Here is a 53,467-nt window from a genome sequence, read left to right as displayed (position 1 = left end):
GAACGAAGGCAAGAGCTACATCCCGCCGGTGGGCATCGGCGAAGTGATGCGCGCGGGCGGCGTCGGCCGCGTGCTCGCGTCGTCGCATCCGAAGTTCGCGCAGGGCAGCCTGGTGTCGGGCGTGCTCGGCGTGCAGGAGTACGCCGCGTTCGACGCGGCCGGCATCAAGCGCGCGGGCCTGGTGCCCATCGACACGCGCCTGGGCACCGTCACGCAGTGGCTCAACGTACTGGGCATGCCGGGCATGACGGCTTACTTCGGCCTGCTCGACGTCGGCATGCCGCAACCGGGCCACACCGTGGTGGTGTCCGGGGCGGCCGGCGCCGTGGGCCAGACGGTGGGGCAGCTGGCGAAAATCAAGGGGTGCCGCGTGGTCGGCATCGCGGGCGGCACGGCCAAGTGCGACTGGGTGATGAACGAGCTCGGCTTCGACGCCTGCATCGACTACAAGGCCGGCAACGTGCGCGCGGGGCTGAAGCAGCACTGCCCGAACGGCGTCGACGTCTACTTCGACAACGTCGGCGGCGACATCCTCGACGAGGTGCTCGCGCGTCTGGCGATGAACGCGCGCATCGTGATCTGCGGCGCCATCAGCCAGTACAACAACACCACGCCGATCCAGGGACCGAAGAACTACCTGTCGCTGCTGGTGCACCGCGCGCGCATGCAGGGCATGGTGGTGTTCGACTACGCCAGCCGCTTCCCGCAGGCCGTGGCCGAGTTGTCCGGCTACCTGAAGGACGGCCGCCTGAAGAGCCGCGAGGACGTCGTGCAGGGCATCGACAACTTCCCCGACGCGCTGAACCGCCTGTTCAGCGGCGCCAACTTCGGCAAGCTCGTGCTGGGCGTCGCTCCGCTGGACGCCTGATCAGGGGACGACCATCTCGGTCAATGTGATCGCCAGCGTCGACAGCAGGACGATCGCGGCGACCAGCGCGACGACCACCACGCGCGTGACGTCGGCGTGCAGCAGCTGCTGGATGGACATGGCGGACTCCTGAGGTTGCACCAGTTCTAGGCTGGCTGGACGACCACCGCTGTAGGACGGCGCCGATGCCACCGGCGGGCGGCGGGGGCACGCGCCTTGCCCCGGTGGGGCATGGCTGCCTCGCGTGAGCCCGGCTTGCTCGACGACGTCCGGCGCCACGCGCGCCCGCTGCAAGGCATCCGTGCCGATGCAGCGCTCGTGCGCGCCGCCGCCGCGCATCGCCTCGTCCTCATCGGCGAAGCGAGCCATGGCACGCACGAGTTCTATGCGTTTCGCGCGGAGCTGACGCAGCAACTCGTCGAGCACCATGGCTGCCGCGCCGTCGTCATCGAAGGCGACTGGCCGGACACGTGGCGCGTGAACCGCTGGGTGCGTGGCCTGGACGGCGGCACGCCCGATGACGCCCTCGCCGGCTTCCAGCGTTTCCCGACCTGGATGTGGCGCAACACGGTCATGCGCGACTTCATCGTGTGGCTGCGCGCGTTCAACATGGGCCGCGCGCCTTGGGAACAGTGCGGCGTCTACGGCATGGACCTGTACAGCCTGTTCGGCTCGGTGAAGGCGGTCTTGCAGTACCTGGACCGCACCGACGCGGAAGCCGCGCGCCGCGCGCGCCGCCGGTATGCGTGCTTCGACCACTTCCAGCAGGACCTGCAGGCGTACGGCTACGCGGCCGGCTTCGGTGCCGGCCTCAGTTGCGAGAACGCGGTGCTCGCGCAGCTGCGGGACCTGATGGAGCAGCGAACGCCGGAAGACGACGATCCCGACGCGCTGTTCCACGCGCAGCAGAACGCGAAGCTGGTGCACGACGCCGAGCAGTACTACCGCAGCATGTTCCGCGGCCGCGCGTCGTCGTGGAACCTGCGCGACCTGCACATGGTCGACACGCTGCAGGCGCTGCAAGGCCACCTGCACGAACGCATGGGCTCGCCGCCGCGGATGGCGGTGTGGGCGCACAACTCGCACCTGGGCGACGCGAGCGCGACGCAGATGCATGACCAGGGCGAATGGAACGTCGGTGAACTGGTGCGCCAGCGCTGGGGCGAGGAGGCGTTCCTCATCGGCGCGACGACCTACGAAGGCACCGTGCGCGCCGCGTCGGAGTGGGACGAGCCCGGCGTGGCCAAGACCGTGCGGCCGGGGCTGGCGGGCAGCTGGGAAGCGCTGTTCCACGACACCGGCCTCGGCGACTTCGTGCTGGAGCCGCATGCCGATCCCCACCTGCGCCGCCTGCTGGACCTGCCCCTGCTGGAACGCGCGATCGGCGTGATCTACCTGCCCGAAAGCGAGCGCCATAGCCACTACTTCGACGCGCGCATCGGGATGCAGTTCGACGCCATTGTGCACCTGGACCAAACGCGCTCCCTGGAGCCGATCGCGGACTGCGTGGAGCCGGAAGGGGTGGAGGTGCCGGAGACTTACCCGGAGGGGACCTAGCGGCCCACGAATCGTCATTCCCGCGAAGGCGGGAATCCATCGCTTCCGCCTCCGCAGCTTCCGCAAGGAAGCGATGGGTCCCCGCCTCCGCGGGGACGACGGGGCTCGGCTAGACCCCGCCCGTCGGGTGCGTCGGGTCCACCCACAGCACCGTCTCGGGTTTTTCCACCGGTTCGATGTCGAGATTCACGGCGACGGCTTGACCGTCGCTGCGGCACAGGACGCACTCCAGCACCTCGGTGGGGCTGGCGTTGATCTCCTGGTGCGGGACGTAGGGCGGCACGTAGATGAAGTCGCCCGGGCCTGCTTCGGCGGTGAACTCGAGGTGGTCGCCCCAGCGCATGCGGGCGCGGCCCTTGACCACGTAGATCACGCTTTCCAGCGGCCCGTGGTGGTGCGCGCCGGTCTTCGCATTCGCGTGGATGGTGACCGTGCCTGCCCACAGCTTCTGCGCGCCGACGCGCGCGAACGTGATGGCGGCCTTGCGGTCCATGCCGGCCGTCGACGGGACGTTGGGATCCAGCTGGTTGGCCGGGATGACGCGCACGCCGTCGTGCTTCCAGCGTGCGTCGTCGTGGTGGTGATCGCCGGGGCCGTGCGGGTGGTCGTGGTCGTGCGCCATGCGGACGACCTTACACCAGCACGCCCCGGCCCGTCATCAGGTCGCTTCCTCGAGCACGGCCTGGCGCAGCCAGGCCTTGACCGTCGCGAGGTGCGTCTCCTCGGTCTGCAGCGCCACGGTGAAGCCTTGCGCCAGGTCCTTGTGGCCGGCGCCCTGCAGCAGCTCGATCAGCAGTTCCCAGCTCGCGTTGTCGGCCAGCTCGACGGCCAGCAGCGAGTTGAGCGCCTGCGCGATCGTCGTCCGCGGGTCGGTCAGCACCTGCAGGTGGCCGGACGCCATCACGCCGGCGACGTCGGCGCACGGCGTCATCGCGGTCGGATCCGCGCCGATCTGCTGCAGCGTCTTGCCCAGCAGCTCGAAGTGCGAACGCTCGTCGTCGCGGATGGCCGCCACGGCCTCGAGGTCGGGCGCGAAGCCCTCGCTGGCGCTGGCCACCTTCAGCAGGAAGGCCTCGTACAGGCGCACGCCGGTGCGCTCGTACGCGAGGCGCTCGCCCAGCTTGTCGATCAGCACCTGCGGCTTGTTGCCCTTGAGCGTGTCGAGCATCGTGGTCGCCATGCCCTTGATCCGCGCCGGCACCGGGACCGTGCCCACGCGATCAGCTTCCAGCGCGTGCACCTTGTGCAGCTCGGACCAGGCGGCGGTTTCGTTGGAGGCGCGCCCGGCCTGCTGCCGGGCGAAGGCGACGAGCTTCTCGCGCGACTTCGGGGCCATGTCGAGGCCGGTGCGGTTCATGCCGACGGAAACGGTGTTGTCCATGAGGGTCCTCCTTCTTCTCTCAGGCGGCCGACGGCTGGGCCGTGGCGGCGTTGCGATTGAGTTCGGTGCCGGGCATCCACTGGTACGCGGCCGACACGGCCTGCGAGGGCGAGCCCTGCGAGTTGAGCTGGTTGCGGTACTTCAGCGAGGACACGGCCTCGTCGTCCTCGTCCACGAACTGGGTGCCGTCCTTGCGCAGCTGCACCTCCGCCGCGAGCACCTTGCGGACGAACTCGCGCTGGCTGCTGAAGTCGATGCCGGGCGGCAGGCTGCCGTCGCCGAGCAGTTCGGCCGGATCGCGTTTCTCGAAGTCCTTGAACAGTTTCATGGCCACCTGCAGGTGCCCCAGCTCGTAATCGAGGAACCGCTCCCACAGCGCCTTGAGGCGCGGGTTCGGTTCCTGCTCGGCGCAAGCGGCGTAGTTCCACACCTCCATCGCCTCGTGCAGCACCAGCTTTTCCAGCGGCGATTCCTCGGGGTTGAGCATCGAGCCGTAGTGCGTGATGTGCTGCGACTCCACGCTCGCGATCTCGGCGTAGAGCATGCGGGCCACCGGGTCCGCGAAGATCGGCCCGATGTTCATGTAGTAGTCGTGCGTCTGGTACTCGCCGCCGACCAGCGTGATCGCATGCAGCTTCGTCGCCAGCGCGGCTTCGGCCGCGTACGGCTCCAGCAGGTCGTTCTCCGGCGCGCGGTGGTGGTCGATCGTCGGGCGCCCCGGCACCACGTCCGTGTAGCCCTGCAGGATGTTGTTGGCGTCCTTGCCTTCCAGCCGGTCGAGCAGCGCGGTGTAGCGGTACAGGTGGTCGAAGTCCTCGAGCAGGCCATAGCGGTAGCCCTGCGCCATGTAGGCGTCCGGCTCGAGTTGCGCGATGGACGCCGTCACTTCGATCGCGACCTGTTCGTACGCGATGGTCGTCTCCAGCGGCGAGTGGTCGGCCGACAGCAGCCAGTTGACCGCCGTCGCCTGGTGCTGCTCCGCCCGCAGCATCTGCGCGACCGGCACCCGTGCTTCGCGGTTGCAGCGCAAGAGCACTTGCTTGTAGCGCAGCGAATCGAGCTCGACGCCGTTCATGAGGATCACGCGGATGCGCGTGAACGCGTCGTCGTCGAGCTTGCTGATCGGCTTGCCCGCCAGCTCCTTCCACGTGAAGCGCTGCTTGTCCAGCGCCGTTCCGCGGTCCTTCAAGAGGTTGATGGCCATGGGGTCCCTTCTCGGTGGTTGGAAAAGTGAACTCCCGTGCGGGCAACGGGCGTGCCTGCCTCCTCCGAGGTGCGGAGGGAACTCCCTAACGCAGAGGACGCAGAAGAAGCGCAGAAGTCGCAGAAAGGAGTAATGGAAAGGGATGACCTGACCGCCCGCGTGATCGGAGCGGCTGTCGAAGTTCAGCGAGTTTTCGGCACCGGCTTGCTGGAAAGTGCCTATGCGGGAGCACTGGCGCTTGAGTTCGACTTGTGCGGCATCGCGTTCGAGCGCGAGGTCGCCATCGCGGCGACCTACAAGGGAGTTGCCGTCGGCCATGGATTCCGGGCCGACTTCGTCGTTGACCGCCGGCTGATCGTCGAACTGAAGACAGTGGACTTCGTCGCTACGGCTCACCGCGCGCAGCTACTGTCCTACCTGCGTCTTTCAGGGCTGCGGCTGGGTCTTCTGATCAACTTCCACCAATTCCCCGTTACCCAAGCCGTGCACCGCGTCATCAACAATAGCTGAAGACCTAGAAATCTTCTGCGCCTTCTGCGCTACTTCTGCGACTTCTGCGTTCGGGAGTCCGCCTTCAAGCGAAGCGCTCCCGCGCGAGCGCAGCACCAGCGGCCAAGGCTTGCAGTTTGCGAAGGGCCACCTCGCGGTCCATCGGCGCCATGCCGCAGTTCGTGCAAGGGATCAGCCGCTCCCGCGCCACGTACTGCAGCGCCTTGCCGATGGTGTCGGCGACCTGTTCCGGCGTTTCGACGACCTCGCTGGCGACGTCGATCACGCCGACCATCAAGTCCTTGCCCTCCAGCAGCTTCATCAGCTGCGGCGGCACGTGGGAGTGGTAGCACTCCAGGCTCACCTGGTGGATGCTGCTGCGGGCAAGCGCGGGGAACACCAGCTCGTACTGGCGCCACTCCTCGCCCAGCGTTTCCTTCCACTTGTTGTTCGCCTCGATCCCGTAGCCGTAGCAGATGTGCACGGCCGTCGTGCAGGTCAGGCCCTGCACGGCGCGCTCCAGCGCCTGCACGCCCCAGGCGGCGGCGTCTTTCATGTAGACGTTGAAGGCCGGTTCGTCAAACTGGATGATGTCCACGCCGTCGGCCTGCAGCGCCAGCGCCTCCTGGTTCAGCAATTCGGCGAACGCCATCGCCAACTTCACGCGGTCGCCGTAGTGCTTGTCGGCCACGGTGTCGACGATGGTCATCGGGCCCGGCATGGTGAACTTCAGCTTCTTCTTCGTGTGCGCGCGGGCGAGCTGTGCCTCGAATGCGTGCACCCGGCCCTTCAGCCGCAGCGGACCGACCACCTGCGGCACCATCGCGTCGTAGCGGTTGTCGCGGATCCCCATCTTCACCTTGTGCTCGAAGTCGATGCCCTCGACCTGCTCCAGGAACCCATGCACGAAATGCTGGCGCGACTGCTCGCCGTCGCCCACCACGTCCAGCCCCGCGTCCTCCTGCGCCTTGATCCACATCAGCGTGGCGTCGGCCTTGGCTTCGCGCAGCGCGTCGCCCGTGGCCTTCCACTGCGGCCACAGCTTGTGGGTCTCGGCCAGCCATCCGGGCTTGGGCAGGCTGCCGGCGATCGCGGTGGGGAACATGGGTGTCTCCTTGTCGTGTGGGAACCGGTCAGGCCAGGCCGCAGGCCGCGGCGAGCAATTCGTAGGAGCGGCGCTGCGCCGCGGGGTCCCAGGTCCAGGTGACCAGCGTGAGCTCGTCCACCTTCCAGCGGGACGCGAGGTTGTGCAGGCGCTGCGCGACGTCGTCCGGCGCGCCGACGATGGCGCGTTCGCGCAGCAGCCGCGCCTCCACTTCCTCGGCTTCGCTGTACGCACGCGGCGCCCGCTCGGGCGGCAGCAGCGGGCCGAAGCGGCCGGTGCGGCGGTCGATGCGCGCGCGCTCGCGGCTCTTGAACTGGTGCCAGGCTTCCTCGTCGGTCTCGGCGACCAGCGCGGACAGGCAGACCACGGCCATCGGCTCCTGCAGCACGCCGGGCCGGAACGTGGAGCGGTACAGGTCCAGCGCCTGCTCGCAGCCTTCACCGTCGGTGATGAAGTGCGCGAACGCGTACGGCAAGCCCAGGTGGCCGGCGAGTTGCGCGCCATACGCGGAGCTGCCCAGCATCCACAGCTGCGGCGCCGTCGACGTCACCGGCAGTGCCGCGATGCCGCGGCCTGGATGACCCTCGGGCAACTCCTCGCCGGTCACCCACGCCTTGAGTTCCAACACCTGCCGCGGGAAGTCCTCGGACGCCTGCAGGTCGGGATTGAGCAGGCGCGCGGTGCGCTGGTCGCTACCGGGCGCGCGGCCCACGCCCAGGTCGATGCGGCCAGGCGCCAGGGCATCGAGCACGCGGAACTGCTCGGCGACCTTGAACGGCGCGTAGTGCGGCAGCATGACGCCGGCACTGCCGATGCGGATGCGTTGCGTGCGGGCCGCGACCGCGGCCATCAGCACCTCCGGCGCGGTGCCTACCAGTGTGGGCAAGGCATGGTGTTCGCTGAGCCAGAAGCGGTGGTAGCCCCAGCGCTCGCAGTGTTCGGCGAGGGCCACGGTGTGGCGGATGGATTCGTCCTGCGGTCGGCCGGCGCGATTCACCGACTGGTCGAGCACGGACAGGCGAAGTGTCGACGGCATGCGGGCGAGCTTCGCACAGGCACGCCGCCGTGGCATGGGGGTTGCCGATAATCCCCGCATGGCACATCCGGCAGGTTCCGCGCCGCGCGCGCAGGTCGTCATCATCGGCTGCGGCTTCGGCGGGCTCGAGGCCACCAAGGCGCTGTGCGACGCGCCGGTGGACATCACGCTGGTCGACCGCACCAACCACCACCTGTTCCAGCCGCTGCTGTACCAGGTCGCGACGGCGGGCCTGTCCGCGCCCGCCATCGCGGCGCCCGTGCGGCACCTGTTCCGCAAGCAGGCCAACGTCACCAGCCTGCTGGCCGAGGTCGCATCGATCGACCCGGTGCAGCGCGTCGTGCACACCACCGACGACGGCACCCTGCCCTACGACCACCTCATCGTCGCCGCCGGCGCGACGCACAGCTACTTCGGCCGCGACGAGTGGGCCAGGTTCGCCCCCGGCCTGAAGACGCTGGACGACGCATTCGAGATCCGCCGCCGCGTGCTGCTGGCGTTCGAGAGCGCGGAGAAGGAACGTGATCCGCAACGGCGCGCCGACTGGCTCACCTTCGTCGTCATCGGTGGCGGGCCGACCGGGGTGGAGATGGCCGGCACGCTGGCGGAGATCGCGCGCCAGACGCTGCCCGGCGAATTCCGCCGCATCGATCCCGCCCAGGCCCGCATCCTGCTGCTCGAAGGCAGCCCGCGCGTGCTGCAGGCGATGCCCGAGGACCTGAGCGAGAAGGCCGCGCGCCAGCTGCGCAAGCTCGGCGTCGAAGTGCGCACCGGCTCGCGCGTCACCTCGATCGATGCGCACGGCCTGGACGTCACGCCGGCCGAAGGAGCACCGTACCGGCTGGCGAGCCGCTGCGTGATCTGGGCCGCGGGCGTGGCGGCATCGCCGCTGGGACGCCGACTTGCCGAGGCGACGGGTGCGCAGGTCGATCGCGCCGGCCGCGTGACGGTCGAACCCGACCTGTCGCTGCCCGGCCATCCCGAGATCAGCGTCGTCGGCGACCTGGCTGCCGCGCGCAGCCACGTGCCGGGCAAGGAACCGGCGCCGGTGCCGGGCGTGTCACCCGCGGCGAAGCAGATGGGCCGCGCCGCCGCGACGAACATCGTGCGGCGCCTGCGCGGCGAACCCACCGAGCCGTTCCGCTACCGCGACTACGGCAACCTCGCGACCATCGGCCGCAACGCCGGCGTCGTCGATCTCACCACGCCCTTCGGCCGCGTGAAGTTCAGCGGCTACCCGGCCTGGCTGTTCTGGCTGTTCGCGCACGTGTACTTCCTGATCGGCTTTCGCAACCGCATCGTCGTGCTGTTCGACTGGGCGTCGGCGTACTGGAGCCGGCAACGCTATGCGCGCGTGGTGACCGACATCGAGCCGGCCCCGACCGACGGCTGACTACGCGCGCCCGGGCAGCACGAGCCCGAACAACAAGGAGTCCACGGGCACGCCTTCGCGGATCTCGTGCTGCACGAGCCGGCCTTCGTCCTCCAGGCCAACCTTGCGCAGCACCGCGGCGGAGGCGGTGTTCCAGGCGAGGCAGCGCGCGACGATGCGCGTGAGGCCCAGGTCGCGCGTGCCCCAGTCGACCAAGGCCCGTGCCGCTTCGGTGGCGTAGCCCTGCGACCAATACGGCGTGCCGATCCAGTACCCGAGCTCGGCGCGCGCATGCACGGCGGAGATCGCCAGCAGGCTGGCGGCGCCGACCAGCTCCCCGGACGTGCGCAAGGTGACGGCGACCACCAGTTCGCGCCCCGCTTCAGCCAGCGACTCGTGGGACGCGATCCACTGCTCCGCGGCGCCGTCGGGATACGGATGCGGCACAGCGGCGGTGCCGCGCGCGATGCGCACGTCGCCCGCGAGCCGCTGCACGTCGGCGGCGTCCGCGGGGACGAAGGGCCGCAGCAGCAGCCGCTCGGTCTGCAGCGTCGGCCGCGGTGTCATCGGCCCTGGATCGCCAGCAGTTCGACGTCGAACAGCAGCGTCGCGCCCGGCGGGATCACGCCGCCCGCGCCGCGATCCCCGTAGGCGATCGATGCGGGGCACGTGAGCCGCGCCTTGCCGCCCACCTTCATCATCTGGACGCCCTCGGTCCAGCACCTGATCACGCGGTTCAGCGGGAATTCGGCCGGCTCCTTGCGCGCATACGAGCTGTCGAATTCCTTGCCGTCCGGCAGCGTGCCGCGGTAGTGCACGCGCACGGTGTCGGTGGCAGCGGGCGACGGCCCGGAGCCTTCACGCAGCGACTGGTAGACGAGGCCGGACGGGGTGGTCACCGGCGGCGCGAGGGGAGTCGCGCAGGCGACGACGAGGATGGCGGCGAGCAAGGGCAGCAGGCGGGTCATCGGACCATTGTGCCGCCAGGGACGGGCGGCAGCGACCAAGGATGGATTCCGGCTTTCGCCGGAATGACAACTGCTTTGTCATTCCGGGCTCGACCCGCAATCCACCCAGGGCTTGTCATTGCGGGCTTGACCCGCAATCCACACGCAGGCGCGGCAGCGCCGCACCGGTCAACGAGCCATCGACCGCATCTTCCGCGCCACGTCGGCCACCGAGAACGGCTTCGACAGGAACTCGAAGTCGCCCAGGCTGCCCGCGGGCGCCGCGTAGCCGGACACCAGGATGATGCGCACGTCGGGATGCGACGCCTGCACCTTGCGGGCCAGCTCCACGCCATTGAGTCCCGGCATCACGACGTCGCTGAACAGCCAGTCCACCTTCCGGTCGACGCGTTCCAGCAGGTCGAGCGCGCTGCGCCCGTCGCTGGCGGTGAGGACGTCGAAACCCAGGTTGCGGAAGATCTCGGCCACCATCTCCAGCACCTCGGGCTGGTCGTCGACCACCAGCACGCGTTCGAGCTCGTCGTGCCCGGCGTCCACGGCGCTGGTCGACTCCTCCAGCGCCCTGAAGACCATGGAGACGGTCGTCCCCTTCCCGACCTCGGACTGGATGTGCAGGTCGCCGCCGGACTGCTGCAGGAGCCCGTACACCTGGCTCAGGCCCAGGCCCGTGCCCTTGCCGGGAGGCTTGGTGGTGAAGAACGGTTCGATGGCCTGCGCCACGACGTGGGGCGGCATGCCGGTGCCGGTGTCCTGCACGCTGACCACCACGTAGCGGCCCGCCGGGAGGTTGTTGAGCTCGCCGTCCCGCAGCTCGTGGACGTCGGCCGAGATCGTGATCGTGCCGCCCTCCGGCGTCGCGTCGCGCGCGTTGACCACGAGATTGAGCAGGCCGGTCTCGAACTGCGTCGCGTCGACCATGATCGCCGGCAGCCGTGGCGCGACGCGAACGTTGAAGTGCACGTTGCTGCGCGCCGCGCGCCGCAGCACGGTCTCGAAAGCCATGACCAGCCGCCCGACGTCGCGCGCCTCCGGCTTGAGCGGTTGCTGCCGCGCGAAGCTCAGGAGCTGCTGCGTCAGCGATGCGCCGCGGCGGGCCGCCTTCTCCATGCTGTCGACCAGCCGCAGCGTCTCGGCCTCGGTGCTGCGATGTCGCAGCATCGACAGCCCGTTGGTGATCACGTTCAGCAGGTTGTTGAAGTCGTGCGCAATGCCGCCCGTGAGCTTGCCGATCGCGTCGAGCTTCTGCGCCTGGAACAGCGCCTCGCGCGTGCGCTCCAGCTGCTCGGCGGCCTCGCGGCGCTCGGTGATGTCGCGCGTGACCTTGGCGAAGCCGACCAGCTGGCCCTGCTCGTCGCGGATCGGGTCGACCACCACGTGGGCCCAGAACCGCGTGCCGTCCTTCCGGACCCGCCAGCCCTCGGCCTCGAAGCGGCCGTGCTCGGCCGCCTCCGCGAGCGCGCGCCGCGGCACGCCGGCCGCGCGGTCCTCCTCGGTGTAGAAGCGCGAGAAGTGGCTGCCGATCACCTCCTCGTCGGCGTAGCCCTTGATGCGGCGGGCGCCGGAGTTCCAGTTGGTGATGTTCCCCTCGGGGGACAGCATGTAGATCGCGTAATCGGTGACGCCCTGCACCAGGACGCGGAAGCGCTGCTCGCTTTCCCGCAGCGCGTCCTGCGCGGCTTTCTTGTCCGTGATGTCGCGCGTGATCTTGGTGTAGCCGATCAGCTCGCCCTCGTCGTCCCGGATCGGGTCGAGCACCACGCTGGCCCAGAAGCGCGTGCCGTCCTTGCGCACGCGCCACCCCTCGGCCTCGAACTTTCCCTGCTCGCGCGCGGTCTGCAGCGCCAAGGCCGGAACGCCGGCGGCACGGTCCTCGTCGGTGTAGAAGCGCGAGAAGTGCTGGCCGATGATCTCGTGCGGCGCGTAGCCCTTGAAGCGCTGCGCGCCCAGGTTCCAGCTCACCACCGTGCCCTCGGGGGAGAGCATGTAGATGGCGTAGTCGCTGACCGAGGCGATGAAGTGCTTCAGGCGTTCGGCTTCGTCGAGCAATGCGGGCTCCTTGGCCGCCCGGGCGTGGATGGGTTGGGCAACAGGCGAGTGTGCGCCGCGACGGACGAGTCACGCGTAGGCAAACACCTAATCCTGCGTGCCGGGCGCCGGGGCAACGGCCGGCAAGGCGCGGCCGCACTGCTGGCAGAAGCGGGCTTCCGGCCCATAGCCGCCGGCGCCACAGCCCCCGCAGGTGCGCGTCCTCTCCGGCAGGGGCCGCCCGGCATGCCGGCGGATGGTCATCTCCGCGGTGACGATGCCCGTGGGCACCGCCAGCGTGCCCCAGCCCACCAGCATCATGACGGACGCGATGAAGCGCCCGATGTCCGTGCGGGGCGTGATGTCGCCGAAGCCGACCGTCGTCATCGTCGTGATGGCCCAGTACACCGAGGTCGGGATGTCGACGAAGCCGTGCTCGGGGCCTTCGACGACGTACATCAGCGTGCCCATCACCAGGTCGATCATCACGACCGCGGCCAGGAACACGAGGATCTTGCGCCGGCTGGCCCACAGCGCCTCGCCCATCGCCTGGTATTCCTCGACGTACGCCGTGAGCCGGAAGATGCGGAACATCCGCAGCAGCCGCAGGATGCGCACGTCGATGAGAGCGTGCAGCTCGGGCACGAACAGCGCCAGGTACGTCGGCAGCACGGCCAGCAGGTCGACGATCCCGAAGAAGCTGAAGACGTAGCGCAGCGGCTGCGGCACGCTCACGAGCCGTGCCAGGTATTCGAGCGTGAACAGCACCGTGAAGAACCACTCGAGGGCCGTGAACGGGCCGGCCCAGCGCGCGTGCCAGCCCTGCACGCTGTCGGCCAGCACGACGCCCACGCTCAGCAGGATCGCTGCCACCACGATCTGGTCGAACACGCGGCCGGCGGGCGTGTCCGATTCCCAGATCACCCGGTACAGGCGGTGGCGCCAGTGTTGCGGCGGCGGCGCGTCGGGGGCGGGACGGTCCATCTCGGCATTGTCCCGGGATTCGCCGTCCCCGCGGAGGCGGGAATGCACCGCTTCCATGGAGCGCACCGCAGGAAAGCGGTGGGTCCCCGCCTCCGCGGGGACGACGGAAGAGCCGTCATTCCCGCGAAGGCGGGAATCCATCGCTTCCACGGAGCGCGGCAGGAAAGCGGTGGGTCCCCGCCTCCGCGGGGACGACGGAGGCTACGATGAACCGCACGCCGTGAAAGGATGACCTTGCGCCTCGTGATCTTCGGCCTGACGGTCAGTTCGTCCTGGGGCAACGGCCATGCGACGCTGTGGCGCGGCTTGTGGCGTGCGCTCGCATCGCGCGGGCACACGGTGACCTTCTTCGAGCGCGACGTCCCGTACTACGCCGAGCACCGCGACTGCACGCAGCTGCCCGGCGGCGAGCTGCTTCTCTACGACGACTGGGACAAGGTGCGCACGCGCGCCGCGCAGGAGATTCGGGCCGCCGACGCCGTGATCGTCACCTCGTACTGCGCCGACGCGACCGCCGCCATGCAGCTGATGGCCGACAGCGACACGCGCGCGGCCCAGGTGTTCTACGACATGGACACGCCGGTGACGCTGGAGGCGCTGCGAGCCGGCCGCTGCGTGCCCTACATCGGCGCGCGCGGGCTGCGCGACTTCGACCTGGTGCTCAGTTACACCGGCGGCGCGTCGCTGCAGGAGTTGCGCGATCGCCTCGGCGCGCGCCGCGTCGCGACGCTGTACGGCCACGTCGACCCGCAGGTCCACCGCCGCGTGCCGCTGGTGGAGTCCTTCCGCGCCGACCTGTCGTATCTCGGGACGTACGCGGCCGGCCGGCAGGCTGCGTTGCAGGCGCTGTTCATCGAGCCCGCGCGGCGGCTGCCATCCCGCGCGTTCCTCATCGGCGGTGCGCAGTACCCGGCCGACTTTCCGTGGACGGACAGCATCCGCTTCGCGCGCCACGTGCCGCCGCCGGAGCACCCGGCCTTCTTCTCGTCGTCGCGCTTCACGCTGAACGTCACGCGCAAGGTGATGGCCGACAACGGCCATTGCCCGCCGGGCCGCCTGTTCGAGGCGGCCGCGTGCGGCACACCGGTGATCAGCGACTGGTGGGACGGCCTTGACGCGTTCTACGAACCCGGCCGCGAGATCCTCGTCGCGCGAACGACCGAGGACGTGATCGCCGCGATGGAACTCACCGACGCCGAACGGGCGCGCATCGCGACGGCCGCGCTCGAGCGCACACTGGCCGACCACACGTCCGCGCACCGCGCGCTGGAACTCGAGGCGCTGCTCGACGAGACGCTCGCGCCTGCCTGACGACAAGGAGCACGCCATGTGGGGCATCATCCCGGCCGCCGGCCTGGGCACGCGCATCCAGCCGCTCGGCTTCTCCAAGGAACTGCTGCCGGTCGGCAGCAACCTGGTGGGCGACGTCGAGAAGCCGCGCGCCGTCAGCGAATACCTGGTCGATCGCATGCTGCGGGCGGGCGCGACGCGAATCTGCTTCGTGGTCGCGCCGGGCAAGAGCGACCTGGTGCAGTACTACGGCTCGCACGCGCGTTCCAGCGACTTCTGCTACGTGGTGCAACCCAAGCCCGCCGGGCTGTGCGATGCGATCTTCCGCGCGACCTCGCTCATTCCCGCCGGCGAACCGGTGCTGGTCGGACTGCCCGACACGATCTGGTTTCCGGAGGACGGCTTCTCGAAGCTGCCCGACGACCGCCTGTCGTTCCTGCTGTTCCCCGTCGACCGACCGCAGCACTTCGACGCGGTAGTGACCGACGCCGACGACCTCGTGCAGGAGATCCAGGTCAAGCATCCGGACGCGAAGAGCAACTGGATCTGGGGCGCCTTCAAGATGCCCGGCCGGCTGCTGCACGACCTGGAGGCGCTGTGGATCGAACGCCAGCGCCGCGACGAGTACATGGGTACGCTGGTCAACGCGTGGATCCAGCGCGGCGGCCGCGCGGTGGGCGTGCGCGCCGGCCAGGCCTACGTCGACACCGGGACCGTCCACGGCTACCGCGAGGCGCTGAACCTGCTCGGGTCGCGCAAGCGCGGAGAGCCCGCCGAAGCGATCCGGCCTGCGACCGTGTGCAGCGCGAGCGGCGACTCCCTGGTGAAGCGTCCCGGCGACGTGCCCCGTCGCACGACGGGCAGGTTGTTCGGCAAGGCCGAGATCGAGCGCCGCGTGCAGGAGCTGGGCGACTGGTTCCACAACATCGACCTGCTGGGCGTGCCGACCGCGCCGGCGCACTTCCTGGGCGACTTCCCGCGCGCGAAGTTCCAGAGCTTCGCACACGTGCTGCCCGCCGACCTCCATGGCATGACCGTGCTGGACATCGGCTGCAACGCCGGCTTCTATTCGCTGGAGATGAAGCGCCGCGGCGCGGACCGTGTCGTCGGCATCGACATGGACGATTACTACCTGGACCAGGGACGCTTCGCGGCCGAGGTGCTGGGCCAGGACGTCGAGTTCCGCCGCATGCCGGTGTACGACGTCGCGCAACTGGGCGAGAAGTTCGACCTCGTGCTGTTCATGGGCCTCGTGTACCACCTGCGCCATCCGCTGCTGGCGCTGGACCTGGTGCACGAGCACGTCGCCAGGGACCTGCTGCTGTACCAGTCGCTGCAGCGCGGCAGCGCCGACCTCGAGCCGATCGCGCCGGACCACGACTTCTGGGAGACCGAGGTCTTCCAGCGCCCGTCGTACCCGCGGCTGCATTTCGTCGAACACCAGTACTCGCACGACGAGACGAACTGGTGGATCCCCAATGCGGCCTGCAGTGCGGCGATGCTGCGCAGCGCCGGCTTCGCCGTGGTCGCGCATCCGGAAGAAGAAGTGTTCCTGTGCAAGTGGGAGCCGCTGGCGCCGCATCCGAGCGGGCAGCGCGCGGTGTACCCCCCGCGGGGGAGTTGGGCGGCGGGGACAGCGTGACTCTGTCGTTCCTGGGGAGCCGTGGACCAGAGTCGGTCGTCCCCGCGAAGGCGGCACACCCGTTCAGTCGTGCAGCACCCGCTGCGCCAGGTCGCGCAGGATCGACAGCGACGCCGGCGACGCGCGGCCGGCCAGCGTGACCAGGCCGAACCGGGCCTTGCCCGTCATGGTGGGCTTCATGGGCAGTTCCACCAGGTCGGGCGCGGAGGCGCGGATGGCGAGCAGCACCGCATCGCTGTCGCGCACGACGTCCACGAGGCTGGCGATTTCCTCGCACCGCAGCGTGACGCACTGCTCCGGGTGCGCCGCCGGCCCGTAGAGCTCCACGAGGACGCGCGCCACTTCGTCGCTCAGGGGCGTCGACGCGATGGGGAACTTGCGCAGCGCCTCGAACCGCAACGGGCCCCGCGTGCGCAGCAACGGGTGCCGCTTGCGCACCATGAACACGCCGCGCATCTCCGACAGCGTCACGAGGTGCAGGTCCGACGACGGCGACAGCGACCGGGCGTCGATGACGAGTGCGTCCAGCTGGCGCTCGCGCAGCGCCTGCACGAGCCGGTCGGTGCTGCCGCGGCTGACCGCCACGTGCACCTCGGGATGGTGCCTGGCCATCTCCAGCAGCAGCGGCGTCATGAGCATCGCCCCCGGCCCCGAGCCCATGCCGACGCGCAGGCGGCCGGCGCGGCCCTCGCGCAGACGGACGCTGCTGGCCGCGATGTCGTCGACCTCGAACACGATCTGCCGCGCGCGCTGCAGGAACTCGCCGCCGAACAGGGTCAGCTCGATGCGGCGGCCGACGCGGTCGAACAGTGCCTGCCCGAGTTCATCTTCCAGCGCGCGGACGCTGCGGCTGAGTGCGGGTTGCGTCAGGAACAGTCCCTCGGCCGCGCGGCTGAACGAGCCGGCCTCGACGAGCGCGATCACATGGCGCAGCTGGACCAGCGTCACGGGCGGTTCGATCCATTCATCCAACTCATGCTAACAGGACAACAATGCATTGGACATCATGGATGCCGGTTCCTAGGATGCGCCGACTCCCACCGTCCGCCCGGACGGCGGTCATCGATGGCGCGAACGCGCCGCAGGAGACACGCATGAAGAGGATCGCGACGACGACGCTGGCCCTGCTTGCCGGCATGCTGCTGGCGGTGGGCGCGCAGGCGCAGGCCTTCCCGGCCAAGCCGGTCACCCTGATGGTTCCCTACCCCGCGGGCGGCCCGTCGGACGCCATCGCGCGGATCTTCCACACGCCGCTGGGCAAGGAGCTCGGGCAGCCGGTGCTGGTGGACAACCTGGGCGGCGCCGGCGGGACGATCGCGGCGCAGAAGGTCCTGTCGGCGCCCGCGGACGGCTACACCGTCTTCCAGGGCTCGCCCAACGAGGTGATCCTCTCGCCGCTGGCCATCTCCTCGGTGCGCCTGAAGGCGGAGGACTTCCGGCTGGTGGCCCCGATCGCCGATGCGGTGATGGTGGTGCTCACGCGCAAGGACCTGCCGGTCAACAACGTCGACGAACTGATCGCGCTGGCGCGCAAGTCCGGCGACAAGCCCCTCAGCTATGGCAGCGTGGGCGTGGGATCGCTCTACCACTTCATCGTGGAGAACATGCAGCAGGTCAGCGGCTTCAAGGCGACGCACATTCCCTACAAGGGCAACGCGCCGCTGTTGCAGGACGTCGGCGGCGGCCAGGTCGACTTCGCGGTGCTGGTGTACAGCGCCGCGATGGGCGCGATGGCTGACCAGGGCCGGCTCAAGGTGATCGGCCAGCTCGGAGCGCACCGCTCGGACCTGCTCAGGAACGTGCCGGCCGTCAGCGAAGGCCAGGTGCTGAAGAACTTCCAGTACAAGACCTGGACCGGCTTCATGGTGCCGAAGAACACACCGGAGCCGGTCGTGCAACGCCTGCACGCGGCGATCGGCAAGACGCTCAGCGATCCCAACGTCATCTCGGCCCTGAAGCTGCAGACCCAGGAGCCGTCGCCGGTCATGTCGCTGCCGGACGCGACGAAGTACTTCGAGACGGAGATGGCGCGCTACCGCGCCGTCGCCAGGTCGATCAACCTGCAGCCGCAGTGACGCGCCGATGACGGACCTGCTGGAGGCGCTGGCCGAACGGGCCGGCGAATTCATCGGCCTGCGCCGCGACATCCACCGCCATCCCGAACTGGCGTTCGAGGAACACCGGACGGCGGACCTGGTCGCGGGCAAGCTGGAGGCGTGGGGCTACGACGTCGAAGTTGGCATCGGCGGCACCGGTGTCGTCGGCCGCCTCGTGCGCGGGGACGGGCAGCGCCGGCTCGGCCTGCGCGCGGACATGGATGCCCTGCCGATCACGGAGGCGAGCGGCCGCGAATGGGCCAGCGAGCACCCCGGTGTCATGCACGCGTGCGGCCACGACGGCCACACCGCGATGCTGCTGGCCGCGGCGCGCCACCTGGCCGAGCAGGGCCGCTTCAGCGGCACGCTCCACCTCGTGTTCCAGCCGGCCGAGGAAGGCGGTGGCGGCGCGCTGCGCATGATCGAGGACGGCCTGTTCGACCGCTATCCCTGCGATGCGATCTTCGGCATGCACAACATGCCGGGCATCCCGCAGGGGCACATGGCCTTGCGCGACGGGGCGATGATGGCGTCCAGCGACTACGCCACCATCGTGCTGTCCGGTGTCGGCGGCCATGGCGCGATGCCGCACAAGGCGGCAGACCCGCTGGTGGCCGCGGCCGGCATCGTCATGGCGCTGCAGACGGTCGTGTCCCGCAACGTCCCTCCTCTCCAACCGGCGGTGGTGACGGTGGGTGCGCTCCACGCCGGCCGCGCGAACAACGTCATCCCCTCCACCGCGACGCTGGAACTGACGGTGCGCTCGCTCGACCGCGACGTGCGGGCCCTGCTGGAGCGGCGCATCCGCGAGCTGGTCGACCTGCAGGCGCGCAGCTTCGGCGTGCAGGCCGACGTCCAGTGGCGCAGCGGCTACTGCGTGCTGGTGAACACGCCGGCCGAGACGGCGTTCGCCCGCGACGTCGCGCTGGGCTTGCTGGGTCCGGACCGGGTCTCGCAGGCCGAGCCCCTGACCGGCAGCGAGGACTTCGCCTTCATGCTGGAGCGCGTGCCGGGCAGCTACGTGCTGATCGGCAACGGCGACGGCAGTGGGGACGCGGCGTCCGCCTGCATGGTGCACAACCCCGGGTACGACTTCAACGACGACAACATCGCGGTCGGCTCGGCCTTCTGGGTGGCGCTGGCCGAGCGGTTCCTGGCGCCCGGGCAGCGCGAGCGGCAAGCCAGCTGAACGGGCGGTGCCGCGACGGCGCCGCCCATGCCCCTGCCTGCATGGTTCGAGGCCGGCGTCCAGCGGTCTGGCTGGCCTCGCTGCTGCCCATCGGAGAGTTCCTGTGCGGCGGGCCGCTACTCCTGGGGCGGGCCGGCCACGCTCCCGGCGACCGGAAGCTGCCACTTGTTCCGGATGGCCAGCACGCGCATCCCGAAGCACAGGGCCGCACCCGCCAGTGCCGCAGGCCCCGGAGCCAGCTGCAGCTGGCTCGCGATCACGACGACGGCCGCACCGGCGAGCGCCGCGACCGCGTACAGGTCCGATCGCAAAACGGTGGGCACCTGCGCGAGCAGGACGTCGCGCGCGAGGCCGCCCCCGATGCCGGTCAACATGCCCAGCAGGGTCGCCATCACCGGATTCAATCCGTGGGCCAACGCCTTGCCGGCGCCGGTGACCGCGAACAGCGCCAGCCCGGCGGCATCGAACAGCAGCACCGGGTTCCACTCCTGCCGGAGGCGCGAGGGAAAGCAGAACGTGAGGAGCCCGGCGAGCACGGACACGCCGAGGTAGCGCCAATCGCTGATGGCGCCCGGCGGCACCGCCCCGATCAACAGGTCCCGCGTGATGCCACCGGTGTTGGCCGCCGCGAACGACAGCACCAGGACGCCGAACAGGTCCAGCCGGTGCCTGACACCGGCCATGGCGCCGCTCAGCGCGAAGACGAAGGCCCCGGCGAGATCCAGCGCATAGGGAAGCCACTCCACGTGCAGCACGGCATCTAGGCGGGCATCCACGTCCTGGCGGCGACGACCAGCGTCTCCACGCCCATGCGCAACGTGGGATGCAGCACGGGCGCGAACTTGGGACTGTGGTTCACGGGCAGCTGGTTCAGCCGGTTGGCCTTCTTCGCCGCGTCGTAGACGCCAGGGTCGGTGCCGCCGACGAACCAGAACACCGAGGGCACGCGCCAGTCCGTGCCGAAGGAGCCGAAGTCCTCGCTCGCCGGCGCGGCACCCGTCTCGCGCACGCGGTCGGCGCCGAAGTGCGCGCGGAAGGCGTCCACCAGCCGCTTGCTCGCGTCGCGGTTGTTGACATTGAGCGGATAGCTGTCGAGCGCCGTGATCTCCGGCTGGCGCGGCGCACCCGAGGCCTGCGCCTCGGCGTTCACGATGCGCTCGATGGCGGCCAGCACGCGCGCGCGCACGCCTTCGTCGAAGGTCCGCACATTGAGCTTGATGACGGCCTCGTCCGGGATCACGTTTTCCTTCGTTCCCGCCTGCAGCGCGCCGACGGTCACCACGGCAGCCTCGGCCGCGGCAACCTCGCGCGAGACGATCCCCTGCAGCCGCATCACCGTGGCCGCGGCCATCACCACGGGGTCGACGCTGGCCTGCGGCATCGAGCCGTGCGCGCCGCGCCCGAACAGCCGGATCTGCAGGCTGTCCGCCGCGGACGTGATTGCGCCCGCGCGGCCGGCGACGGTGCCGGCGGGGCCGACCATCACGTGCTGGCCCAGCACGACGTCCGGCTTCGGGTAGCGCGCGAACAGGCCGTCGTTGATCATGGCGCGCGCGCCCTCGGCCGTCTCTTCGCCCGGCTGGAAGACGGCGAGCAGCGTCCCGCGCCAGGCGGGGCGTGCGGCGGCCAGGAGCCTGGCCGCGCCGGCCAGCCAGGTCACATGCATGTCGTGGCCGCACATGTGCGACACGGGCACGTCGTGGCCGGTGCGGTCGGTCGCCGTCACCTTGCTCGCATACGGCAGGCCGGTGGACTCTTCGACCGGCAGGGCATCCATGTCGGCACGCAGCATCACCGTGGGGCCGTCGCCGTTGCGCAGCAGCCCGACGACGCCGGTGACTCCGATGCCGGTGGCGACGTCGAAGCCGGCGGCGCGCAACTGCTCCGCGGCCACCGCGGCGGTCCTGCTCTCCTGCATCGACAGCTCCGGATGCGAGTGGAGGTCCTTGTAGAGGACCTCCAGCGCGGGAAGCATGGCGTCCAGCCCATCCAGGATGGGGTCGGCAGCGGTTGCCGCGTCACGGGCCATGGGGCCAGAGTACGCCCGCAGGGTGGCTGCTGCCGTCAGCAGGCTCCTACGTGCGCCACGATGGCCGAGCTTCCCGTCGCGCTCGCCGGCGTCCAGCCGGTGCCGAGCAGCAACATGCGGGTGCCGAGGTCGCCCATGGCCCGGCCCTCGCGATCGGGACCCAGCAGCCGCAGTTGGCTGTCGCCGGTGTGCACGAGCGCAAGTTCGTACGAACGGGCCAACGCCAGCCAGAGCTGGTGCGCGCCAGCCGATTGCCGCGGGCCGCTGAGCAGGCACAGCCCGGCATTCAGCGCCCAGCGATACAGCGCGCTGGCCAGGCCGCGGCGGCGATAGGCGTGCGCATAGCGCGAATGCGGGCTGCGCACGTGGCGGCCGGCGTGACGATCCAGTTCGGCGACGCGCTGGAACACCGTGCAGCCGGCGAGCACGCCGCGCGCACGGTCCTCGACGTACAGGTGGAACTCGCCGTCCACTTCCCGGTACCGCACGGCCAGACCGGGCATCGGCACGTGCATCGCGAGCGTCGGCAGGGCGTGCAACGCCTCACCGCGGCGCTGCATTCGCGCGTGCAACGAGGCGAGTTCGGCGTCGAGGTCGCGGTGCGCGAGGGACACGTCAATGCGCATGACGCGGCTCGCGGGCGGGGACACCGGCGCTCGATCGGAACGGGCGTGGGTGCATGGCGGGGCGGGAGTATAGGAAGCACGCGGAAGCGCGGGTCGCGCGGGCGTGATGCCCCCGCGTCCCTTGCCAGAATGCCGCCGTTCTCCGACCCGTTGCCTATACTGACGCGCATGGCACGCCGCGCCTTCCAGCACCTACACCGCAACGAGCACGCCGCCGGCGTGGTCGCGCGTGCGGTCGCGCATGCATGGGCGGGCGTGCAACGAACGCCCGCAGATTCCTAGGCCCGGCGGTCGTCTCCTTCCTTTCCAGCGCCATCCATCGACCACCGGGCTGAAGCCCGGCGCGCCAGCGAGCCCCGCAGTCCCCTCGTGCGGCTCGCGCGACTGGAGATTCCCATGCATGTTCAGACGCCCGGCAAGCGCACGCTTGCCCTGCTGGACGCCGCGCCGATGCGCGACCCGTTCGACCTGCTGCCCCTGCGCCAGCTGGTGACGGCCAACGGCGACGCGGTGCCCGCCTTCGCGAGCCAGCCGCTGCTCGACCTGCTGTCGAGGCCCGGCTCCTTCCGCATCGTCCGCCACGGTGCGGGCGGACAGATCCTCGCCGGCAGCGGCACGGCCCTGGCCGAAGCGCGACGGGTCCTCGAGCGGGCCTACGGCACCTGCGTTTCGTTCGGCATCCCGAGCGTCCACACCTACGTGGATCCGGAGGCCGGCACGTCGATGGTCCCGATCCTCTTCATGCGCATCGACGCGATGCGCTCGCACCGTGCGCCGCTCCAGCAGGTGCTGGCCGAGTGCGGTGCCTGCACGCTGGAAATCGAACAACGGCGCGACCGCGTGCTGGTGCGGGCCGAGATCGAGCTGTCCCGGACCCTGGACGTGGAAGAACGCATCGCGGAAGCGACCGGCGGCGACGCGCACGTGCTGTCGTGGCTGGTGCGCTACCAGCAGCCCGCGCAGGCCGCGCGTGCGCAGGAGTGCGACGCATGACCCAGATGGATGTGGCCCTGCTGCTGGCGATGCTCGGCGGCGTTTGCGTGCTGTCCGCATGGCAAGGACGGCGAACCGGCGATGCCGGCCGCGACACCGCGCTGATGGCGGTCGTGGGCGCCGGCAAGCTGGCCCTCGCCGCGATGCTGCCGTTTGCCTGACGCGGCTTGCCCGCGGCGTGACGGCGCTCTGGTCCCTGCGGTTTCGCGCCGCGGTCGGCCGTGTGCTGCGGCGGCTGGCGCCGTGATCAGCTGCCGGTCGGCGGGTCGGACTGGAGCTCCGGCGGCATGCTCCACATCGACTCGGCGGGCTTGGCGCCTTCGAACTGCTGCTCGATCTGCGCGAGCAGCACGCTGACTTCGCGCGCGACGTCGCGCGAGAGCACCGGCGTGGCGGGGTGCAGCCACAGCCCGGCGAAGGACGAGACGTCCGGCAGCCAGCTGCCCGCCAGCAGCTTGCGCACGCCACGCTCGAGCAGGGGCAGACCGAGCAGCAGGCGCGTGCCCGAGCGGCGTTCCCACGCGGTCATGCGCAGCATCGCCGAGAACAGCGGCTTGCCGTTCTTGTCGGCACCCAGGTGGCGGATCTCGACTTCCACGCAGCCGACGGGAATGCCGCCACGGTCGAGCGAGTCGTCGACCAGCTCCAGGTACTCATGGCGCAGGTCCTCGACGGTGTGCATGCCCGTCTCGAGGTAGGTCGAGGGGCTGTCGGAGCCTTCACGCTGGAACAGGTTGCGAAGCGACATGGAAACCTTCTACGCCGTAACACGACAGTATGCAATCAGGTGCGCACGGTTGTGTTGTGCGCGCGCCGATTCCGGCGCGTGCATCGGCGCGCGCAAGCAGTCCACGCACGCGCGACCCTCCTCCATCCCTGAGCCACATGGCCCATTGGTGCCAGCGGACGGCAAAGCCGTCCTACGTCAGCCGTGCGGTCGCGCCGTGACCATCTGCGGCACCGCGCACGAGGTTTGCGCGAAGGGAGGTCAGTGGTGAACCAGCAAGTGAAGAAGATTTCGCCCCGCGTCACGGTTGCGCTCGCTGCGCTGTGGCTTGCGGCCTGCGGCGGAGGTGGTGGCGACGATGGTGTCGTGGCCGCGACGCCCAATGTCCAGCCGCCCGCGGCATCCGGCCCGACCGCCGCGCCGACGACGGCGCCGACGGCTGCGCCGACGGGCGCGCCGACGTCGGCTCCGACGAGCGCCCCGACCGCCGCCCCCACGGGCGCGCCGACGGCCGCACCGACCGCTGCCCCCACGGCCGCGCCGACCGCAGCTCCGACGGCTGCACCGACCGCTGCGCCGACCGCTGCACCGACCGCTGCGCCGACGCCTGCGCCCACGTCCGCCCCGGCCCCGATGCCCGCCGGCTGGAGCACCACGACGCTCGCGCCGGAAATGTGGCACCGCGTCGCCATCAACGACACCGGCAGCGTCATGCTCGCCGGCTCGATCGACGGCGCCGGCGGCTCCCTGCGGCTTTCCACGAACGGCGGCAGCACCTGGACTGCGCAGCCGATCGGCCAGGGCAATGGCGCCGTCGGCTGGATCGACATGAAGGCGTCGGCGGACGGCACGCGCCTGGCGGCCGTGCAGTTCCTCGGCAGCATGTTCATCTCCAGCAACGGCGGCACCAGCTGGACCGAAGTGCCCGGCGCTGGCTTCGCGGGCCAAGCCTACGAGTCCGTGTTCATGTCCAGCACGGGCACGCGGATCTGCGCGGCCATCATGGACGGCGCGGTCTACTGCTCGAACAACGGCGGCACCTCGTTCACGGCGGCCACCAGCGGGGGCGCGCAGCTCACCGGCAAGTTCCGCGCCTTGGCGGGATCGACCGACGGCACGACCCTGTACGCCGGCGCAGGCGACGGCAGGATGTACAAGTCCACCAACGGCGGCGCGACCTTCGCTCCGCTCGCGGTCACTGTCAACGGTGCGGCGGTCAACAGCGGCTGGTACCGGATGGCAGCCTCGGCCGATGGCAACACGGTCGTGGCGGCTGGCAACAACCAGTACGCGGGCCCGTCGACCGGGATCTACATCTCGCACGATGGCGGCGCGAACTGGACGCTGGCTTACGGCGAGGGCCTGGACTTCACCAGCCTGAGCATGTCGACCACCGGCAACGTGATCCTCGCCTCGGCGTCAGATTCCAACGGCGGCCGGATCCTGATGTCCACGGACGGCGGCGCGACCTTCTCGCAAGTGTCGAACCCGCCGGGCGGGGAGACGAACTGGCGCTCGGTCGCGATCAATCCGTCCGCCACCCGAGCGATCGCCGCGACCGGCACCTTCCTGGGCGTCACCGGCAACGTGTACCGGTTCTCCGGCTCCCTGGGCATGCCGTAAGGCGCGACCCGCCCCGGCCACGGGGCTGTCCGGAAAGCACATCGGGGCGCCCAAGGCGCCCCGATGTCTTTGTTGCGTGATTCAGCCGCGGCTTACGGGTTCCACCAGTTGCCCGACGCCACGATCATCGGCAGCAGCTGCAGCTCGGCGTCGTAGTAGGTGGTGCTGAAGTTCTCGGCGTTGTACGTCCACAGCGCGTTCAGGTACGACTGGTGCTCGCCGCCGATCATGGCACCGCACAGCTGCGGGCCGACCACGCCCTTGGGCGTCCAAACCGGGTACGGGCGCGAGACCGCGTTGCCCGCCAGCGTGTAGCCGGTCGCCGTCTTGGCCGGGTCACCGCCGGTGTCGCGCTCGAAGAACACCATCATCTTGTCCAGCACGTTCTTCCAGCGCGCGTCGCCCGACAGCACGTAGTCGGTGCCCCAGCGCCACGGGTTGCGCTGCGCGTTGGCGAAGTAGTGCATCTCGGTGTCGACGAAGTCACCGCGGAAGCCCGGCGACGGGATCGGCGCGGCCGTGTCGGTCGCGACGATGAAGTCCGGCATCATGCCCACGCCCGGCGAGAACACCGTCTGCATGCGGTCGATCAGCGAGTAGCAGCGGTCGATCACCGTGGTGCTCCACCAGGAGTCGCCGGTCGCCTTCGCGAAGGCGCGGAAGTGGCCGATCATGTAGTCGGAGGTGCGGCTCACGTCGGGCGTCGCGAGGCCCTTGGAGGTGCCGTCGGCCATGAAGTTGTACGCCTTCATGCCCTCGATCGTGTTGATGCCTTCCTGCTTGTAGTTCCAGCTGCCCGTGTCCGAGCCCCACTGGCGGTCGGCCATCAGCAGCGCCATCGCGATGTCGAGGTCGCCGTCCATGGCGTTGTAGCCACCGCCGGCCGACGACGATGACGAGCCGTCGATCGTGAGCTTCCAGTCCATCAGGTACTTGGACGCGACCGGGTGCGGGATGCTGTACGCGGGGCGCGCACGCACCGTGGTCAGCAGGCCGTCGAAGATGGCGCGTGCCTGCGGGTCGTGGCCCGCCATCAGCACGGTGATCAGCATGCCGTAGCCCATGCCTTCGGACACGGCCAGGGCGTCCGGGCTGTTGCCGAAGCGGATGGCCTTGCCGCCGCTGACGGTCGGCACGTCGACCACCGCGATCGCCTTCCAGGCGTCGTAGCTGCGCTTGATCGTCTCGTCCATGCTGGCGTTGGAGACGTTGTTCGGCATCACGCCGGCGCGGTACGCCTCCAGGCGGGCGCCGAACGGGTAGCGGTTCGGGCCGGAGACGGCGGCCGGGGGGATCGCCGCACCCGCGGAAGCCGGCGTCGGGACGACGGCGCTGGAGACACTGCTCTCGCCGGCTGCCGCCTGGGAGCCACCGCCGCCCCCACCGCCGCAAGCTGCCAGCACAGCACTGACCCCAACTGCAGAGCCGGAAGAAATGAAGAGTCGTCGTCGCATTGTTGGTTCTCCTTGGTGGGGCTCGCGGGGAGCCTCTGGGTACAGCCGAGGCAGGCCGTGAAGGGCTGCGTCAGCGAAGAGCCGCGACTGTAGTAGGACCACTCCCACATGCCGAAGGACATTGCCTACAAGGAGTAACTGAGCCGGTCAACCGTCGCGTTGGCCTGGCGATACGCGACGGTGATGCGATAACGCCAAACAGGTCACACGGCTCCGCCGTGGCGATGGCTGAGGCCCACAGTCGGGCCGAAGCTCGTCACTAGGTATGTAGGACGGCCCCTGACACGACTTGCGACAGACTGAGCCATTCCTGGCTCTGCCGTAGGCCCGAGGTGGCTCTGCCGTAGGCGCGAAGTGGCTCTGCCGTAGGCTGCAAACCAGCGTTCGGGCGTGCATTGAATGCGGGTTGGCCCCGTCGACAACAGCGCTCGCGGGCCTCCAAGATGGCCGTGCAACAGCTCTTCAGGAGACCTTCCATGCACCGCCGCGCCCTGATCGCCGCCGCCCTCGCCGTGGCCGCTGCCTCCCCTGCCCTGCACGCGCAGGACAAGTGGCCGTCCAAGCCCATCACGTACATCGTGCCGTTCGGCCCCGGCGGCACGACGGACATCCTCGCAAGGCTGGTGACGCAGAAGGCGGCCAACGGCCTTGGCGCCACGTTCGTGATCGAGAACAAGCCGGGCGCCGGCGGCAGCAACGGCAGCGACCTCACCGCCAAGGCCGCGCCCGACGGCTACACGATCCAGGGCGGCACGATCAGCTCGCACGCGATCAACGCCAGCCTCTACAGCAAGCTGCCGTACGACCCGATCCGTGACTTCAAGCCCATCACGATGATCGGCTCCATGCCCAACGTGCTGGTCGTGCGCGCGGACAGCCCGTACAAGTCGCTGCAGGACGTGATGGCCGCGGCGAAGTCCAAGCCCGGCTCGATCAACTACGCGTCGTCCGGCAACGGCACGTCGCAGCACCTGTCGGGCGTGTTCTTCGAGCAGCTCACCGGCGGCAAGATGGTCCACGTGCCCTACAAGAGCAGCGCCGAGTCGCTCAACGCGCTGCTGTCCGGCCAGGGTGCGGACGTGATCTTCGAGAACCTCGCGCCCGCGCTGCCGCACATCAAGGCCGGCAAGCTGCGCGCGCTGGGCGTCACGAGCGACAAGCGATCACCCTCGCTGCCCGACGTGCCCGCCATCGGCGAGACCCTGCCCGGCTTCTCGATCGTGTCCTGGCAGGCGATCTTCGCGCCGGCCGGCGTGCCGCAGCCCATCGTCGACCGGCTCGCCGCCGAAATGATCAAGGCGGTGAAGGACCCCGACATCACGGCCAAGCTGGTGGCGCAAGGCATCGACCCGGGCGGCCAGACCCCGGCGGAGATGGCGGCGTTCCAGAAGGCGGAGCTCGAGAAGTGGGCCCGCGTGATCAAGGCCGGGAACATCAAGGCCGACTGACGCGGCCTGGGTTCGACGAGCTGGCGCGGGGTCAGGCGACGCCGCGCCAGTCCCTGCGCAGCAGTGCCAGTTGCAGCAGGTCGTGGTGGCGCCCGCCCCAGTAGCCCACTTCGCGCAACCGCCCCTCCTCCACGAAACCCAGCTTTCCCAGCAGCCGCAACGACGCGGTGTTGTCGGGATGCACTTGCGCCTCGACGCGGTTCAGGTCGTCCATGTGCGCGAAGCCCCAGCCGAGGATGCAGGTGAGCGCCTCGCGCATCAGCCCGCGGTTGGCGTGCTCCGGCGCGATCTCGTAGCCAGTCGCGCATTTGCGCCACTGGCGGTGCCAGGAAAACAGGCTGCACGTGCCGATCAGCCCTGGCTCGCCGTGCAACTGCATGCCCCAGCGCGTGCCGGGATTCGGCTGGTCGCGCCAGGCAGCGAAGCGGCGGATCAGGTCGCGCGCGGCTTCCAGGTCCGGCATCGGGTCGACACCGAACCAGCGCATGTGGTCGGCATTGCCGTGGATGCGCAGCAGCTCCGGCGCGTCGTCGTCGGTGATCTCGCGCAGCGTGAGCCGCCCAGTCGTGAGGGTGGGGAATGCGTCAGCCATGCCGCGACGATGCTAGCCCAGCAGGTTGGCGAGCATCCGCACCTCGCGCAGGCGCGTGCCCCCGAGGTCGAATTCCTTCCCGCTGCCCACGTCCGGCGCGAAGCCGGACTTGGCGTAGAAGGCGATGCCGCGCTGGTTGCCCTCCAGCACCCACAGGCTGGCGCTCGTGAAGTCGCGCGCCTGCAACCGCCCGCGCGTGGCTTGCCACAGCGCACGGCCGGTGCCCGTGCACCACGCACCGGGATGCACGTACAGCGCCCACAACTCGCCGCGGCCGGCCGGTGCATCGGCATCGCGGCTGGCACCGAACGACGAGAAGCCGACGATCTCGCCCTTCGCTTCGGCGACCAGCAACTGCGAGTGGCCTTCGGCCAGCACCGACTGCCACGACGCTTCGCGCTGGTCCACGGACAGGCCGGCGAGGAACGCGGAAGGCAGCAGGTGCGCGTAAGCGCCGCGCCAGGACGCGACGTGCACCTCGGCGACCGCGCGGCAGTCGCCGGTGGTGGCGTCGCGAATCGCCGGCACCGACGCCACCGGGTCAGCCCGCGCGCGGCGGCTCCCCGCCGGGTGCGGCGGCGATGTCGTTGCACAACGCGCAGTGCCGGCCGCGCCGCGACTGGTACAGGCGCCCGCCGACGAAGACGGCCGCGGAGACGAGACCCCAGAGCAGGCCATGCTCGAGCGACGCTTCGACCGCCCGCCCGCGCAGCAGTTGCGAGCCCCCGGTGATGACGAAGGCGATCACGAACATGAAGGCGAAGCGGCGGATCCAGAAAGCGGTGCCCATGCGAAGGTCTCCTGCAGATGGAAGGAATGTACCTGCGACCGGCGACGTCACTGCGGATGCCAGTCGAAGCGCGACTCGCCCAGCGTGAACACCGCCACGCCCGATGCCTGCCGCGGCAGCCGGAACAGGACCTCTCCTTCCGGGCTCGCCACGGTGCTCTCGCCGCCGTCGACGCTGTCCTCCGGGCGGTTCAGCGCGTTCGGCCAGTTGGTCTGCACGACGTACGCGCCGGTCGCGCGCGCCAGGCGCTGGATCCGGCGAACGTACTCGGGCGGGTCGGTGCGCGGCTTGTCGGGGTCCTGCCGCAGCGCGCCCGGCACGAACACCAAGTCGACGCTGCCGTGCGGCAGGTCCTGCGACACCTGTTCGAGGTCTTCGACTTCGCGGCAGATCACGGCCGAACAGCGCAGCCCTTGCACTCGCCCGACGGGACGCGAGGACCCGCGCTGGAAGAACGTGGCCTCGGGTCCGGTCAGCCCCTGCTTGGACACGGTCGCCGCGATGTCGCCGCGCTCGTCGACCAGCAGGTGCGAGATGAACCTGGCGCCGCCCTCCGCGAACGTCGGCGCACCGACCGCCGCGCCGACGCCGAGGCGCGCGCAATCTCGGCGCAGTTCATCGACCGCCGGGGCGACGATCTCCGGCACCGCCTCGCGTGCGATCTGCCGATGGAAGCCGGTGATGGCCAGTTCGGAAAACGCGCAGAGCGCGGCGCCTTGCGCCTGCGCCAACCGCAGCGCCTGCGCGATCGACGCCATGTTCTCGCGCGTGGTCCAGTGCATGCCGACCTGGCCGATCGCGATGCGGTGCGTCATGGAACTCCCGTGCTCCTTGCTGAGCCACCAGTAGACCACGGCGCCGCTGCCGCCCCGCACAATCGCCGCATGGCCGACACACCGCAGACCCGGCGCAACGACGCGCAGCATCGCTACGAAATCCACCACGAAGGCCGGCTTGCCGGCCATCTCGCCTGGCGCGACCGCGCCGGAGTGCTGGAGCTCGTGCACACCGAGATCGATCCCGCCTTCGAAGGCCGCGGCCTCGCGGGGCAGCTGGTGCGCTTCGCACTGGATGACGCGCGCGCCGCGGGCCGCCGCATCCAGCCGTCTTGCACCTACGTCGCCGCGTGGATCCAGCGGCATCCGGAGTACCAGGACCTCGTGGCGGCCTGAGGAGGGTGCGGCGCTCACGCGCCTTCGCGTGGATTGCGGGTCAAGCCCGCAATGACAACACCCCGCGTTTGTCATTCCGGCGAAAGCCGGAATCCATCGTTGATCGAGCATGGATTGCGGGTCAGGCCCTCAACGACAACGCCGCCCGCTAGGACAGCTCCGGTCGTCACGCGTGCGCGGCCGCTCTCGCCTTTCCTTTCGCGGGTGCCTTCCCATCGAGCGCCACGAGGCTGTCCGACAGCTGCCCTTCGAGCGTGCGCTCCAGCCGCGCCTGCAGCAGCGTGAGCACCGCGCTTTCTTCCGGCCGCAGCGAGCCGTCCTGCAACTCGCCTTCGACCTTTTTCCCGATCTCGAGCAGCAGGCCACCTTCGGCGTAGGCCTGCAGCACCTCGGGGTGCACGTAGCACTTGCGGCAGATCGTCGGCGTGTTGCCCAGCCGGGCCGCGACGCGCTCGATCGCCGCTTTCACGTTCTTCTTCATCGCCGCCTGCGTCTCCGCGTGCTCGACTTCCTGCAGCGCCAACGCGGCCATCACCGTGCCGGCCCAGGTGCGGAAGTCCTTGGCCGTGATGTCGCGGCCGGAGATCTCGCGCAGGTACGCGTTGACGTCGGCCGAGGTGACTTCCTTCAGCTCGCCATCGTCGTCGTGGTACTGGAACAGGCGCTGGCCCGGCAGTTCCTGGCAGGCGCGCACGACCTTCGCGACGCGGCGGTCCTTCACCTGCAGCTTCCAGGTCTTGCCGCTCTTGCCCTTGAACTCGAACCTGAGCGCCGCACCCTCCACCGCGACGTGCTTGTTGCGCAGCGTCGTGAGGCCGTAGCTCTTGTTCTCCTTCACGTAGTCGTCGTTGCCCACGCGGATGAGCGTGGTCTCCAGCAGGTGCACGACGGTGGCCAGCACCTTCTCGCGCGGCAGTCCGCGCAGGGCCATGTGCCCGGCGATCGCGCGGCGGATGTCCGGCAGCGCCCGAGCGAACTCCATCATGTGCTCGTACTTGGTCTCCTCGCGCACCTCGCGGAAGCGCGGGTGGTAGCGGTACTGCTTGCGCCCCTTCGCATCGCGGCCGGTGGCCTGCAGGTGGCCGTCGGCGCGCGTGCAGATCCAGACGTCGGTGTAGGCCGGGGGGATCGCGAGCTTGCGGATGCGTTCCAGCGTGCGCTCGTCCGTCACGGGCTGGCCATTGGCCTTGACGTACACGAAAGTGTCGCCCTTGTTCACGCGCGTGAGGCCGGCGTCCTCGTCGGAGACGTAACGCAACCCCGCGGAGCGTGCGGTCTCTTCGAAATCGTCGGCCGCGACGTCGCGGGCGGCTTCGCTGTCCTCGCGCATGGCCGCCATGGTGGATGCGCTCGCATGGATGAGCCGTAGGCGCTCGCACCGACCTTCGGCAGGTACGCGCCGACACTATGCATGAGCGCCTCCCACCGGGATAATCGCGCGCTGGCTTCCTGACTCCCAGCTGAGTTTGACCCCCGAACCCACCTCCTCCCCCGGCAACATCGAAGACCGCCTGCAACTGCTGGTGGAAGCTGTCGTCGACTACGGAATCTTCGTGCTCGACCCCCAGGGACTGATCGTCACCTGGAACAGCGGCGCGCAGAAGCTCAAGGGCTGGACGCGCAGCGAGATCCTCGGCCGCCACTTCTCCATCTTCTATCCACCCGAGGCCGTGGCTTCGGGCTGGCCGCAGGAAGAGCTGCGCCGCGCGACGCGCGACGGCCGCTTCGAGGACGAGGGCTGGCGGCTGCGCAAGGACGGCAGCCGCTTCTGGGCCAACGTCGTGATCACGGCGCTGCGCGATCCCGCTACCCACGAACTCACCGGCTTCGCCAAGGTCACGCGCGACCTCACCGAGCGCCGCGCGCACGAGGAAGCGCTGCGCGCGAGCGAGGAGCGCTTCCGGCTGCTGGTGGACAGCGTCGAGGACCACGCGATCTTCATGCTCGACCGCGGTGGCCTCGTGCAGAGCTGGAACAAGGCCGCCGAGACCATCCTGGGCTACCCGGCCAGCACCATCATGGGCCGGCATCTCGGGCTGGTGGTTCCCGACGCCGATCGCGAAGCCGGGCATCCGCAGGCGACGCTCGACGGCGCGACGCGGCACGGCCGCATCGAGGAGGAAGGCTGGCGCGTGCGCCACGACGGCAGCCGCTTCTGGGCCAAGTCGGTCACCACCGCGGTGTACGGCCGCAGCGGCGAGCTGCTGGGCTTCGCGGTCGTGCTGCAGGACAAGTCGCAGCAGAAGCGGCTGGAAGACCTCGAGCGATCGAGCCGGCGCATGAGCGAGTTCATCGCGATGCTCGCGCACGAACTGCGCAACCCGCTGGCGCCGATCCGCAATGCGGTCACGCTGATGCAGCTGGACAAGCAGTTGCCCGACCGGCACGCACGCGTCCGCGACATCATCGACCGCCAGCTGACGCAATTGACCCGGCTGGTGGACGACCTGCTCGACGTGTCGCGCCTGACGACCGGCAAGATCACGCTGCGTCCCGAGCGCGTGTCGCTGGCCGAGGTCGTGCGGCATTCGATCGAAACCGTGCGGCCGCAGATCGATGCGCGCGGACACGAGCTGACGGTATCGCTGCCTGCCGACGAGGAACTGGTGGTTGAAGGCGACCCCACGCGGCTGGCGCAGGTCGTGCAGAACATGCTCGTCAATGCGGCCAAGTACACGCCCGAGGGCGGCCGTGTCCAGGTCCGCGCGCGGCGCTGCGGCAGCGAGGCCGAGGTCGAAGTCCAGGACAACGGCCGCGGCATCGACGCCCAGGACCTCGAGCGCATCTTCGAACTCTTCGCGCAGGCCGAGACGTCCGGCTTGCCGCAAGCGGGCGTCGATGGAGGTCTTGGCGTCGGGCTCGCACTGTCGCGCGCGCTGGTGCGCATGCACCGCGGCAAGCTGGGCGCGCGCAGCGACGGCCCGGGCCGCGGGTCGACGTTCTCCATGCGCCTGCCGCTGGCGTCGCGCTGAGCACGGCCCGCCATCGAAGCTGACCCAACTGATCAAGGACGGTTTATCATCGGGGTCCATGCAACCCCGAGACGTCGCGCGGGTCCGCCTGGACAACGCGCTCGCGCTCTTCGAGGAGTTTGTCCGGGCCACGGTCAAGCACCCCGATGCCGCCACCTTGCGCGGGCTGGAGCGCCGTTTCGCCGAACGGCTGCAGATCCACCCCAGCTACTGGAGCCAGATCAAGAGCCGCTCGCGCCAGATCGGTGAACGGCTGGCGCGCCAGTTCGAGCAGCTCTCGCACAAGCCGAACGGCTGGATGGACGTGCCGCACGGCGCCAGCGGCGCGGCCGTGCCTGCCCCGTCTGCGCCCTCCCTCGCCCCCGCGGCGGACGACCCGGCGCTGCCACGCAACGACGACGAGCGCTTCATCGTCGGCCTGGTGCTGACCTATTTCCGCCGCCATCCCGAGCGCGCGCGCACGCGACTGCTCGAACTCCTGGGCGAAGTGCTGGTGCCGCCGCCGGCCGCCGAGCCGCCCGCGCCGGGCGCGAAGCCTCCCACGCCGGCCGGCAAGGACGACGGCCTGTCGCTGTGGAAGCAGTCGCAGGCCGGCATCGCCCCCCTCAAGCGCAAGCGCTGACCCGGTTGTCGCGGGCCGGCGACATCACCCGTCCGGGGGACTTGCGCAAAGAGCAAAGATCGTTAATCATTTGATCAAGCCGGTGCTGCGCGCAGCTGCCGGTGACGCCCAGCCCTCCAACCACCAGCCAGTGATGTCCACCACCTACCAAGCCTTCGCGCCGATCGCAGCACGCCCCTGGGGCGCGGCGCTGCCGTCATCGATCGCAGGCTTGCAGGAGGTCGTCGTCCTGCGTGACCGCTGCCACCAGGCCATCGCGCCGCCAGGCTGAGAGCATCAGCCCCGCACGCGACGACGGCCCGGTGGCGACAAGCCCCGGGCCGTTTGCATTGGTGCATCGCCCACTCGTGACAAAGACCGCCGCGAGGCGGACCGACCAGGAAGAACAACATGACCACGAACCTGCCCTGGGCCGATGCGGCCCGGCCCTTGAGCTCCACGCTGCTGCGCGTGCTGGCCGCGCTGCTGCACGCCGCCAGCCGGCACGCCGCGCGGGCGGCAGAGCGCGCGGCAGCCGCCGCGGAGGCCGCGACGCCGGCCATCGAGACGGTGGAGTTCCACGAACTGCACCGCGACTCGGGCGCCCCGGAAGGCGCGCTCTACGTCAACGGCCAGCTGGTGGCGATCCTGCCGGGCGTCACCCGGCTGTGATCGAGGACGCGGGCCCCGCCGCGCGGCGGGGCCTACTCACTGCTGTGCGCGACGGCGCACGTTGTTGATGGCCGACCCGATGCTGCCGGGACGGTTGCCGCTCGCCCGTGGCGTCCCGCCCTGCGGGCGCTGATGGCCCCCGGGACGGAAGCCGCGCGAGCCGCCGTGGACGTGCGGGTGCACGAACACGGGCCCGGGCGCGCCCCAGAACAGCGGCGGCGGGCCGGCATAGAGCGGCGCGCCGTAATAAACCGGGCCCGCTGAGCCGACGACGACGCCCCCACTGACCACGGCGCCCGGATACGCGACCACTGGCGCCGGCATCGTGCCGCCGTACACGACGGGGCCCGGATAGGCCGGCTCGGCCGGCACGACGGCGCAACCGGCCATCGCGAGGCTGGCCAGCGGCAGCACCCAGCGCAGGGGACGAAGCAGGGTCATCGACATTCGACGCATCTTGCCCCATGTGGTTCCCCGCGGGCACGCGGCGGGGCAAGCCCTTGCTGCGCACCCCGCGGTTCAGGCTGCCTTCAGCTGCCGGTCGCGTCTTCCAGCCGCACGTCGTCGTCCTTGCGCTCGATCGCGGCCTCGCCCTCGCGGCGCGCCAGCCGCGCTTCGCGCACGAAGCGCTCGAGCGTGGTGTCCGACCGCGGCAGGTACGACACGGTCCAGCCACCGGGGTAGGCGGGAGGCGCTTCCGCCGGTGCAGCGGCCATGTGCAGGCGCGTCGTGTCGCATTCGGCCACGTGCGCCATGCGGTCGACCCACTCGGCTTCGGTCCAGCCCTCGGCGGGAAAGAAGTTGTACGCGCCACTCGCACCGTCGAGCAGCAGGTCGAGCATGCCGTCCAGCAGGTCCGGCCCGTAGACCTCGTGCCAGGCATGCGCCGACGCGTACACCGGCCCGCCCCCTTCCAGCGCCTCCAGCAGGCGCACCGCGCGCGCGCCGCCGTCCCACGGCACGTAGACCGGCCCTGTGCGCGCGACGAGCACGCCCGGCAGCGATAGCCCTTCGGCCGCCAGGCCCGGGCCGAATGCCGACGTGAACAGCGCGCATGGCACGCCCGCTTCGGCGCACACGCGCGCGACGGACGTGCGCGGCCCGTGCGGGCACGCGGCAGCGCGCCGCTTCGGTCCCGCCAAGCCTTCGCGATCGCGTGCATCGAGCACGGCCCACCGGCGCACGCGATCGAGCGCGGCGCGCAGGTCCTCGCCGCACCGCACGTAGGGCAGCCCACGCACTTCGCAGGCGCGCACGGCCAGGTGCGACAGCGGTCCGTCGTCGCCCACCAGCAGCAGCGGCGCGCCCTCGCCCGGGTCGTCCAGCGTGCGTTCGAAGCAAGGCTGCGTCGTGTGCGCCGCGTGCACCAGCCGGCTCGGGCGGCGCCACCAGCCCGGCACTTCGAGCGCCGGCGCGGCAGGGTCGCGACCCGCGGCGAGGTCCTGCAGCACGGTGGCCATGCGCGTCGGCCGCGCGTTGCCATCGCGCACGTCGAACACGCCCGGCTCGTAGTGGCCGACGAAGTGCGTGACCATGCGGTTCCAGTCGTACGAGCCGAGCAGCGCCCATGCGGTGACCGCGCGCAGGTCGACGCCTTCGTCGCGCAACTGCTGCGCGGAGCGCCACACCTCGACGAACCACCGCACCTGCTCGTCGCGCGTGGCGCCGTTGTGGCATTCGGTGACGGCCACCGGCAGGCGATAGCGGTCCCACGCCTGGCGCAGCAGGTTGGGCAAGCCGACCACGCCCTCATCGCGATGGCGGATCGCGTCGACGTCGACCAACGGCACGCCCTTGTAGCTTCCGACGGCGCGGTCTGCGATCGAGCGGTGGCCGTACCGCTCGATGCGGTGGTCCACGAGACGCTCGCTCGAGAGATAGTGGTTGATGCCGACGACGTCGGGCGGGCATGGGTCGCCGGCGATGCGGCGCAGGCGGCCTTCCAGGCCGTGCGCGCACAGGCGGTCCCACAACGCGTGCCCCGGCACCACGCGGCCGCACAGCAGGTCCCATCCGAGCCAGCGGCGCTCGTTCTGGAAGTCGGCGTCCTCCTGCAAAGGCGGCGTGGCGTGGCAGTAGCCAAGGTCGTCGGTCTGCACCAGGCGCGCCTCGGGATTCACGCGGCGGATCTCGCGCATCGCAAGGCGCGTCGCATCGATTTCATTGAGCAGCGCGATCCAGCACAGGCGCTCGTCCCGCGCATGCGGATACCAGAAGCCATAGAGCGCGGAGAAACGCGCGGTCGTCAAGGGCTCGTTGACGGGCGTGTAGTCGCGCACCCAGGGATAGCGCTCCGCGACGGCCGCCGCGTGCTGCGCCAGGCCGGTCGCGAAGCTGTCTTCGAGCAGGCTCGTGTGCGCCGGCCCGCTGCCGTGGTGGCACAACGTGAGGATCGGGTTGATGCCCAGGCGGCGCAACTCGGGCAGGCGTTCGTCGGTCCATTGGAAATCGCACTCACCACCAGGTGATGGCGCCATGCGTTCCCACAGCGCCGGGTAGCGGAGTGACTTCAGGCCGAGCCCTGCGAACAGCTCGAGGTCGCCGATCCGGTCCTGGTGGCCGCCCAGCAAGGTCTGGTCATGGAAGGCGTCGCCGACGCGGTTCACGGTGCACTCGTAGCCGCCCCACAGCTCGAGCGCGTTGGTCGTTGTCGTCATCGGTGGCATGCTCACAGACGCGTTGCGCGGCCATTTGTAGGACCGCGCTGTCGATGTGCCCGCCCTGGCGGGGACGACAGGCCTGTGTCAGTTCCGCGACCACTCGCGCCAGAACTGGCGCGTGGCCGCCAGGCCCGCCGGCGTCCAGTGCGTGCAGGGCGACATGGCTTCGACCAGCAGCGCATCGCGATCGTCGCCGGTGGCGCCGCGCAGCCGCGCTTCGAGCACCTGCAGGTCCGGATCGAGCTCGTCGTCCTCCGCACCCGCCACGCTGCCCGCCAGGCCGTTGCGCACCTGCGCGCGGAACGTGGGACGGCGCCGCGCGGGCGGCGCTTCGTCGTACGCCGCGCCGTCGGCACTCGCCTCGCCGCGGATCCAGTCGTGGATCACCTGCAGCTCGTACGCCGAGAACACGCCGAACATCTCAGCGCGATCGCCTTGCAGCAGGCGCCAGAAGCGGCTCTGCTCCGGCGGCGCGTTGCGCACGATCCAGCCACCATCCTCCAGCGCCTGCAGGAACGCGGGGACCTGCGCGGGATCGGCGAGCCACTGGTTGACGGGACGGCCCGCGACCTTGCAGTAGTCCGAATGCGCGCCGCTGCCCGAGCCGGCCTTGTGCGACAGGATGCGCACGACCTCCTGGCCGATGTCGAAGCCTTCGATCACCTGCGTCGTGCCCAGGCCCGCGCACGCGAGCTGGGTGCCCCGGCGCATGCGCCGCCAGAACGCGCCCGCATCGTCGATGCGCGGAAGCAGGTCCAGCGCCGCCTGGCACGCACGGCGCGCATGGCCCGAGTCCGGGTTGTCGACCGTCACGTGCAGCGTGAAGTAGTAGGGATCGAGGCCGAGCTCGTTCAGCTCGTACGCCGTGACCAGCAGGTGCAGCGGCAACTGCTCGTAGCCGAGGTTGAAGCCGACGATTTCGGGCAGGAAGCGCGCGGCGTTCCAGCCCAGCGCAACCTGCACGAGCCCCTGGTGGTAGAGCGCGTCGTCCAGGCCGTCGAGCGGGTCGAGCGCATGGCGTGCCAACAGGCGGCGATACAGCACGACGTGGTTCTTGTCCGCGGCGCCTTCGCCCAGCTCCTCGACGTAGGTGCGTACCAGGTCGGCCAGCCGCGGATTGCGCCAATGCTCGACGAGGCCATACAGCCAGGCACCGTCGACCAGCTTGGTCGGCGCGATCGCGCGCAGCACGTACAGCGCGTGCGCGCGATTCGCGAAATAGCGGCGCGGTGCGCCGGCACGGCGCCCCTCGAGATAGGCGGCATAGCGCGCATGCACCGACCGCGCGCTGGACTGCATCCACTCGAGCAGGTCATCGGGCGTGGCCGGCAGGTCGGCTCGCTCGGGGTCGAGCGCGGCGAGTTCAGCGTCGAGGAACCGCGCGGCGTCCTCGCGCGTCGCCTCGTCCGGCATCTGGTCGGCGAGGCGGTGGTAGAGGGAGGCCAGCGGACGCTCGGCCGCCGGCCGGGCGAGGCCCGCTTCGGGCGCCGTCCTGGCTTGCAACTGCTGCCATTCCTGGCGTCCGACGTGCATGGTCCTGTCCTGCTCTTTCCTGGCCACCAATGTCGCCGCCGGGGCGGCTCCACGGTATCGGGAGCGGGCGCGCAGCAGCGTGCGCGAGCTCCTACGCCATTGCAGGATGGGGGTGGGTGCGCAGGCTGGTGGCGCTGTCGTACCAGCCCAGGCTCTGCAGCCGCGCGAGGTCGCTGCGCGCGACGCGCTCGCCGATGTCGCGGCGGTAGCGCAGGTTCGGCACGACCACGCCGCGCGCGACGCGCAAGGCGTTCTCGTTCGCCTCCTGCACCGTCGTCCCGATGCCGGTCGCGACGCCGACGTAGCCGGTCGACCCTGCGGTCACCAGCTGCCCGTCGACGTAGGCGACTTCGGCGAAGTGCAGGCGCATGCGATCGCGGGGCGTGACGCTGGGACGCAGCATGATCGGCATGCCCTTGCCCAGTTCCTCGTAGCCGTAGGCATACGGGAACGGCGGCACGGTCAGCACCACGCCGCAGGCGAAGCCGTCGTGCGTGGCGAAACGACGGCCGTCCCGGCGCAGCATGCGGCGGAAGATTGCCTCCCAGCTCTCGGCATGCAGTGCCTCGCAGATCGCGTAGCCCGGGTAGCCGAAGCGGCTGGTGAATTCGAGCGGCCACAGCCCCTGCTCGTTGGCGATCAGGTTCACGTTGACGTAGCCGACGTAGCCGCCCTCGCGCAGCAGCGGCGCGATCGGCGCCAGCACCGCGTCGAACAGGCGGCGCGCGCCCTGGTAGCTGACGATGGTGCCCATCTCGCCGGTCAGTTCGCCGAGCTCGCCGGGGAAGAAGCGCTTGTGCTCGAAGTCCAGCACCGCCGGTTGCAGGAAGGCCTCGCCGTTGAAGAACGCGCCGACGCCGACTTCCACGCCGTCCAGGTGCTCCATCAGGATGAAGTCGACCACGCCCTCGTCGCGCCGGCGCGCCGCGAGCAGGCCCAGCATCGCCAGCACGTCGCTGCCGTCTTCCATCTCGCCCACGAAGTTGCGCGTGCGCGCGCTGTTCGCGCCGTTGAACTTCAGCACGTAGCGCGCCGGGTGCTCGCGCACGAAGCGCATGGCGTCCTCGTACGCGGTGAACGCGTGGCACGCAGCGGTGCGCAGGCCCGCGTCACGCAGCACCTGCTGGCCGAACGCGCGGTCGCCCTCGAGCCGGTCCCCGAGCGCGCAGCCGCCGATCACCTGGAAGCCGTCGCGCCGCAATTGGTCCTGCAGCTCACCCTTCACCGCGGATTCGAACAAGACCAGGCCGTCCTCGCCGGCTTCTCGCACCCAGTCGAGTTCGCGCTGCCAGTCGTCGACGCGTTCGACAAGTCCCGCGTGCACGTCGTGCGACGCCGGGTCCTCGACGAACACCTTCACCTCGTGGCCGCGGCGCACGAAGCCCGCGTGCATGGCGGCCAGGTCATTGCACTCGCCGATCCCCAGGATCCTCATGCGGGCCGCTCCACCACCAGCGCCACGGCCGCGATGCGCTCGACGTCGGCGTACGCCGGTTCCTCGAGTTCCTCGCCGAAGACGTCCGGGTCGAGTTCGCGGTACTGCCAGGGCCACGCCTGGCGGTCGAGCACCGCGCGCAATTGCCGCAGCAGCGGGTCCTCGCCCTCGACCATCGCGGCGCCCGTGTACAGCACCAGGCGCCCGCCGGGTGCGAGCCGCTCGAGTCCATCGCGCACGATCCGTACCGACAGCGCCTCACCCCAGCGGCCACCGCCGTGGCGGTACGTGCGCTCGCCGGGATCATTGAGATACGGTGGATTGGCGACCACCAGGTCCAGGTCGCCATCGACGGGTTCGTACAAGTCGCCGCTCGCGAAGCTCACCGCCTCGGCATTCGCCAGCGCGGCATTGGCCGCGGCGAACCGCAATGCACGCGGATTGATGTCGGTGAGGAGCAGCGACGCGCCCCTTGGCGCCAGGCGCAGGGCCGACAGCCCGCCGGGTCCGGCGCCACAGCCCAGGTCGACGATGCGGGCGTGCCGCGGCAGCGCGCGGCGCTGCAGTTCGCTGCGGATCAGCTCCGCGAAGCGCACGGTGTCCGGCCCGAAGAAGACCGAGTCGGCGGCCTCGGTGGGCCAGGCCGAATGCGCGTAGAGGGCGCCGTCGAGTGTCGAGAACCGGACGCGGCTGCGCAGCAAACCGCCGAGCCGCTGCTCCAGCAGCGACGCACCACGCATCGGTTCGAGCACGTCCTCGGGCAACAGCGCCGCCGCGAACGGCCGGCTCCAGCCGAAGATGTCACGCAGGGTGCGGGCCTGCGCGACGTCGGCGCGCGCATTCACCCGCGCCTGCGTGGCGGGCGTGACGGTGGTGAAGGCGTAGCCCGTGGACTGCAGCCAGCGCCCGACGGCGACCAGCGCATCGGTAAGCAGCAGGCCGGCGTCCACGGGAGCGTTCATTTCGGTCCGCCCTCGCGATCGCGGCGATCCGCCGCCCGTCGCTTCGGCGTGCCGGGGCCTGGCTCAGCCTGCAGTTGCGAGCGACGCTCGAACCAGCCCGCGATGGACGGAAACGCCTCGCGCGCCGCGTCCGGCCGCGCTTGCCGCGCGCGCGGACGCAAGGTGAACATCGGCCCGAAGCTCATGCGGCCACCGCCGAACTGCTCTGCATGCGTCGCACGATGCATGAGCGTTGCAGAACAGCCTGTAGGCGGCCGCGCACGTTGCCATTGGTTGCGAAAGCTTCGTCTTCGTCTTCGTCCTTCCGGCGAACGCCGGATCCATGGCACTTTGTCATTCCGGCGAAGGCCGGAATCCATGCTCGTTCCACGACCCGGAACCAGTGGCGCTGCGGCCATGGATTCCGGCTTCGCCGGAATGACAAGGCACGAAAGCGATGGATCCCCGCCTTCGCGGGGATGACATCAAGACGCGAATGCCAGCTTCGGCGTCGCGGCGGCGAAGATTCGTTCGGCCGTACGCAGTTCCAGGACGGCCGCATCGAACGCCTGCGCGATCACCCGGCCGGGGGCTTCGATCAGGACGCGTTCGCCCCGCTCGAGCACCAGGTCGCGGGGGTCGCCGTCCAGCGTGAGCCACAGGGTGCCGCCCGCGCTGGCCACTTCCAGCGGCCGGCGGGAGGGCAATTCGGCCAGCGTCCGCGCGGGAAGGCGGTGGCAGCCGGGAGCATCGAGGGTGTGCATGGCGCGTTTCCTTTTACATGCAATGTGCGAATGACTATAGTGAGCGCCACCCCTCACTGACCAATGGTGAATCCGCATGCCACGCATGCATCCAGGGAATGCGAAAGCCCCGCCGCCCGAGCGCCTGCCGCGCTCGCAGCAGCTGCGGCTGGACCTGCTGCACACGTTCGAGGCGGCGGCGCGGCACCTGAGCTTCACCAGGGCCGGCGCCGAACTCGCGCTGTCGCAATCGGCAATCAGCCGGCAGATCCAGCAGCTGGAAGCGTCGCTCGGGGCGGCGCTGTTCGAGCGCCAGCACCGCTCGCTGGTGCTCACCGAAGCGGGTCGCGTGCTGCAGCGCGCGGTCGACGACGGGTTGGAGCGGTTGCGTGACGCCGCGGCACGCATCCGCGCCCAATCGGCGACGCGCCAGGTGGCCATCACCTGCACGCCCGGCTTCGCGTCGTTCTGGCTGATCCCGCGCCTGCCCCGCTTCACCGCGGCGCACCCGCAGGTGGACGTGCGCATCTCCGCGACGCTGCAACTGCTGGACCTGGAGCGCGCCGGCGTCGACATGGCCGTGCGCTTCGTGCCGCTGCAGCAGGGCGTCGGGCCGCGCCTGTTCGAGGAAGCGGTGCAACCGATGTGCGCACCTGCGCTCCTGCGCGGCCCGAACCGGCTCGCAGCTCCCGCGGACCTGGCGAAGCACACGCTGCTCACGCTGGACAAGGCGGACACGCCGACCATGGACTGGGACCCGTGGCTGCGGCTGATGGGACTGGACGACATGCACATGGCGCACACCGTGCGGTTCACGCAGTGGCACGAAGCGGTGTCGGCGGCAGTCGCGGGCCAGGGCGTCGTCATCGGCCGGCTGCCGCTGCTGGCGGACCTCGTCCGCCAGCGCAAGCTGGTGGCGCCGTTCCGCACCCCAGCCGCGTCGCAGCGCGGCTACTTCCTCACCCTCGCGCCGCAGGCGGCGCGCAACCCGGACGCGCTCGCGTTCATGCAGTGGCTTCAGGCCGAGGCCGAACAGGCGCAAACGCCGGCCACCACCACCAGGAGAGCTTGATGGCCACGCTTCGCAAACGCTTCGACGTCACCGCCGCGCCGGCCGCAGCCTGGGACGCTCTCGCCGACTTCGGCGCCCTGCACCAGCGGCTGGTGCCCGGCTTCGTCACCGCCTGCGAGCTGCAGGACGGCGGCTCTGTCCGCGCAATCACGTTTGCGAACGGAATGCAGGCACGCGAGCGGCGCGTGACGCGCGACGCATCCACGCACCGGCTCGTCTACACGGTCGAAGGCGGTCGCGCGACGCACTACAACGCGGTCGTCGAGGTCCACGACGGCGCCGCCGGCGGCAGCACGCTGGTGTGGACCGTCGACCTGCTGCCCGACCCGCTGGCGCCCGCCATCGACGGGATGATGGACGCTGGCGTCGCGGCGATGAAAAAGGCGCTCGGCTGAGCGCTCAGGCCCGCGAGATCCGGGTCCTCCCCATCGGAACTGTCACGGGACTCCGTGATACTCAGCCGATGGCATCGATCCGGCTCGAGGGTGTCGGCAAGCAGTGGGGCGACACCACGGCCTTGCACGACATCACGCTCGACATTCCTTCCGGCACCTTCTGCGTGCTGCTCGGCCCCTCGGGCTGCGGCAAGTCCACCACCCTGCGCATCGTCGCGGGGCTGGAGACGGCCACTAGCGGCCGCGTCCTCATCGACGGCCAGGACGTCACCGCGCTTCCACCGGCGCGGCGCGGCATCGCGATGGTGTTCCAGAACTACGCCCTGTTCCCGCACCTGTCGGTCGCGCAGAACATCGCATTCGGCCTGCAGGTGCGCAAGGTGCCGAAGGACGAAGCCGCGCGGCGGCTCGACGAGGCGGCGCAACTGCTGGGCCTGTCCGCGCTGCTCGATCGCAAGCCGTCGCAGCTCTCCGGCGGACAGCAGCAGCGCGTCGCCCTGGGCCGCGCGCTGGTGGCGCAGGCCAAGGTGTGCCTGATGGACGAGCCGCTGTCCAACCTGGACGCGCGGCTGCGGCAGGAGATGCGCACCGAACTGCGCCAGCTGCAGCAGCGGCTGGGGCTCACGGTCGTGTACGTCACGCACGACCAGGCCGAAGCGATGAGCATGGCCGACCAGGTCGTGCTGCTGAACAAGGGCCGCATCGAACAGGCCGCCACGCCGCGCGAGCTGTATGCCCAGCCGGAAACGACGTTCGCCGCCAGCTTCGTCGGCACGCCCGCGATGAACCTGCTGCGCCTGGACGGCGACCGCATCGCGGGCAGCGACGTCGGTGCCGGCCGTGCCGCGCACTGGCTGGGCGTGCGGCCCGAAGACATCATGATCGGCGGGCCGGTGCCCGCCACCGTGCGCGCCGTGGAATACCTGGGCGCCGACCTGGTCGCGCACTGCGCCATCGGCAGCGAGACGCTCACCCTCCGCACCGAAGGCCAGGCCACGCTGGCTGCCGGCGGCACCGTGCACCTGGGCTGGCCGCCGGCCCGCGCCCACCATTTCGACGACCGCGGGCAGCGCCTGCACTGACAACGAGGAGACCAGCATGCAACGCAAGACCTTCAACCGCGGCGTCGCCGCGCTCGCGGCCGCGGCCGCCCTGGGCATCGGCGGCGCGGCGCGCGCGCAGCAGCAAGTCGAGATCCCGTTCTTCTACCCGGTGGCCGTCGGCGGGCCGATCGCCAAGATCATCGACGGCTTCGCCAACGACTTCATGAAGGCCAACCCTGGCATCAAGGTGACGCCGATCTACGCCGGCACCTACCAGGAAACCATCGTCAAGGCCCTCACCGCGCACAAGGCCGGCACGCCGCCGGTGTTCTCGGTGCTGCTGTCCACCGACATGTTCACGCTGATCGACGAGGACGCCATCGTGCCGGTCGACGGCTTCGTGAAGACCGCCGAGGACAAGGCCTGGATGGGCAGCTTCTACAAGGCCTTCATGCTGAACAGCCAGGCCGGCGGCAAGACCTGGGGCGTGCCCTTCCAGCGGTCCACCGTGGTCATGTACTGGAACAAGGAAGCGTTCAAGGAAGCCGGACTCGACCCGAACAAGGCGCCCCAGACCTGGGCCGAGCTGAAGTCCATGGCGACCAAGCTCACGAAGAAGGACAGCAGCGGCAAGGTCACGCAGTACGGCGTGCAGATCCCGTCCAGCGGCTTCCCGTACTGGCTGTTCCAGACGCTCACGACGACCAACGACGCGATCCTGGCCAACGAGGCCGGCACGCAGGTGAAGTTCGACGACCCGAAGGTCGTCGAGGCGCTGCAATACTGGGTCGACCTCGGCAAGGCCGGCGTGCACCCGCCCGGCGTCGTCGAGTGGGGCACCACCCCCAAGGACTTCTTCGAGAAGAAGGCCGCGATCATCTACACGACGACTGGCAACCTCACCAACATCCGTTCCAACGCCAAGTTCGACTTCGGCGTCGGCATGATCCCGGCCAACAAGCGCAAGGGCTCGCCCACCGGCGGCGGCAACTTCTACATCTTCAAGAAGGCGTCGCCCGCGCAGCAGGAAGCCGCGTTCAAGTTCATCAAGTGGGTCACCGCGCCCGAGCGCGCCGCGCAGTGGAGCATCGACACCGGCTACGTCGCCGTGTCGCCCGCCGCGTACGAGACGCCGCCGCTGAAGAAGTACGGCAGCGAGTTCCCGCCGGCCCTGGTCGCACGTGACCAGCTGCCGCACTCCGTGGCCGAGCTCTCGACGCACGACAACCAGCGCGTCACCAAGGCGCTGAACGACGGCCTGCAGGCCGCGCTGACCGGCGCCAAGCCGCCGGCGCAGGCGATGCAGGACGCCCAGCGCGAGGCGGACCGCCTGCTGCGCTCGTACAAGTGACCGGACCGAGCGGCCGCGAGGCCGGTCATCCCCGCGCAGGCGGGGATCCATTTGGCATTCGACCGAGCGGCCGCGAGGCCGGTCATCCCCGCGCAGGCGGGGATCCATTTGGCATTCGACCGAGCGACCGCGAGGCCCGTCATCCCCGCGCAGGCGGGGATCCACGTAGCATTCGCCGCGCGGCGCGGCCGGCCGGCGACGGCCTGGCCGCCTTGCACGCCTGGCTGTTGCTGCTGCCGGCGCTGGTGCTGCTGGCGGCGTTCACGCACTGGCCGGCGGTCGCCACCTTCATCGACAGCTTCTTCTCCACGCCCCGCGGCAGCCGCCCGGGCGTGTGGGTCGGGCTGGAGAACTACCAGGTCATGGCCGAGGACCCGGTGTTCTGGAAGGCCGTGACCAACAACCTGTGGTTCGCCGGCGCCACCATCCCGCTGTCGATCGGCCTGGCGCTGCTGATGGCACTGTGGGTCAACGAGCGCATCCCCGGCCGCGCCGCGGTGCGCATGGCGTACTTCACGCCGACCGTGCTGCCGATGATCGCGGTGGCCAACATCTGGCTGTTCTTCTACACGCCGCAGTACGGCCTGCTGGAGCAGGTGACCGGCGCGCTCGGGCTGCCGTCGCACAACTGGCTGGGCAACCCATCCACCGCCCTCGCGTGCATCACGGTCGTCGCGGTGTGGAAGGAAGCCGGCTTCTTCATGATCTTCTACCTGGCCGCGCTGCAGACGCTGAACCCCAGCCTGCGTGAAGCCGCGGCCATCGAGGGCGCATCGCGCTGGACCTTCTTCCGCCGCATCCAGTGGCCGCTGCTCATGCCCACCACGCTGTTCGTGCTGGTCAACGCCATCATCAACGGCTTTCGCATGGTCGACCACGTCTTCATCCTCACGCGCGGCGGCCCGGACAACGCGTCGACGCTGCTGCTGTACCACCTGTACGAAGTCGGGTTCAAGTTCTGGGACACCGGCTACGCCAGCGCGATCAGCGTGGTGCTCGTGGTCACGCTCGCAAGCGTCGCGCTGTTCCAGTTCTTCGTGCTGGACAAGCGGGTGCACTACAAATGAAAGAAGCCGCCCCGCCGCCCTGGGCCGCGCCCGGGAAGCTCGACACCATCGGCGCCTGGCTGCTGGCGCTGCTGTGGATCCTGCCGCTGGCGTACGCGGTCTGGACCGCGTTCCATCCGGCCGAATACTCGACGCGGTTCGCCTTGTTCGCACCGCTGACGCTCGACAACTTCCGCCGCGCCTGGGAGGCGGCACCGTTCGCGCGCTACTTCCTCAACACCACGTTGCTGGTCACGATGATCCTCGGCGTGCAGTTGGTGCTGGCCACCCTGGCGGCGTACGCCTTCGCGCGCTACACCTTCCCCGGCCGCGGCATCGCCTTCGCGCTGGTGCTCGTGCAGCTGATGGTCATGCCCGACATCCTGCTGGTCGAGAACTACAAGACGATGGCGCACCTGGGCCTGGTCGACTCGCTGGTCGGCATCGGGCTGCCCTACTTCGCCTCGGCGTTCGCGATCTTCCTGCTGCGCCAGACCTTCCTGGGCATCCCGAAGGAGCTGGACGAGGCGGCGCGGGTCGAAGGCGCCAGCGCGCTGCAGACGCTGTGGCGCGTGTACGTGCCGCTGGCGCGCCCGGTGTACACGGCGTTCGGGCTCGTGTCGGTGAGCTTCCACTGGAACAACTTCCTGTGGCCGCTGATCATCACCAACAGCGTCAATGCGCGGCCGCTCACCGTCGGACTGCAGGTGTTCTCGTCCGTCGACCAGGGCGTCGACTGGTCGGTCATCACGGCCGCCACGCTGCTGACGGCGGCGCCGCTGCTGGTGGGCTTCCTGCTGTTCCAGCGGCAATTCGTGCAGAGCTTCATGCGAGCGGGGATCAAGTAGATGCGCCTGGTGACGTGGAACACGCAATGGTGCTGCGGCAACGACGGGGTGGTGAGCGTGGAGCGCATCGTCGAGCACGCGCGCGCGCTCGCGGACTTCGACGTGCTGTGCCTTCAGGAAGTCGCGGTGAACTACCCGCGCGTGCAGGGCAATGCCGCGCACGACCAGCCGGCGATCGTCGAGCAGTTGCTGCCGGGGTTCCAGGTGTTCTTCGGCGCCGCCGTGGACGAATGGAACGAGCACGGCCGCAGCCGCTTCGGCAACCTGATCGCCACCCGCCTGCCGGTGCTGCAGGTGCAGCACCATGCCCTGCCCTACCCCGCCGATGACGGCGTGCGCAGCATGCCGCGCATGTGCACGGTGGTCACGCTGCGCGACCCGGCGCTCGGGCCGGTGCGCGTGCTGACGACGCACCTGGAGTTCTATTCGAAGAAGCAGCGCATGGCGCAGGCGCAGGCCTTGCGCGCGCTGCTGCTGGAAGGCAGCGAGCAGGCCGCCCACCCGCCGGAGCCCAGCGACGACGGCTCGCCGTTCCGCAGCAAGACGCACACGGCGCAGGCCATCCTGTGTGGCGACTTCAATTTCGAACCGACCGAGCCGGAGTACGGCGCCGTCACGCAGGGCGGCGGCATCGACCAGTGGCACGACAGCTGGCGGCTGCTGAACGGCGCGGCGCCGCACGCGCCCACGTTCCGGATCTACGACCGCCGCTTCGGGCCGGAGCCGGTGACGTCCGACTTCGTGCTGGTCAGCAACGCGTTGCGCGATCGCGTGCGCAGCCTGCGGATCGACGCGGACACGCAGGCGTCCGACCACCAGCCGGTCGCGGTCGAGATCGCCTGACGGCGCGCCTTCAGGCGCGCAGCTGCTCCTTGAAGAACGCGATGGTGCGGTCCCAGGCTTGCCTGGCCGCCGCAGCGTCGTAGCGCGGCGTGGTGTCGTTGTTGAAGCCGTGCTGCGTGCCGGCGTACTGGAACGCCTGGTAGCGCACGCCGGCGGCCTTCAACGCAGCTTCGTAGGCGGGCCACGCGGCGTTGATGCGCTCGTCGACGCCTGCCAGATGCACCAGCAGCGGCGCCTTCACCTTGGCGGCTTCGGCGGGGGCGGGCGTGTTGCCGTAGAACGGCACGCCCGCGTCCAGGTCGGGCAGTTGCGTGGCCAGCCAGTGCACGACGCCCCCGCCGTAGCAGAAGCCGACCGCCCCGAGCTTGCCGTTGCCCTCCTGGCGCGCGCGCAGCCAGGCGGCGCAGGCGAGGAAGTCCTGCCGGATCTTCGGCTGGTCCAGCCTCGCGAAGTTCTCGCGCGCCTTGTCCTCGTCGCCGGGATAACCGCCCAGCGCGGTCAGCGCGTCAGGCGCGAAGGCCATGAAGCCGTCGAGCGCGAGGCGGCGCGTGATGTCCTCGATGTGCGGGTTGAGGCCGCGGTTCTCGTGGATGACCAGCACCATCGGCAGCTTCGACGTGCCGGCGCTCGCCGGCCGCGCGAGGTAGCCGTCGATCTGGCCGGACCCTTCGGGCGATTCCACCTGGATGCGCCGCGTGGCGAGGCGCGCATCGTCCGGCTTGACCTGCTGGCCCATGACGAAGTCCGGGCTCAGCGCGGCGAGCAGGCCGGCTGCCGTGACGCCGGCCTTGGCGAAGCGCTGCGCCTGGTCGAGGAAGCCGCGCCGGTCAATGGCACGGTGCACGTAAGCGTCGAAGAGGATCAGCAGGTCCTGGTCGAAATCCTGGGCAGTGAGGCGGGGCGGCATGCGGTCTCCGGCTGGGTTGGAGCCGCGAGCGTAGCGGCTGGCGTGCCGGATGCGAAGCGCGTCGTCCCGGGCATGGATCCCGGCTTTCGCCGGGATGACAAGACGCTTGTCATTGCGGGCTTGATCCGCAATCCATTCCCGTGCGGGCTAGCCGCCCCGCTTGGCCACCAGCGTCAGGATGTCGTAGCTGGCCACCAGCTCGCCGTCCTGGTTGGTGACTTCGACGTCCCAGGCCACCACGCCCTGGCCGACGCCCTTGGCGTCCTTCTTGCGGCGATCGATCTTGCGCTTGGCGGTCAGGCGCGCCCGGATCGTGTCGCCGATGCCCACCGGCTTCACGAACCGCAGCGTGTCGAGGCCGTAGTTCGCCAGCACCGGGCCGGGCGCGGGCGACACGAACAGGCCTGCCGCCGCGGACAGCACGAAGTAGCCGTGCGCGATGCGCTTGCCGAAGGGGCTGTCCTTGGCGGCCACTTCGTCGAAGTGCATGTAGAAGTAGTCGCCCGAGATGCCGCCGAAGTTGACGATGTCGGCCTCGCCCACCGTGCGCCGGTGCGTCAGCAGGGAATCGCCGACCTGCAGGTCCTCGAAATACTTGCGAAACGGGTGCACGTCGCTGTCGCGCACCTTCGCGCCGCGCACGTGCTCGCCCGTGACGGCGCTGAGCATCGTCGGCGAGCCCTGCACCGCGGCGCGCTGCAGGTAGTGCTTCACCGCCCGCACGCCGCCGAGTTCCTCGCCACCACCGGCGCGACCCGGCCCACCGTGCTTGAGCATCGGCAACGGCGAGCCGTGGCCCGTCGACTCGGCCGCGGCCTCGCGATCGAGCACCAGCAAGCGGCCATGCGTCGCCGCGGCCGCCGGGATGAAGCGCGCCGCGACCTGCGGGTCCTTGGTCACCAGAGTGCCGACCAGGCTGCCCTTGCCCTTGGCGGCAAGCACCAGCGCTTCGTCCAGGTCCTCGTACGGCATCAGCGTGCTGACCGGGCCGAACGCCTCGATGTCGTGCACCGCATCGTCGCGCAGCGGATCCTTCGCCAGCAGCAGCGTCGGGGCGAAGAACGCGCCCTCGCCCACGCCCTCGCCCCTGGGCGCGAAACCGTCCTTTTCGCCGTGCACGAGCTCCGCCTTCGCCAGCAGCGCCTTCACGCGCTCGGCGACGTCGCGCTTCTGGTCCAGCGAGGCCAGCGCGCCCATGCGCACGTCCTCCAGCGACGGATCGCCGGCGACGACCTTCGCCAGCCGCGCCTTGATGCGCTGCGCGACCGCGTCGAGGTGCTGGCGAGGCACGATCGCGCGCCGGATCGCGGTGCATTTCTGGCCGGCCTTGACCGTCATCTCGCGCACGACTTCCTTGGCGAACAGGTCGAACTCCTCGTCGTCCGGCGTGACGTCCGGCGCGAGCACCGCCATGTTCAGCGAATCGGCCTCGGCATTGAACGGGATCGAGTGCCGCACCAGGTTCGGGTGCACGCGCAGCTTGGCGGCCGTGTCGGCCGAGCCGGTGAAGGTGACGACGTCGGCCCCTTCGAGGTGATCGAGCAGGTCGCCCGTGGAACCGATCACCAGTTGCAGGCTGCCTTCGGGCAGCAGCCCCGATTGCAACATCAGCCGCACGCAGGCTTCGGTGAGGTAGCTGGTCGCCGTCGCGGGTTTCACGATGCACGGCATGCCGGCCAGGAAGGTGGGCGCGAACTTCTCCAGCATGCCCCACACGGGGAAGTTGAAGGCGTTGATGTGCACGGCGACGCCGCCGCGCGGCACCAGGATGTGCGTGCCCGCGAACGTGCCCTTCTTGCCGAGCGCCATCGCCGGGCCCTCGTGCACCAGGTTGCCCGATGGCAGTTCGTTCGTGCCCACGCCGGCATACGCGAACAGCGTGCCGCTGCCGCCTTCGATGTCGATCCAGCTGTCGGTGCGCGTCGCGCCCGTGTGCGCCGAGATCGCGTACAGCTCCTCCTTGCGCTCGGTCAGGACCTTCGCCAGCGCCTTGAGCCGCTCGGCGCGCTGCTGGAAATCGAGCTTCAGCAGGTTCGGCACGCCGACGCGACGCGCATGGTCGACAGCCGCGGCGAAATCGAGCTTGTCGGCATGCGTGCTGGCCACCGGCTTGCCGTTGATCGCGCTGCGCAGCACCTGCGCCGCCTCGCGGCCGACCCATTGGCCAGCGATGTGGCTCTGGAGGATGGTGGTCATGTGATCGTCTCCTTCTTTCTCCCTCTCCCTCCGGGAGAGGGCTGGGGTGAGGGCTTGGCCTGCACCGCGCCCAGCCCACCCAGGAACAAATCCGCCACCACCGGCGCCATCGCGTCGTGGTCGAGCGGCCCGTCGGGCTTCATCCAGGTGAACATCCAGTTGACCATGCCGAACAGCAGCATGGTCAACGGCTTGGCGAGCGCGGCTTCGCGCAGGTCGGGACGCAGCGCGGCGACGACGTCCGCGAACGCCTGCACCACCTCGCGCTCGCGGTCGAGGATGCGGCGGCGATCGGCGGGCTCGAGGAAGCGCACTTCGCTGGTGAGCACCCAGTGCGCGTCCTGCGCGTCCGCGTATTCGTCGACCAGCAACCGGATCAGCACGCGCAGGCGCGCCTGCGGTTCGGGCGCCTGCACGACCGCGTCCGCGGCGATGCGCTGCAAGCGCTCGACGTGCGAATCGGCGATGGAAAACAGCAGCGCGTACTTGTCGCGGTAATAGTGGTACAGCGTCGCCTTGGACAGGCCGCAGGCTTCGGCGACTTCGTTCATCGACGTCGCCGAGTACCCGCGCGTCGCAAACAGATGCGCCGCCCGCGCCAGGATCGCCTCGCGCTGGTCGTCGTAGCCCGCGTGCCTGCCTCTGCCCATGACTAAGTCCCTGGAACTGCCGAACGCAGAGGACGCAGAGCAAGCGCAGGGAACACAGAAGAAGACATTTCAAGGATTCCTTCTGCGTCCTCTGCGCTTCGCTCTGCGTCCTGTGCGTTCGGGAGTTTGGTTTTCAACGCTCGTCGAAAGAGAGCACCACGCGCTCGGACACCGGGTGCGCCTGGCAGGTGAGGATGAAGCCGGCAGCGACTTCGGCCTTGTCCAGGGCGAAGTTGCGATCCATCCGCACCTCGCCTTCCACCAGCTTCGCGCGGCAGGTGCCGCAGACGCCGGACGTGCACGAGAACGGCACTTCCAGCCCGGACGCCGACGCGCAGTCGAGGATGCTGGGCTGGTCCTTGCTGAAGGTGATCTCGCGCTGCAGGCCGTCGCGGATGATGACGACCCGGGCCTGTTCGGCGTCGCCGGGCTTGGCCTCGTGGATGACGGCATCCACCGAGCCGGCGGCGGGCAGCGGCACGCCGAAACGCTCGATGTGGATGCGGTCTTCCGGCACGCCGGCGCCGAGCAACGCGGCTTCGGCCTCGTCGTTCATCTGGTACGGCCCGCAGACGTACGCGTGGTCGATGGATGCCGCGGGCACGACGGTCGCCAGGAACTCACCGATCTTCTCGCGGTTCATCAGGCCCATGTTCAGCGGCGCGTCGGTTGGCTCGTCGGAGAACACGTGGTGCAGGACCAGCCGCGTCATGTACTTGTCCTTCAGGTCCTCGATCTCCTCCTTGAACATCGTGGACTTGAGGCTGCGGTTGCCGTAGACGAGCGAGAAGCGCGCCTTCGGCTCGCGGGCGAGCACCGTCTTCATGATCGACAGGATCGGCGTGATGCCGCTGCCGCCGGCGATGCCGACGTGGTGGCGGGCCGCGCCCGGCTCGATC

55 protein-coding genes (2 of these 55 only partly in view) are annotated in these 53,467 nt (G+C 70.0%); 24 read left to right on the top strand and 31 right to left on the bottom strand.

Going from position 1 to position 53,467, the window contains the following annotated elements:
• Positions 1-868, top strand: the 3' portion of a protein-coding gene (locus tag I8E28_RS07775; protein ID WP_200787418.1) for an NADP-dependent oxidoreductase. Its footprint begins 170 nt before the window's first position; only the last 868 of its 1,038 coding nucleotides appear in the window; its start codon lies beyond the left edge, outside the window; it ends in the stop codon at positions 866-868.
• A gap of 231 nt (positions 869-1,099) precedes the next feature.
• Positions 1,100-2,425: an erythromycin esterase family protein gene (locus tag I8E28_RS07770; RefSeq protein WP_200787417.1), complete on the top strand. Its 1,326-nt coding sequence runs from the start codon at positions 1,100-1,102 to the stop codon at positions 2,423-2,425.
• Between the two features lie 109 nt (positions 2,426-2,534).
• On the opposite strand, the gene I8E28_RS07765 is transcribed toward I8E28_RS07770, so the two are convergent.
• Genes I8E28_RS07765 through I8E28_RS07755 form a run of 3 tightly spaced genes read right to left on the bottom strand, consistent with a single transcriptional unit; the run spans position 2,535 to position 5,010 of the window.
• On the bottom strand, positions 2,535-3,047 hold the full coding sequence (locus I8E28_RS07765) for a cupin domain-containing protein (RefSeq protein WP_200787416.1): 513 nt from the start codon (positions 3,045-3,047) through the stop codon (positions 2,535-2,537).
• Positions 3,048-3,083: 36 nt separating this feature from the next.
• Positions 3,084-3,806: a ferritin-like domain-containing protein gene (locus I8E28_RS07760; RefSeq protein WP_200787415.1), complete on the bottom strand. Its 723-nt coding sequence runs from the start codon at positions 3,804-3,806 to the stop codon at positions 3,084-3,086.
• A gap of 19 nt (positions 3,807-3,825) precedes the next feature.
• On the bottom strand, positions 3,826-5,010 hold the full coding sequence (locus I8E28_RS07755; protein WP_200787414.1) for a hypothetical protein: 1,185 nt from the start codon (positions 5,008-5,010) through the stop codon (positions 3,826-3,828).
• A gap of 132 nt (positions 5,011-5,142) precedes the next feature.
• On the opposite strand from I8E28_RS07755, the gene I8E28_RS07750 reads away from it, so the two are divergent.
• Positions 5,143-5,520 carry a GxxExxY protein gene (locus I8E28_RS07750; RefSeq protein ID WP_200787413.1) on the top strand — a complete coding sequence of 126 codons (378 nt, stop codon included), beginning with the start codon at positions 5,143-5,145 and terminating at the stop codon, positions 5,518-5,520.
• 64 nt (positions 5,521-5,584) lie between these two features.
• Here the strand turns inward: I8E28_RS07750 and I8E28_RS07745 are convergent, their stop codons facing one another.
• Both I8E28_RS07745 and I8E28_RS07740 read right to left on the bottom strand, forming a co-directional pair.
• Positions 5,585-6,604: a methionine synthase gene (locus I8E28_RS07745; RefSeq protein WP_200787412.1), complete on the bottom strand. Its 1,020-nt coding sequence runs from the start codon at positions 6,602-6,604 to the stop codon at positions 5,585-5,587.
• 28 nt (positions 6,605-6,632) lie between these two features.
• Positions 6,633-7,640 carry an LLM class flavin-dependent oxidoreductase gene (locus I8E28_RS07740; RefSeq protein WP_200787411.1) on the bottom strand — a complete coding sequence of 336 codons (1,008 nt, stop codon included), beginning with the start codon at positions 7,638-7,640 and terminating at the stop codon, positions 6,633-6,635.
• A gap of 58 nt (positions 7,641-7,698) precedes the next feature.
• On the opposite strand from I8E28_RS07740, the gene I8E28_RS07735 reads away from it, so the two are divergent.
• Positions 7,699-9,033, top strand: coding sequence for an NAD(P)/FAD-dependent oxidoreductase (locus I8E28_RS07735; protein WP_200787410.1), 1,335 nt, complete (start codon positions 7,699-7,701; stop codon positions 9,031-9,033).
• Here the strand turns inward: I8E28_RS07735 and I8E28_RS07730 are convergent, their stop codons facing one another.
• The 4 genes from I8E28_RS07730 to I8E28_RS07715 form a co-directional block, all read right to left on the bottom strand.
• A complete protein-coding gene (locus tag I8E28_RS07730) occupies positions 9,034-9,579 on the bottom strand; it encodes a GNAT family N-acetyltransferase (RefSeq protein WP_200787409.1) in 546 nt (181 codons plus the stop codon).
• Positions 9,576-9,980 carry an FKBP-type peptidyl-prolyl cis-trans isomerase gene (locus tag I8E28_RS07725; RefSeq protein ID WP_200787408.1) on the bottom strand — a complete coding sequence of 135 codons (405 nt, stop codon included), beginning with the start codon at positions 9,978-9,980 and terminating at the stop codon, positions 9,576-9,578. The genes I8E28_RS07730 and I8E28_RS07725 overlap by 4 nt, the downstream gene beginning before the upstream one ends.
• 168 nt (positions 9,981-10,148) lie before the next feature.
• Complete coding sequence (locus tag I8E28_RS07720) at positions 10,149-12,026, bottom strand: hybrid sensor histidine kinase/response regulator (protein WP_275403452.1); 1,878 nt, start codon at positions 12,024-12,026, stop codon at positions 10,149-10,151.
• Positions 12,027-12,113: 87 nt separating this feature from the next.
• Complete coding sequence (locus tag I8E28_RS07715; RefSeq protein WP_200787407.1) at positions 12,114-12,989, bottom strand: ion transporter; 876 nt, start codon at positions 12,987-12,989, stop codon at positions 12,114-12,116.
• Between the two features lie 228 nt (positions 12,990-13,217).
• On the opposite strand from I8E28_RS07715, the gene I8E28_RS07710 reads away from it, so the two are divergent.
• Positions 13,218-14,300, top strand: a complete 1,083-nt coding sequence (locus tag I8E28_RS07710; RefSeq protein WP_200787406.1) for a CgeB family protein — start codon at positions 13,218-13,220, stop codon at positions 14,298-14,300.
• Between the two features lie 16 nt (positions 14,301-14,316).
• Positions 14,317-15,921, top strand: a complete 1,605-nt coding sequence (locus I8E28_RS20660; RefSeq protein ID WP_239027199.1) for a TIGR04290 family methyltransferase — start codon at positions 14,317-14,319, stop codon at positions 15,919-15,921.
• Between the two features lie 63 nt (positions 15,922-15,984).
• Here the strand turns inward: I8E28_RS20660 and I8E28_RS07700 are convergent, their stop codons facing one another.
• Entirely contained in the window at positions 15,985-16,869 is an 885-nt protein-coding gene (locus I8E28_RS07700) for a LysR substrate-binding domain-containing protein (protein WP_200790330.1), read from the bottom strand.
• 146 nt (positions 16,870-17,015) lie between these two features.
• Here I8E28_RS07700 and I8E28_RS07695 point away from each other — a divergent pair, with 146 nt between their 5' ends.
• Both I8E28_RS07695 and I8E28_RS07690 read left to right on the top strand, forming a co-directional pair.
• A complete protein-coding gene (locus I8E28_RS07695) occupies positions 17,016-17,996 on the top strand; it encodes a tripartite tricarboxylate transporter substrate binding protein (protein ID WP_200787405.1) in 981 nt (326 codons plus the stop codon).
• Positions 17,997-18,003: 7 nt separating this feature from the next.
• Positions 18,004-19,206: a M20 aminoacylase family protein gene (locus I8E28_RS07690; RefSeq protein ID WP_200787404.1), complete on the top strand. Its 1,203-nt coding sequence runs from the start codon at positions 18,004-18,006 to the stop codon at positions 19,204-19,206.
• 116 nt (positions 19,207-19,322) lie between these two features.
• On the opposite strand, the gene I8E28_RS07685 is transcribed toward I8E28_RS07690, so the two are convergent.
• The 3 genes from I8E28_RS07685 to I8E28_RS07675 are packed head-to-tail and all read right to left on the bottom strand — an operon-like array spanning position 19,323 to position 21,861.
• The gene (locus tag I8E28_RS07685) at positions 19,323-19,982 is read right to left on the bottom strand and encodes a trimeric intracellular cation channel family protein (protein WP_338050738.1); all 660 of its coding nucleotides are present in this window, start codon (positions 19,980-19,982) and stop codon (positions 19,323-19,325) included.
• The gene (locus I8E28_RS07680) at positions 19,967-21,235 is read right to left on the bottom strand and encodes an amidohydrolase (RefSeq protein ID WP_200787403.1); all 1,269 of its coding nucleotides are present in this window, start codon (positions 21,233-21,235) and stop codon (positions 19,967-19,969) included. Before I8E28_RS07680 ends, I8E28_RS07685 begins: the two co-directional genes overlap by 16 nt.
• Positions 21,236-21,270: 35 nt before the next feature.
• The gene (locus I8E28_RS07675; protein ID WP_200787402.1) at positions 21,271-21,861 is read right to left on the bottom strand and encodes an N-acetyltransferase; all 591 of its coding nucleotides are present in this window, start codon (positions 21,859-21,861) and stop codon (positions 21,271-21,273) included.
• A 396-nt stretch (positions 21,862-22,257) separates the two neighbouring features.
• Here I8E28_RS07675 and I8E28_RS07670 point away from each other — a divergent pair, with 396 nt between their 5' ends.
• Both I8E28_RS07670 and I8E28_RS07665 read left to right on the top strand, forming a co-directional pair.
• Complete coding sequence (locus tag I8E28_RS07670) at positions 22,258-22,854, top strand: hypothetical protein (RefSeq protein WP_200787401.1); 597 nt, start codon at positions 22,258-22,260, stop codon at positions 22,852-22,854.
• Complete coding sequence (locus tag I8E28_RS07665; RefSeq protein ID WP_200787400.1) at positions 22,851-23,015, top strand: hypothetical protein; 165 nt, start codon at positions 22,851-22,853, stop codon at positions 23,013-23,015. The genes I8E28_RS07670 and I8E28_RS07665 overlap by 4 nt, the downstream gene beginning before the upstream one ends.
• A gap of 86 nt (positions 23,016-23,101) precedes the next feature.
• On the opposite strand, the gene I8E28_RS07660 is transcribed toward I8E28_RS07665, so the two are convergent.
• Positions 23,102-23,602, bottom strand: coding sequence for a hypothetical protein (locus tag I8E28_RS07660; protein WP_200787399.1), 501 nt, complete (start codon positions 23,600-23,602; stop codon positions 23,102-23,104).
• 246 nt (positions 23,603-23,848) lie between these two features.
• Between I8E28_RS07660 and I8E28_RS07655 the strand changes: the two genes are divergently transcribed.
• Positions 23,849-25,204: a WD40/YVTN/BNR-like repeat-containing protein gene (locus tag I8E28_RS07655; RefSeq protein ID WP_200787398.1), complete on the top strand. Its 1,356-nt coding sequence runs from the start codon at positions 23,849-23,851 to the stop codon at positions 25,202-25,204.
• 92 nt (positions 25,205-25,296) lie between these two features.
• On the opposite strand, the gene I8E28_RS07650 is transcribed toward I8E28_RS07655, so the two are convergent.
• Positions 25,297-26,658 (bottom strand): glycosyl hydrolase family 8, encoded by a 1,362-nt coding sequence (locus I8E28_RS07650; protein WP_200787397.1) that lies wholly within the window; start codon positions 26,656-26,658, stop codon positions 25,297-25,299.
• Between the two features lie 476 nt (positions 26,659-27,134).
• On the opposite strand from I8E28_RS07650, the gene I8E28_RS07645 reads away from it, so the two are divergent.
• Positions 27,135-28,106 carry a Bug family tripartite tricarboxylate transporter substrate binding protein gene (locus I8E28_RS07645; protein ID WP_200787396.1) on the top strand — a complete coding sequence of 324 codons (972 nt, stop codon included), beginning with the start codon at positions 27,135-27,137 and terminating at the stop codon, positions 28,104-28,106.
• A gap of 31 nt (positions 28,107-28,137) precedes the next feature.
• Here I8E28_RS07645 and I8E28_RS07640 read toward each other — a convergent pair whose 3' ends face one another.
• Genes I8E28_RS07640 through I8E28_RS07625 form a run of 4 tightly spaced genes read right to left on the bottom strand, consistent with a single transcriptional unit; the run spans position 28,138 to position 30,303 of the window.
• Positions 28,138-28,698 carry a GNAT family N-acetyltransferase gene (locus I8E28_RS07640; protein WP_200787395.1) on the bottom strand — a complete coding sequence of 187 codons (561 nt, stop codon included), beginning with the start codon at positions 28,696-28,698 and terminating at the stop codon, positions 28,138-28,140.
• 12 nt (positions 28,699-28,710) lie between these two features.
• Positions 28,711-29,226: a GNAT family N-acetyltransferase gene (locus tag I8E28_RS07635; RefSeq protein WP_200787394.1), complete on the bottom strand. Its 516-nt coding sequence runs from the start codon at positions 29,224-29,226 to the stop codon at positions 28,711-28,713.
• Between the two features lie 13 nt (positions 29,227-29,239).
• A complete protein-coding gene (locus I8E28_RS07630; RefSeq protein ID WP_200787393.1) occupies positions 29,240-29,488 on the bottom strand; it encodes a hypothetical protein in 249 nt (82 codons plus the stop codon).
• Between the two features lie 47 nt (positions 29,489-29,535).
• Positions 29,536-30,303 carry a carbon-nitrogen hydrolase family protein gene (locus tag I8E28_RS07625; protein ID WP_200787392.1) on the bottom strand — a complete coding sequence of 256 codons (768 nt, stop codon included), beginning with the start codon at positions 30,301-30,303 and terminating at the stop codon, positions 29,536-29,538.
• A 69-nt stretch (positions 30,304-30,372) separates the two neighbouring features.
• On the opposite strand from I8E28_RS07625, the gene I8E28_RS07620 reads away from it, so the two are divergent.
• Positions 30,373-30,660 (top strand): GNAT family N-acetyltransferase, encoded by a 288-nt coding sequence (locus I8E28_RS07620; protein ID WP_200787391.1) that lies wholly within the window; start codon positions 30,373-30,375, stop codon positions 30,658-30,660.
• A 166-nt stretch (positions 30,661-30,826) separates the two neighbouring features.
• On the opposite strand, the gene I8E28_RS07615 is transcribed toward I8E28_RS07620, so the two are convergent.
• Complete coding sequence (locus tag I8E28_RS07615; RefSeq protein ID WP_200787390.1) at positions 30,827-31,990, bottom strand: DNA topoisomerase IB; 1,164 nt, start codon at positions 31,988-31,990, stop codon at positions 30,827-30,829.
• 136 nt (positions 31,991-32,126) lie between these two features.
• Here I8E28_RS07615 and I8E28_RS07610 point away from each other — a divergent pair, with 136 nt between their 5' ends.
• The 4 genes from I8E28_RS07610 to I8E28_RS07595 all read left to right on the top strand — a co-directional run bounded on the left by I8E28_RS07610 (position 32,127) and on the right by I8E28_RS07595 (position 34,905).
• Positions 32,127-33,632 carry a sensor histidine kinase gene (locus tag I8E28_RS07610; RefSeq protein WP_200787389.1) on the top strand — a complete coding sequence of 502 codons (1,506 nt, stop codon included), beginning with the start codon at positions 32,127-32,129 and terminating at the stop codon, positions 33,630-33,632.
• 58 nt (positions 33,633-33,690) lie between these two features.
• Positions 33,691-34,254 (top strand): hypothetical protein, encoded by a 564-nt coding sequence (locus tag I8E28_RS07605; protein WP_200787388.1) that lies wholly within the window; start codon positions 33,691-33,693, stop codon positions 34,252-34,254.
• A 133-nt stretch (positions 34,255-34,387) separates the two neighbouring features.
• Positions 34,388-34,525 carry a hypothetical protein gene (locus tag I8E28_RS07600; RefSeq protein WP_200787387.1) on the top strand — a complete coding sequence of 46 codons (138 nt, stop codon included), beginning with the start codon at positions 34,388-34,390 and terminating at the stop codon, positions 34,523-34,525.
• Between the two features lie 119 nt (positions 34,526-34,644).
• A complete protein-coding gene (locus tag I8E28_RS07595; protein ID WP_200787386.1) occupies positions 34,645-34,905 on the top strand; it encodes a hypothetical protein in 261 nt (86 codons plus the stop codon).
• 36 nt (positions 34,906-34,941) lie between these two features.
• Here I8E28_RS07595 and I8E28_RS07590 read toward each other — a convergent pair whose 3' ends face one another.
• From I8E28_RS07590 to I8E28_RS07560, 7 genes are all read right to left on the bottom strand, one after another.
• Complete coding sequence (locus I8E28_RS07590; RefSeq protein ID WP_200787385.1) at positions 34,942-35,346, bottom strand: hypothetical protein; 405 nt, start codon at positions 35,344-35,346, stop codon at positions 34,942-34,944.
• 89 nt (positions 35,347-35,435) lie between these two features.
• Positions 35,436-37,562: a glycoside hydrolase family 1 protein gene (locus I8E28_RS07585; RefSeq protein ID WP_200787384.1), complete on the bottom strand. Its 2,127-nt coding sequence runs from the start codon at positions 37,560-37,562 to the stop codon at positions 35,436-35,438.
• A gap of 87 nt (positions 37,563-37,649) precedes the next feature.
• A complete protein-coding gene (locus tag I8E28_RS07580; protein ID WP_200787383.1) occupies positions 37,650-39,098 on the bottom strand; it encodes an iron-containing redox enzyme family protein in 1,449 nt (482 codons plus the stop codon).
• A 91-nt stretch (positions 39,099-39,189) separates the two neighbouring features.
• On the bottom strand, positions 39,190-40,533 hold the full coding sequence (locus tag I8E28_RS07575) for a phosphoribosylamine--glycine ligase (protein ID WP_200787382.1): 1,344 nt from the start codon (positions 40,531-40,533) through the stop codon (positions 39,190-39,192).
• A complete protein-coding gene (locus tag I8E28_RS07570) occupies positions 40,530-41,495 on the bottom strand; it encodes a methyltransferase (protein ID WP_200787381.1) in 966 nt (321 codons plus the stop codon). The genes I8E28_RS07575 and I8E28_RS07570 overlap by 4 nt, the downstream gene beginning before the upstream one ends.
• Positions 41,492-41,680, bottom strand: coding sequence for a hypothetical protein (locus I8E28_RS07565; RefSeq protein WP_200787380.1), 189 nt, complete (start codon positions 41,678-41,680; stop codon positions 41,492-41,494). The genes I8E28_RS07570 and I8E28_RS07565 overlap by 4 nt, the downstream gene beginning before the upstream one ends.
• 279 nt (positions 41,681-41,959) lie before the next feature.
• Positions 41,960-42,238 carry a DUF2917 domain-containing protein gene (locus I8E28_RS07560; protein ID WP_200787379.1) on the bottom strand — a complete coding sequence of 93 codons (279 nt, stop codon included), beginning with the start codon at positions 42,236-42,238 and terminating at the stop codon, positions 41,960-41,962.
• Positions 42,239-42,323: 85 nt separating this feature from the next.
• Here I8E28_RS07560 and I8E28_RS07555 point away from each other — a divergent pair, with 85 nt between their 5' ends.
• The 7 genes from I8E28_RS07555 (at position 42,324) to I8E28_RS07525 (ending at position 48,815) form a co-directional block, all read left to right on the top strand.
• On the top strand, positions 42,324-43,289 hold the full coding sequence (locus I8E28_RS07555) for a LysR substrate-binding domain-containing protein (RefSeq protein ID WP_200787378.1): 966 nt from the start codon (positions 42,324-42,326) through the stop codon (positions 43,287-43,289).
• Positions 43,289-43,684 carry an SRPBCC family protein gene (locus I8E28_RS07550; RefSeq protein ID WP_200787377.1) on the top strand — a complete coding sequence of 132 codons (396 nt, stop codon included), beginning with the start codon at positions 43,289-43,291 and terminating at the stop codon, positions 43,682-43,684. Before I8E28_RS07555 ends, I8E28_RS07550 begins: the two co-directional genes overlap by 1 nt.
• A gap of 68 nt (positions 43,685-43,752) precedes the next feature.
• Entirely contained in the window at positions 43,753-44,766 is a 1,014-nt protein-coding gene (locus I8E28_RS07545) for an ABC transporter ATP-binding protein (RefSeq protein ID WP_200787376.1), read from the top strand.
• A gap of 16 nt (positions 44,767-44,782) precedes the next feature.
• The gene (locus tag I8E28_RS07540) at positions 44,783-46,078 is read left to right on the top strand and encodes an ABC transporter substrate-binding protein (protein ID WP_200787375.1); all 1,296 of its coding nucleotides are present in this window, start codon (positions 44,783-44,785) and stop codon (positions 46,076-46,078) included.
• A 203-nt stretch (positions 46,079-46,281) separates the two neighbouring features.
• Entirely contained in the window at positions 46,282-47,145 is an 864-nt protein-coding gene (locus I8E28_RS07535; protein ID WP_200790328.1) for a carbohydrate ABC transporter permease, read from the top strand.
• Complete coding sequence (locus tag I8E28_RS07530; RefSeq protein ID WP_200787374.1) at positions 47,142-47,972, top strand: carbohydrate ABC transporter permease; 831 nt, start codon at positions 47,142-47,144, stop codon at positions 47,970-47,972. Before I8E28_RS07535 ends, I8E28_RS07530 begins: the two co-directional genes overlap by 4 nt.
• The gene (locus tag I8E28_RS07525; protein WP_200787373.1) at positions 47,973-48,815 is read left to right on the top strand and encodes an endonuclease/exonuclease/phosphatase family protein; all 843 of its coding nucleotides are present in this window, start codon (positions 47,973-47,975) and stop codon (positions 48,813-48,815) included.
• Positions 48,816-48,825: 10 nt separating this feature from the next.
• Here the strand turns inward: I8E28_RS07525 and I8E28_RS07520 are convergent, their stop codons facing one another.
• From I8E28_RS07520 to paaE, 4 genes are all read right to left on the bottom strand, one after another.
• Positions 48,826-49,722, bottom strand: coding sequence for a dienelactone hydrolase family protein (locus I8E28_RS07520; RefSeq protein ID WP_200787372.1), 897 nt, complete (start codon positions 49,720-49,722; stop codon positions 48,826-48,828).
• A gap of 147 nt (positions 49,723-49,869) precedes the next feature.
• Complete coding sequence (gene paaZ, locus I8E28_RS07515; RefSeq protein ID WP_200787371.1) at positions 49,870-51,918, bottom strand: phenylacetic acid degradation bifunctional protein PaaZ; 2,049 nt, start codon at positions 51,916-51,918, stop codon at positions 49,870-49,872.
• The gene (locus I8E28_RS07510; protein ID WP_200787370.1) at positions 51,915-52,568 is read right to left on the bottom strand and encodes a TetR/AcrR family transcriptional regulator; all 654 of its coding nucleotides are present in this window, start codon (positions 52,566-52,568) and stop codon (positions 51,915-51,917) included. The genes paaZ and I8E28_RS07510 overlap by 4 nt, the downstream gene beginning before the upstream one ends.
• A 133-nt stretch (positions 52,569-52,701) precedes the next feature.
• Positions 52,702-53,467: the 3' portion of a 1,2-phenylacetyl-CoA epoxidase subunit PaaE gene (gene paaE, locus I8E28_RS07505; RefSeq protein WP_200787369.1), read on the bottom strand. 323 nt of this gene lie beyond the right edge of the window; only the last 766 of its 1,089 coding nucleotides appear in the window; its start codon lies beyond the right edge, outside the window; it ends in the stop codon at positions 52,702-52,704.

Source organism: Ramlibacter algicola, from assembly GCF_016641735.1.
Taxonomy (GTDB): Bacteria; Pseudomonadota; Gammaproteobacteria; order Burkholderiales; family Burkholderiaceae_C; genus Ramlibacter; species Ramlibacter algicola.
This window is presented reverse-complemented; position numbering and strand designations above follow the sequence as displayed.

What these genes read in the sequence shown, in the direction of transcription:
- I8E28_RS07770 (WP_200787417.1), top strand. Translation starts at nt 1,100, where the DNA reads ATGGCTGCCTCGCGTGAGCCCGGCTTGCTCGACGACGTCCGGCGCCAC.
- I8E28_RS07765 (WP_200787416.1), bottom strand. Translation starts at nt 3,047, where the DNA reads ATGGCGCACGACCACGACCACCCGCACGGCCCCGGCGATCACCACCAC.
- I8E28_RS07760 (WP_200787415.1), bottom strand. Translation starts at nt 3,806, where the DNA reads ATGGACAACACCGTTTCCGTCGGCATGAACCGCACCGGCCTCGACATG.
- I8E28_RS07755 (WP_200787414.1), bottom strand. Translation starts at nt 5,010, where the DNA reads ATGGCCATCAACCTCTTGAAGGACCGCGGAACGGCGCTGGACAAGCAG.
- I8E28_RS07750 (WP_200787413.1), top strand. Translation starts at nt 5,143, where the DNA reads ATGGAAAGGGATGACCTGACCGCCCGCGTGATCGGAGCGGCTGTCGAA.
- I8E28_RS07745 (WP_200787412.1), bottom strand. Translation starts at nt 6,604, where the DNA reads ATGTTCCCCACCGCGATCGCCGGCAGCCTGCCCAAGCCCGGATGGCTG.
- I8E28_RS07740 (WP_200787411.1), bottom strand. Translation starts at nt 7,640, where the DNA reads ATGCCGTCGACACTTCGCCTGTCCGTGCTCGACCAGTCGGTGAATCGC.
- I8E28_RS07735 (WP_200787410.1), top strand. Translation starts at nt 7,699, where the DNA reads ATGGCACATCCGGCAGGTTCCGCGCCGCGCGCGCAGGTCGTCATCATC.
- I8E28_RS07730 (WP_200787409.1), bottom strand. Translation starts at nt 9,579, where the DNA reads ATGACACCGCGGCCGACGCTGCAGACCGAGCGGCTGCTGCTGCGGCCC.
- I8E28_RS07725 (WP_200787408.1), bottom strand. Translation starts at nt 9,980, where the DNA reads ATGACCCGCCTGCTGCCCTTGCTCGCCGCCATCCTCGTCGTCGCCTGC.
- I8E28_RS07715 (WP_200787407.1), bottom strand. Translation starts at nt 12,989, where the DNA reads ATGGACCGTCCCGCCCCCGACGCGCCGCCGCCGCAACACTGGCGCCAC.
- I8E28_RS07710 (WP_200787406.1), top strand. Translation starts at nt 13,218, where the DNA reads ATGACCTTGCGCCTCGTGATCTTCGGCCTGACGGTCAGTTCGTCCTGG.
- I8E28_RS20660 (WP_239027199.1), top strand. Translation starts at nt 14,317, where the DNA reads ATGTGGGGCATCATCCCGGCCGCCGGCCTGGGCACGCGCATCCAGCCG.
- I8E28_RS07695 (WP_200787405.1), top strand. Translation starts at nt 17,016, where the DNA reads ATGAAGAGGATCGCGACGACGACGCTGGCCCTGCTTGCCGGCATGCTG.
- I8E28_RS07690 (WP_200787404.1), top strand. Translation starts at nt 18,004, where the DNA reads ATGACGGACCTGCTGGAGGCGCTGGCCGAACGGGCCGGCGAATTCATC.
- I8E28_RS07680 (WP_200787403.1), bottom strand. Translation starts at nt 21,235, where the DNA reads ATGGCCCGTGACGCGGCAACCGCTGCCGACCCCATCCTGGATGGGCTG.
- I8E28_RS07675 (WP_200787402.1), bottom strand. Translation starts at nt 21,861, where the DNA reads ATGCGCATTGACGTGTCCCTCGCGCACCGCGACCTCGACGCCGAACTC.
- I8E28_RS07670 (WP_200787401.1), top strand. Translation starts at nt 22,258, where the DNA reads ATGCATGTTCAGACGCCCGGCAAGCGCACGCTTGCCCTGCTGGACGCC.
- I8E28_RS07665 (WP_200787400.1), top strand. Translation starts at nt 22,851, where the DNA reads ATGACCCAGATGGATGTGGCCCTGCTGCTGGCGATGCTCGGCGGCGTT.
- I8E28_RS07660 (WP_200787399.1), bottom strand. Translation starts at nt 23,602, where the DNA reads ATGTCGCTTCGCAACCTGTTCCAGCGTGAAGGCTCCGACAGCCCCTCG.
- I8E28_RS07650 (WP_200787397.1), bottom strand. Translation starts at nt 26,658, where the DNA reads ATGCGACGACGACTCTTCATTTCTTCCGGCTCTGCAGTTGGGGTCAGT.
- I8E28_RS07645 (WP_200787396.1), top strand. Translation starts at nt 27,135, where the DNA reads ATGCACCGCCGCGCCCTGATCGCCGCCGCCCTCGCCGTGGCCGCTGCC.
- I8E28_RS07640 (WP_200787395.1), bottom strand. Translation starts at nt 28,698, where the DNA reads ATGGCTGACGCATTCCCCACCCTCACGACTGGGCGGCTCACGCTGCGC.
- I8E28_RS07630 (WP_200787393.1), bottom strand. Translation starts at nt 29,488, where the DNA reads ATGGGCACCGCTTTCTGGATCCGCCGCTTCGCCTTCATGTTCGTGATC.
- I8E28_RS07625 (WP_200787392.1), bottom strand. Translation starts at nt 30,303, where the DNA reads ATGACGCACCGCATCGCGATCGGCCAGGTCGGCATGCACTGGACCACG.
- I8E28_RS07620 (WP_200787391.1), top strand. Translation starts at nt 30,373, where the DNA reads ATGGCCGACACACCGCAGACCCGGCGCAACGACGCGCAGCATCGCTAC.
- I8E28_RS07615 (WP_200787390.1), bottom strand. Translation starts at nt 31,990, where the DNA reads ATGCGCGAGGACAGCGAAGCCGCCCGCGACGTCGCGGCCGACGATTTC.
- I8E28_RS07605 (WP_200787388.1), top strand. Translation starts at nt 33,691, where the DNA reads ATGCAACCCCGAGACGTCGCGCGGGTCCGCCTGGACAACGCGCTCGCG.
- I8E28_RS07600 (WP_200787387.1), top strand. Translation starts at nt 34,388, where the DNA reads ATGTCCACCACCTACCAAGCCTTCGCGCCGATCGCAGCACGCCCCTGG.
- I8E28_RS07595 (WP_200787386.1), top strand. Translation starts at nt 34,645, where the DNA reads ATGACCACGAACCTGCCCTGGGCCGATGCGGCCCGGCCCTTGAGCTCC.
- I8E28_RS07590 (WP_200787385.1), bottom strand. Translation starts at nt 35,346, where the DNA reads ATGACCCTGCTTCGTCCCCTGCGCTGGGTGCTGCCGCTGGCCAGCCTC.
- I8E28_RS07585 (WP_200787384.1), bottom strand. Translation starts at nt 37,562, where the DNA reads ATGACGACAACGACCAACGCGCTCGAGCTGTGGGGCGGCTACGAGTGC.
- I8E28_RS07580 (WP_200787383.1), bottom strand. Translation starts at nt 39,098, where the DNA reads ATGCACGTCGGACGCCAGGAATGGCAGCAGTTGCAAGCCAGGACGGCG.
- I8E28_RS07575 (WP_200787382.1), bottom strand. Translation starts at nt 40,533, where the DNA reads ATGAGGATCCTGGGGATCGGCGAGTGCAATGACCTGGCCGCCATGCAC.
- I8E28_RS07570 (WP_200787381.1), bottom strand. Translation starts at nt 41,495, where the DNA reads ATGAACGCTCCCGTGGACGCCGGCCTGCTGCTTACCGATGCGCTGGTC.
- I8E28_RS07565 (WP_200787380.1), bottom strand. Translation starts at nt 41,680, where the DNA reads ATGAGCTTCGGGCCGATGTTCACCTTGCGTCCGCGCGCGCGGCAAGCG.
- I8E28_RS07560 (WP_200787379.1), bottom strand. Translation starts at nt 42,238, where the DNA reads ATGCACACCCTCGATGCTCCCGGCTGCCACCGCCTTCCCGCGCGGACG.
- I8E28_RS07555 (WP_200787378.1), top strand. Translation starts at nt 42,324, where the DNA reads ATGCATCCAGGGAATGCGAAAGCCCCGCCGCCCGAGCGCCTGCCGCGC.
- I8E28_RS07550 (WP_200787377.1), top strand. Translation starts at nt 43,289, where the DNA reads ATGGCCACGCTTCGCAAACGCTTCGACGTCACCGCCGCGCCGGCCGCA.
- I8E28_RS07545 (WP_200787376.1), top strand. Translation starts at nt 43,753, where the DNA reads ATGGCATCGATCCGGCTCGAGGGTGTCGGCAAGCAGTGGGGCGACACC.
- I8E28_RS07540 (WP_200787375.1), top strand. Translation starts at nt 44,783, where the DNA reads ATGCAACGCAAGACCTTCAACCGCGGCGTCGCCGCGCTCGCGGCCGCG.
- I8E28_RS07530 (WP_200787374.1), top strand. Translation starts at nt 47,142, where the DNA reads ATGAAAGAAGCCGCCCCGCCGCCCTGGGCCGCGCCCGGGAAGCTCGAC.
- I8E28_RS07525 (WP_200787373.1), top strand. Translation starts at nt 47,973, where the DNA reads ATGCGCCTGGTGACGTGGAACACGCAATGGTGCTGCGGCAACGACGGG.
- I8E28_RS07520 (WP_200787372.1), bottom strand. Translation starts at nt 49,722, where the DNA reads ATGCCGCCCCGCCTCACTGCCCAGGATTTCGACCAGGACCTGCTGATC.
- paaZ (WP_200787371.1), bottom strand. Translation starts at nt 51,918, where the DNA reads ATGACCACCATCCTCCAGAGCCACATCGCTGGCCAATGGGTCGGCCGC.
- I8E28_RS07510 (WP_200787370.1), bottom strand. Translation starts at nt 52,568, where the DNA reads ATGGGCAGAGGCAGGCACGCGGGCTACGACGACCAGCGCGAGGCGATC.